The 45,995-nt window shown below is 68.0% G+C and carries 43 protein-coding genes, 1 tRNA gene and 1 pseudogene; 18 read left to right on the forward strand and 27 right to left on the reverse strand.

From position 1 onward, the window contains the following. From VFE83_RS04780 to VFE83_RS04805, 6 genes are all read right to left on the reverse strand, one after another. Positions 1-1,061: glycosyltransferase (locus VFE83_RS04780; protein ID WP_324903745.1), on the reverse strand; the 1,061-nt coding region annotated here is incomplete at its 3' end. Next, on the reverse strand, positions 1,058-2,215 hold the full coding sequence (locus tag VFE83_RS04785; RefSeq protein WP_324903746.1) for a glycosyltransferase: 1,158 nt from the start codon (positions 2,213-2,215) through the stop codon (positions 1,058-1,060). The genes VFE83_RS04785 and VFE83_RS04780, both read right to left, overlap by 4 nt. A gap of 28 nt (positions 2,216-2,243) precedes the next feature. Then, entirely contained in the window at positions 2,244-3,557 is a 1,314-nt protein-coding gene (locus tag VFE83_RS04790) for an outer membrane beta-barrel protein (RefSeq protein ID WP_324903747.1), read from the reverse strand. 63 nt (positions 3,558-3,620) lie between these two features. Continuing rightward, complete coding sequence (locus tag VFE83_RS04795) at positions 3,621-4,376, reverse strand: polysaccharide biosynthesis protein (protein ID WP_324903748.1); 756 nt, start codon at positions 4,374-4,376, stop codon at positions 3,621-3,623. Then, positions 4,373-5,962 carry an XrtA system polysaccharide chain length determinant gene (locus tag VFE83_RS04800; protein WP_324903749.1) on the reverse strand — a complete coding sequence of 530 codons (1,590 nt, stop codon included), beginning with the start codon at positions 5,960-5,962 and terminating at the stop codon, positions 4,373-4,375. The genes VFE83_RS04795 and VFE83_RS04800 overlap by 4 nt, the downstream gene beginning before the upstream one ends. 11 nt (positions 5,963-5,973) lie before the next feature. Beyond that, positions 5,974-6,591, reverse strand: a complete 618-nt coding sequence (locus tag VFE83_RS04805; protein ID WP_324903750.1) for an XrtA/PEP-CTERM system exopolysaccharide export protein — start codon at positions 6,589-6,591, stop codon at positions 5,974-5,976. Positions 6,592-6,843: 252 nt separating this feature from the next. Here VFE83_RS04805 and galE point away from each other — a divergent pair, with 252 nt between their 5' ends. Beyond that, positions 6,844-7,929, forward strand: a complete 1,086-nt coding sequence (gene galE, locus VFE83_RS04810; RefSeq protein ID WP_324903751.1) for a UDP-glucose 4-epimerase GalE — start codon at positions 6,844-6,846, stop codon at positions 7,927-7,929. Between the two features lie 82 nt (positions 7,930-8,011). Here galE and VFE83_RS04815 read toward each other — a convergent pair whose 3' ends face one another. The 7 genes from VFE83_RS04815 to VFE83_RS04845 all read right to left on the reverse strand — a co-directional run bounded on the left by VFE83_RS04815 (position 8,012) and on the right by VFE83_RS04845 (position 15,223). Then, positions 8,012-9,802 carry a sulfatase-like hydrolase/transferase gene (locus tag VFE83_RS04815; protein ID WP_324903752.1) on the reverse strand — a complete coding sequence of 597 codons (1,791 nt, stop codon included), beginning with the start codon at positions 9,800-9,802 and terminating at the stop codon, positions 8,012-8,014. A gap of 90 nt (positions 9,803-9,892) precedes the next feature. Next, positions 9,893-10,750 (reverse strand): alpha/beta fold hydrolase, encoded by an 858-nt coding sequence (locus VFE83_RS04820; protein WP_324903753.1) that lies wholly within the window; start codon positions 10,748-10,750, stop codon positions 9,893-9,895. Then, entirely contained in the window at positions 10,743-11,567 is an 825-nt protein-coding gene (thiD, locus tag VFE83_RS04825) for a bifunctional hydroxymethylpyrimidine kinase/phosphomethylpyrimidine kinase (RefSeq protein WP_414674690.1), read from the reverse strand. The genes VFE83_RS04820 and thiD overlap by 8 nt, the downstream gene beginning before the upstream one ends. Beyond that, positions 11,564-12,244 (reverse strand): YoaK family protein, encoded by a 681-nt coding sequence (locus VFE83_RS04830; RefSeq protein ID WP_324903754.1) that lies wholly within the window; start codon positions 12,242-12,244, stop codon positions 11,564-11,566. The genes thiD and VFE83_RS04830 overlap by 4 nt, the downstream gene beginning before the upstream one ends. 360 nt (positions 12,245-12,604) lie before the next feature. Further along, on the reverse strand, positions 12,605-14,002 hold the full coding sequence (locus VFE83_RS04835; protein WP_324903755.1) for a PhoH family protein: 1,398 nt from the start codon (positions 14,000-14,002) through the stop codon (positions 12,605-12,607). Between the two features lie 133 nt (positions 14,003-14,135). Then, entirely contained in the window at positions 14,136-14,618 is a 483-nt protein-coding gene (locus VFE83_RS04840) for a peroxiredoxin (protein ID WP_324903756.1), read from the reverse strand. A gap of 44 nt (positions 14,619-14,662) precedes the next feature. Further along, the gene (locus tag VFE83_RS04845) at positions 14,663-15,223 is read right to left on the reverse strand and encodes a glycine cleavage system protein R (RefSeq protein ID WP_324903757.1); all 561 of its coding nucleotides are present in this window, start codon (positions 15,221-15,223) and stop codon (positions 14,663-14,665) included. Between the two features lie 197 nt (positions 15,224-15,420). Between VFE83_RS04845 and dapA the strand changes: the two genes are divergently transcribed. Then, on the forward strand, positions 15,421-16,329 hold the full coding sequence (gene dapA / locus VFE83_RS04850) for a 4-hydroxy-tetrahydrodipicolinate synthase (RefSeq protein WP_324903758.1): 909 nt from the start codon (positions 15,421-15,423) through the stop codon (positions 16,327-16,329). A gap of 19 nt (positions 16,330-16,348) precedes the next feature. Beyond that, positions 16,349-16,849, forward strand: coding sequence for a hypothetical protein (locus VFE83_RS04855; RefSeq protein WP_324903759.1), 501 nt, complete (start codon positions 16,349-16,351; stop codon positions 16,847-16,849). Between the two features lie 97 nt (positions 16,850-16,946). Here the strand turns inward: VFE83_RS04855 and fdxA are convergent, their stop codons facing one another. After that, entirely contained in the window at positions 16,947-17,270 is a 324-nt protein-coding gene (gene fdxA / locus VFE83_RS04860) for a ferredoxin FdxA (protein WP_324903760.1), read from the reverse strand. 224 nt (positions 17,271-17,494) lie between these two features. Continuing rightward, a tRNA-Glu gene (locus VFE83_RS04865) sits at positions 17,495-17,570 on the reverse strand. A gap of 142 nt (positions 17,571-17,712) precedes the next feature. Here VFE83_RS04865 and pcnB point away from each other — a divergent pair. The 6 genes and pseudogenes from pcnB to pgi form a co-directional block, all read left to right on the forward strand. Then, positions 17,713-19,017, forward strand: a pseudogene (pcnB, locus tag VFE83_RS04870) (polynucleotide adenylyltransferase PcnB); the annotation flags it as partial. After that, positions 19,014-19,547 (forward strand): 2-amino-4-hydroxy-6-hydroxymethyldihydropteridine diphosphokinase, encoded by a 534-nt coding sequence (gene folK / locus VFE83_RS04875; protein WP_324903762.1) that lies wholly within the window; start codon positions 19,014-19,016, stop codon positions 19,545-19,547. The pseudogene pcnB and the gene folK, both read left to right, overlap by 4 nt. 27 nt (positions 19,548-19,574) lie before the next feature. Then, a complete protein-coding gene (gene panB, locus VFE83_RS04880; protein WP_324903763.1) occupies positions 19,575-20,393 on the forward strand; it encodes a 3-methyl-2-oxobutanoate hydroxymethyltransferase in 819 nt (272 codons plus the stop codon). A 162-nt stretch (positions 20,394-20,555) separates the two neighbouring features. Further along, positions 20,556-21,404 (forward strand): pantoate--beta-alanine ligase, encoded by an 849-nt coding sequence (gene panC, locus VFE83_RS04885; RefSeq protein ID WP_324903764.1) that lies wholly within the window; start codon positions 20,556-20,558, stop codon positions 21,402-21,404. Positions 21,405-21,551: 147 nt separating this feature from the next. After that, positions 21,552-21,932 (forward strand): aspartate 1-decarboxylase, encoded by a 381-nt coding sequence (panD, locus tag VFE83_RS04890; RefSeq protein ID WP_324903765.1) that lies wholly within the window; start codon positions 21,552-21,554, stop codon positions 21,930-21,932. A 7-nt stretch (positions 21,933-21,939) separates the two neighbouring features. Next, on the forward strand, positions 21,940-23,451 hold the full coding sequence (pgi, locus tag VFE83_RS04895; protein ID WP_324903766.1) for a glucose-6-phosphate isomerase: 1,512 nt from the start codon (positions 21,940-21,942) through the stop codon (positions 23,449-23,451). 36 nt (positions 23,452-23,487) lie between these two features. On the opposite strand, the gene queG is transcribed toward pgi, so the two are convergent. Further along, entirely contained in the window at positions 23,488-24,552 is a 1,065-nt protein-coding gene (gene queG / locus VFE83_RS04900) for a tRNA epoxyqueuosine(34) reductase QueG (protein WP_324903767.1), read from the reverse strand. 49 nt (positions 24,553-24,601) lie between these two features. On the opposite strand from queG, the gene VFE83_RS04905 reads away from it, so the two are divergent. The 6 genes from VFE83_RS04905 (at position 24,602) to VFE83_RS04930 (ending at position 32,270) form a co-directional block, all read left to right on the forward strand. Continuing rightward, complete coding sequence (locus tag VFE83_RS04905) at positions 24,602-26,101, forward strand: NAD(P)H-hydrate dehydratase (RefSeq protein WP_324903768.1); 1,500 nt, start codon at positions 24,602-24,604, stop codon at positions 26,099-26,101. Next, positions 26,101-26,577 carry a tRNA (adenosine(37)-N6)-threonylcarbamoyltransferase complex ATPase subunit type 1 TsaE gene (gene tsaE, locus VFE83_RS04910; protein ID WP_324903769.1) on the forward strand — a complete coding sequence of 159 codons (477 nt, stop codon included), beginning with the start codon at positions 26,101-26,103 and terminating at the stop codon, positions 26,575-26,577. The genes VFE83_RS04905 and tsaE overlap by 1 nt, the downstream gene beginning before the upstream one ends. 87 nt (positions 26,578-26,664) lie before the next feature. Further along, positions 26,665-28,377 carry an N-acetylmuramoyl-L-alanine amidase gene (locus tag VFE83_RS04915; protein ID WP_324903770.1) on the forward strand — a complete coding sequence of 571 codons (1,713 nt, stop codon included), beginning with the start codon at positions 26,665-26,667 and terminating at the stop codon, positions 28,375-28,377. An 88-nt stretch (positions 28,378-28,465) separates the two neighbouring features. After that, the gene (gene mutL, locus VFE83_RS04920; RefSeq protein WP_324903771.1) at positions 28,466-30,289 is read left to right on the forward strand and encodes a DNA mismatch repair endonuclease MutL; all 1,824 of its coding nucleotides are present in this window, start codon (positions 28,466-28,468) and stop codon (positions 30,287-30,289) included. Then, positions 30,290-31,237 (forward strand): DUF1684 domain-containing protein, encoded by a 948-nt coding sequence (locus VFE83_RS04925; RefSeq protein WP_324903772.1) that lies wholly within the window; start codon positions 30,290-30,292, stop codon positions 31,235-31,237. It begins immediately after the preceding gene. 22 nt (positions 31,238-31,259) lie between these two features. Next, on the forward strand, positions 31,260-32,270 hold the full coding sequence (locus VFE83_RS04930) for a TraB/GumN family protein (RefSeq protein WP_324903773.1): 1,011 nt from the start codon (positions 31,260-31,262) through the stop codon (positions 32,268-32,270). 283 nt (positions 32,271-32,553) lie between these two features. Here VFE83_RS04930 and rnfB read toward each other — a convergent pair whose 3' ends face one another. The 4 genes from rnfB to VFE83_RS04950 form a co-directional block, all read right to left on the reverse strand. Next, positions 32,554-32,961 (reverse strand): Rnf electron transport complex subunit RnfB, encoded by a 408-nt coding sequence (rnfB, locus tag VFE83_RS04935; RefSeq protein ID WP_324903774.1) that lies wholly within the window; start codon positions 32,959-32,961, stop codon positions 32,554-32,556. A 94-nt stretch (positions 32,962-33,055) separates the two neighbouring features. After that, positions 33,056-35,122: a methionine--tRNA ligase gene (metG, locus tag VFE83_RS04940; protein WP_324903775.1), complete on the reverse strand. Its 2,067-nt coding sequence runs from the start codon at positions 35,120-35,122 to the stop codon at positions 33,056-33,058. Positions 35,123-35,236: 114 nt separating this feature from the next. Beyond that, complete coding sequence (locus VFE83_RS04945) at positions 35,237-35,671, reverse strand: DUF2147 domain-containing protein (RefSeq protein ID WP_324903776.1); 435 nt, start codon at positions 35,669-35,671, stop codon at positions 35,237-35,239. A 165-nt stretch (positions 35,672-35,836) separates the two neighbouring features. Next, positions 35,837-38,680: a TonB-dependent receptor plug domain-containing protein gene (locus VFE83_RS04950; RefSeq protein WP_414674691.1), complete on the reverse strand. Its 2,844-nt coding sequence runs from the start codon at positions 38,678-38,680 to the stop codon at positions 35,837-35,839. Between the two features lie 185 nt (positions 38,681-38,865). Between VFE83_RS04950 and apbC the strand changes: the two genes are divergently transcribed. The 3 genes from apbC (at position 38,866) to VFE83_RS04965 (ending at position 41,195) form a co-directional block, all read left to right on the forward strand. Then, on the forward strand, positions 38,866-39,921 hold the full coding sequence (gene apbC / locus VFE83_RS04955) for an iron-sulfur cluster carrier protein ApbC (RefSeq protein WP_324903786.1): 1,056 nt from the start codon (positions 38,866-38,868) through the stop codon (positions 39,919-39,921). Between the two features lie 135 nt (positions 39,922-40,056). Beyond that, positions 40,057-40,626: a dCTP deaminase gene (gene dcd / locus VFE83_RS04960; protein WP_309261624.1), complete on the forward strand. Its 570-nt coding sequence runs from the start codon at positions 40,057-40,059 to the stop codon at positions 40,624-40,626. 68 nt (positions 40,627-40,694) lie between these two features. Next, the gene (locus VFE83_RS04965) at positions 40,695-41,195 is read left to right on the forward strand and encodes an RDD family protein (RefSeq protein WP_324903777.1); all 501 of its coding nucleotides are present in this window, start codon (positions 40,695-40,697) and stop codon (positions 41,193-41,195) included. A gap of 70 nt (positions 41,196-41,265) precedes the next feature. Here VFE83_RS04965 and VFE83_RS04970 read toward each other — a convergent pair whose 3' ends face one another. The 7 genes from VFE83_RS04970 to VFE83_RS05000 all read right to left on the reverse strand — a co-directional run. Further along, positions 41,266-41,562 (reverse strand): hypothetical protein, encoded by a 297-nt coding sequence (locus VFE83_RS04970; RefSeq protein WP_324903778.1) that lies wholly within the window; start codon positions 41,560-41,562, stop codon positions 41,266-41,268. A gap of 11 nt (positions 41,563-41,573) precedes the next feature. After that, positions 41,574-42,233 carry a pyroglutamyl-peptidase I gene (pcp, locus tag VFE83_RS04975; protein WP_324903779.1) on the reverse strand — a complete coding sequence of 220 codons (660 nt, stop codon included), beginning with the start codon at positions 42,231-42,233 and terminating at the stop codon, positions 41,574-41,576. Next, positions 42,230-43,195, reverse strand: coding sequence for a DUF979 domain-containing protein (locus tag VFE83_RS04980; RefSeq protein ID WP_324903780.1), 966 nt, complete (start codon positions 43,193-43,195; stop codon positions 42,230-42,232). The genes pcp and VFE83_RS04980 overlap by 4 nt, the downstream gene beginning before the upstream one ends. Next, positions 43,182-43,883 (reverse strand): DUF969 domain-containing protein, encoded by a 702-nt coding sequence (locus VFE83_RS04985; RefSeq protein ID WP_324903781.1) that lies wholly within the window; start codon positions 43,881-43,883, stop codon positions 43,182-43,184. Before VFE83_RS04985 ends, VFE83_RS04980 begins: the two co-directional genes overlap by 14 nt. Next, complete coding sequence (locus VFE83_RS04990) at positions 43,883-44,635, reverse strand: 5-oxoprolinase subunit PxpA (protein WP_324903782.1); 753 nt, start codon at positions 44,633-44,635, stop codon at positions 43,883-43,885. Before VFE83_RS04990 ends, VFE83_RS04985 begins: the two co-directional genes overlap by 1 nt. A 15-nt stretch (positions 44,636-44,650) precedes the next feature. Then, complete coding sequence (locus tag VFE83_RS04995) at positions 44,651-44,815, reverse strand: LiaI-LiaF-like domain-containing protein (RefSeq protein WP_181902663.1); 165 nt, start codon at positions 44,813-44,815, stop codon at positions 44,651-44,653. A gap of 27 nt (positions 44,816-44,842) precedes the next feature. Next, positions 44,843-45,995, reverse strand: a 1,153-nt coding sequence (locus VFE83_RS05000; RefSeq protein ID WP_324903783.1) for a 5-oxoprolinase/urea amidolyase family protein, incomplete at its 5' end; no start/stop codon positions are given.

The raw sequence follows: 45,995 nt of genomic DNA on the forward strand, positions 1-45,995 counted from the left end.
GCCTGGTCGCGCACGCGCGGCGCGGCGGCGGCCTGGTCGAGTGCGGCCTGCAGGGCTTCCGCGTCGCCGGGCGGGACGATGCGGCCGTGCGCGGTGTGGGCCAGCAGACGCGGGATGTCGCCGACGGCGCTGGCGATCACCGGCACTTCGCACGCCATCGCTTCCAGCACCGCCAGCGGCATGCCTTCGGTGAGCGAGGGCAGCACCAGATGGTCGGTGAGCGCGTACACCGCTGGCATGTCGTGGCGCATGCCCAGCAGGCGCACTCGCCAGCCCAGCCCGAGCTGGCGCACCAGCGCCTGCAGCTCATCGCGCTGCGGCCCGTCGCCGGCCAGCAGCAGCACCGCGTCGGGGTGACGCTGCGCCACCGGCGCAAAGGCGCGCAGCAGCATGTGCAGGTTCTTCTCGCTGGACAGGCGCGCGGCCGCGGTGAACACGCGCGTGGCCGGCGACAGGCCCAGCTGCACGCGCAATGCGGCCGCTCCCGCTTCGTCACGCGCGGGAAGGTCGATGCCGTTGTCCAGGTGACGGATGCGCGTGCGCGGCACACCGGCACGCGCCAGCCGGTCGACCTGTTCCGCGGCGACCACGACCAGCGCGTCGAAACGGCGCAGCAACGCGAGCTCCAGGCGCGTGTACAGGCGTAGGGAGGTTGAGGCCTCCACCCAGCCATGCAGCGTGGCGACCAGCGGTGCGTGTTCGCGCCGCGTGGCCAGCCACGCGTAGAACGCGCTCTTGTAGTCGTGCACGTGGACGATGGGCGCATGGCCCTCGGGCTCGCGAGTCGTACGCCCGCGCACCGCGGCGATCTGCCCGGCCAGCGCGCCGATGGTGGCCGGATCGACGCGTCCCTTGCACGGCAGCAGCACGGCGTCCTGGCCGGTGGCCGACGCGGTGTCGTGCAGCGGCTGCTCGTCCATGCGGTAGTTGTGGATGCTCAGCAGGCGCCCGCGCGCGCCCACGCGCGGCAGGCCGCGGTTGAGCGCGAGCACGACGCGGTCGGCACCGTACAGGCCGGCGCTGGAACGCACCTGCAGCGCGAACGGTCGCGGCGCGCTCATGGCGCCCTCGTACCGGCCAGCAGCCGGCGGTAGAGCTGGTCGAACGCATGCACCATGCCGTCGAGCGAGAACTCGCTCTCGATGCGCTGGCGTGCGGCCTGGCCCATCCGCCGGCGCGCCTGTGGAGAACGGGCGAGCCATTCCAGCGATGCGGCCAGCGTGGCGGGATCCATCGGCGGCACCAGCAGGCCGCTGTGTTCGTGCTGCACCAGGTGCAGGTTGCCGCCCACGGCCGTGGCCACCACCGGCAGGCCGCAGGCCATCGCTTCCAGGATCGCGTTCGACATGCCCTCGGACGAGGAGCACAGCACCAGCGCGTCCATGGCGGGCAGCAGGTCGGCCACGTCGTCGCGGAAGCTGAGCAGCGACACCGCGTCGTGCAGCGTCAGCGCCTCGATGCGTGCCTGCACCACGGGCAGGTCCGGGCCGTCGCCCACCAGCAGCAGGTGCGCCTGCGGAACCGCGTGGCGCACGCGAGCGAAGGCGTCGAGCAGGTCGACATGGCGCTTGACCGGCGTCATGCGTGCGACGCAGCCGAACACGATGGCATCGTCGCGCAGCCCCAGCATGCGACGGGCATCGGTGCGCTGCTGCGGCGTGGCGGGTGCGTAGCGGCGCGTGTCCACGCCGTTGGGAATCCAGTTCATCAGCAGCGGGTCCAGCCGCTCGCAGTCGGCCAGTCCGGCGAGGATCTGCCGCGCAGGCGCCACCACCGCGTGGTAGCGGGGATTGAGCCAGCGGAACAGCTGCTGCAACTTGGGGCTCTTCTTGAAGCCCATGTCGCGGCGGTTGGAGATGTAGACCGTTCCCGGCAGGCGCGGGAGCAGGGCATTGAGCACGTCGGCCTTCTCGTGCTGCGACTGCACCACGTCGAAATGCTCGCGCTTGAGCATCGCGCGAAGTTCGCGCCATGCCGCCAGGCCACTGCGGTCGTACACCGCGTGCACCGGCAGCGAGAGCATGCGCAGGTGCGGCTGGGTGAGCAGCTCGTGGCCGTGGTTGCCCGGCATCTTCTGCTCGTGCAGCTGCACCAGCGTGATGCGGTAGGCATCGCGCGGCAGGCGCGTCGCGAGGTTCTGCAGGAAGCGCTCGCTGCCGCCCGGTGCCAGCACCGGCGTGTCGGTGATCAGCAACAGCCGTATGCGCCGGTCCACGGCACGTGCGGTCGCGACCGCCCGCGGCTCAGCGGGTATAGCGAATGCTGAAGATGGCGGCATTCTCGTCATAGCTCGCTTCGGGGACGTTGCTGTTGCGTTCCTGGTGGCGCAGGTCGAAACCCATGCTCCAGTGGCGGGTGAGGACCTTCAGGAGGCCGACATAGACCGCGAAGTCGTCGTCGTCGCGGTCGAAGCTGTCGAAGCTGCGGTAGCTCGCCGACATCGATCCGGTCAGGAACAGCGAGGACTGGATCGCCCAGCTCATGCCGACGCCGATGCCGTAGTTGCCTTCGCTCTCGGCCGTCGGGTCGATGTACTCGTTGTCCTCGTAGTACGGCCGCACGCTGGCGCTGAAGCGCTCGCCGTTGTAGCGATAGCCGATGTCGACGCGGCGCTGCCGGTACAGGTCCGGACCGATGGTCACGTCGGTCGGGTCCACCGTCGGTGTGCCGCCCGGCGTGACCGGCACGCCCATGGGGTCGGTGACGTCGGTCATCAGTTCCTGCGCGGCGTCGGAGAACTGGTAGTACAGGCCCATGTCCAGCGTGCTGCGGGCGCTGGCGCGCCAGGTGAGCACCGTGCGGAACAACGGCGCGTCGTCCTTGGTGTTGTAGTCGGTCAGCTCGATCCACGAGTAGCCCGCGCGGATCTCCAGGTCTATGTCGGACAGGTTGCGGTTCCAGGTGACGTAGGTGTCCAGGCGCTGGTAGTCCGCACCCAGCGTGTCGAGGCTGACCTGGTCGTACTTCACCTCGCTGCCTTCCACGGTCGCGGCGATGCGCGTAGTCGGGCTGGGCTCCTGCCACAGCGTGAACGCCGCGTTGTAGCGGTCGCCGTTGAAGTCGTCCGTTTCTTCCGCCCAGTAATTGTTGTAGCGAAGGTCGATGCGAGTGCGCGTCGCCGCGCCGGGGCGCAGGTTGAACTGCGCACCCGCCACGAACACGTTGACCTGCTGCTGGTTGTCGGGCGCGTCGGCGGCCAGGACGTCGATCGGCTCGTAACTGGCGTAATCCTCGACGATGATCTTCAGCCGGTCCTGCCATGTGTTCCAGTTGAAGGTGCCGACCAGCGTCGCGCGGACGTCGTCGTCGAACAGGTCGCCGGTGTAGTAGAGGTACTCCAGGTTGCCGCGCGCGCTCAGTGTGGTGTCGCGCCCGGTCTGGGTGAGGTCGAAGTCGATGTCGGTGGAGAGCGTACTTTCTTCCTGCGGATTGGTTTCGGTCAGCGCGATGTTGTCGCTGTGCTCGATGGTTCCGCCGATGGAATAGTTGATCTGTGCCGCCTGCGTGCCCGAAGGCAACGCGGCCAGCAGTGCGATGCAGAGCGCGATCCGACGCATGGGCCGCCGGGACGGCCCTGCGACCTTGCCGAGTCTTCCGCTGGCCATTGACACTCCCCTGGCTTACACGCCTTCGTTGAAGACGACGCCGGCGAACTTGGCCGGATCGAAGTTCGCTGCCGCCTGCGCGATCGACGACGCCGTGTCGCGCCCGTAGCCTGCGACGAGGATCACCACGTCGGCGATGTCGGCCAGGATGCGTGCGTCCGGCGTGCCGCGCACCGGCGGTCCGTCGAGGAACACGTAGCAGTTGGGATGGCGGCTGCGGATGGAATCCAGCAGCAGGCGCATCCGGAACGACGAGAAGTACTCCGCGCCGACTTCGCGCGAGGTGCCGGCAGGAATCAGGCGCAGACCATTCACGCCGGTCTCGTAGATGATGTCCGACAGTTCGGCTTCCGGGTCTTCCAGATACTCGACCAGGCCGCCGGCGGCCGCGTCGATCTGCATGGTGCTGTGCTGCGAGGGATGGCGCAGGTCGCAGTCCACCAGCAGGGCGCTCTTGGTCTCGTCGAACGCCATCGCCGTGGCCAGGTTGCGTGCGACGAAGCTGCCGCCGCTGCCGGCGCTGACCGGCGCGACCATCGCCACGAAGCTGCCTTCCACCGCCGACAGCAGGCGCGTGCGCAGCTCGCGGAACGCATCGACCTCGGGGCGCGAGACACCGCCGCGATGGATGATCGCGCGGTCCTCCAGCTGCGTCGGCGTGAGCGCGGTGGTGCCGGCGGCGCGCGTGATGGCGCGCTTGTCCGACGAGCGCTCGCGCGCCCGCTCCCAGGCGGATTCGTCGAGTTCGGGCAGAGGATTGGCGGCGCTCATTGCAGGGTCACCAGCTTGAGGAGAAGGGTCAGGCCGTACACCAGCGGCACCACCAGGAAGATCATCGCGGCGATCACGAAGCGGCGCGTGCCCAGGCGGCGCGACGGCGCAGTCTGGAAGCGCGGCACCTTGCCCAGCACCGGCAGCGCGGCCGCGGTTTCGATCTGGTAGGGCGAACGCACGCGCGGGTCGAGCCGCACGAAACCGAACAGCAGCACCAGCGGCGCGAGCGCGGCGGCGCCCAGCCCGGCACTGGCCACGTGCACCAGGCGCAGCCCGACGCCACGCAGCGGGAAGCTGGCCGGTTCCTGCACGCGGAAGCTCAGGCCGCGCTGCTCGGCGTCCAGGCTCATCGAAACACGCGCGTTCTCCCGGCGCTTGAGCAGGTCCTGGTAGAGATCGCGGTTGACCTCGTAGTCGCGCGACAGCTCGGCCAGCGTGCTTTCGGACGCGGCGATGTGGCGGCTGCGCGCCAGTTCCTGGTCGAGCAGCGACTGGCTGGTCGAGATGCGCGAGCTCACCGCCGCCGCCTGGCGACGGTTCTCGGCCAGCTTGCTCTTCAGCTCGCCGTACAGCGGGTTGAACGAGGCCGTGCCGTCGAGCGTGGTACCCGTGCCCGATGCGGCCGCACCGGACGTGCCGGCGACGCGGCGCGCCTGCTGGCTGGATTCCTCGCGGCGCAGGTCGCCTTCAAGGTCGCGCAGCTGATGCTGGATGCGCACCACGTCGGGATGCTGCTCGGTGAAGTTCATCAGCAGCTTGTCCTTCTCCGTCTCCAGCTCGGCCATGCGCGCCAGCAACTGGCCCGTGCGCGTCTGCACCACGTTGATCTCGTTCTCGCCGTTGAGCTGCGCCTGCAGCGCGTTGCCCTGCGATTCCAGGTCCATCAGCTCCATGCGCGAGGTGTCGACCATGCGGCGCAGTTCGCCGATGCGCGAGTTCACGTCGCCGTCGATGCCGGGACGCGCGTCCGGATTGGACTTGCGGTAGGCCTCCAGCTTCGATTCGGCGTCGGTGAGCTTGCGGTGGTAGGCGCGCACCTGCGAGTCGATGAAGTCGTACGCGTCGCGGCTCTCGCGTTCCTTGGTCGCCAGGCTCTCCTGGATGATCAGCTCGGTGAAGCGCTTGGTGACCGCATGCGCGCGCGTGGCGTCGGTGTCGGTGTACGACACGCGGATCAGGTTGTCGCGCGGGTTGGAGATGATGGTGCGGCTGGTGATCTGCTCGATCAGCTGGTCCTGCTGCAGCGGCGTGGGATTGGACGTCAGCCACCCGCCGGTCTCGAGGATCTCGTTCATCACCTTGCGGCTGAAGGCAACCTCGCGCGTGATCGCTGCGCGGCTGACCACGCTGGTCGGCACGGCGCGACCTTCCATCAGCGGTTTGATGATGTTGCTTTCCTCCACCAGGATGGTGGAGGTGGAGTTGTACTTCTTCGGCAGCATCAGGCCGAAGGCCAGTGCCGCCAGAGCGATCGCGGTGAACACCGCGGCCAGCATCACCGGCCTGCGGCGCCATTCCTCGAACGCCACCGGCACCATCGCCGCGATCGCGGAGGGGCGCGTCTCCGGGATCGTCAGGTCCATCGACGAGCCGCTCACAGCGTGCGTTCCGGAACGGTGATGACGTCGCCCGGCGCGACCTTGAAGTTGGTCGTCAGGTCGCCGTCCTCAAGGATGTGGTCCAGGCGCACCGCGTAGCTGCGCGTGCTCTCGCCGGTCTTGCGGTACAGGTCCGAGCGACCAGGCGCGGCGAACTCGGTGACGCCGCCTGCGGCGAGCACGGCATCGAGCACCGTCATGCCCTGGCGGAACGGGATCGAGATCGGCTGGCGCACCGCGCCGGTGACGCGCACGCGCGAGAGATATTCGTGGCTGCGCAGGTCGGTGAGGATGACCGCCACCTGCGGGTCGCGCACGTAGGCAGACAGGCGTTCCTGGATTTCCTTCGACACCTGACCCGGCGTGCGACCGCCGGCGGCGACGTCACCGACCAGCGGCACGGAGATCTTGCCGTCGGGGCGCACCGGCACGGTGATGCCGAGCTCGGGATTGCGCCATACCGACACCTGCACGATGTCGTCGATACCGATCTGGTAATCGTCGACCAGGTTCTCGCTCAGGGCCGGCGGCGGTGCGGCGGTGCCGCCCGACGACGCGCAGGCGGAAACGAGGAAAGCAAAAGCAATGACGGTGGCGAAGCGGAACAGGCGCATGACGGAAACCCCCTTGCATTCGACATGAGCGAACGGCGTGGCGTCGTGGATCCGGCCACGTGCGAAGTCCGTTCGTCCCGCCTTCCGATGCATCGCCACGGACGCTGCCGGAATTGCCCGCGTCCTGCGTTGGACCGGTCAGGGACACGGCGATGCCGCGTCCGGGGAAGCCGTCATGCAGTACCGACGGCCTGTGCGGAGCGGTCGCCCGAGGGCGTGCGCAACGCGTCGTCCTGTCAGGGTCGGGACCTCATGCGAATCCTTGTCTGCGGTGGAGCGGGATACATCGGCAGCCACACCTGCGTGACTTTGGCCGAACGCGGCCACCAGGTCGTGATCGCCGACAGCGGCGTGAACAGCTCGCCGCGCGTGATGCCGCGCCTGCAGCGCCTGGTCGGCGCGCCACTGTCGCTGCATCGTGTCGATCTGCGCGACCGCACTGCGCTCGATGCGTTGTTCACCGCGTACCGTTTCGATGCGGTGCTGCATTTCGCGGCGCTGAAGGCCGTCGGCGATTCGTGCCGGCGGCCGCTGGAGTATTTCGACAACAACATCAGCGGCACCATCGTGCTGCTGCGGGCCATGCAGGACGCCGGCGTGCACCGCCTGGTGTTCAGTTCGTCCGCCACCGTGTACGGCGAGCCCGCGCAGGTGCCGGTGCGTGAGGATGCCGGGCTGCAGGTCACCAATCCTTATGGCCGAACCAAGCTCGTGGCCGAGCAGCTCATCGGCGATCTCTGCCAGGCCGACCCCGCGTTCCGCGCGGCCAACCTGCGCTATTTCAATCCGGTCGGCGCGCATGCCTCGGGCCTGATCGGCGAGGACCCGGCCGGCGAGCCGAATAACCTGATGCCCTACATCTGCCAGGTGGCCGTGGGCCAGCGCGAGCGGCTGCGCATCTTCGGCGACGACTATCCGACGATCGACGGCACCGGCGTGCGCGACTACATCCACGTCGTGGACCTGGCGCGCGCGCACGTGGACGCGCTGGAGTACATGGTCCGTGCCGATCGCAGCTTCACCGTGAACCTGGGCACTGGCCGCGGCGTGAGCGTACTGGAACTGGTGCACGCCTTCGAACGCGCCTGCGGCCGCCGCATTCCGTACGAGATCGTCGGCCGCCGTCCGGGCGACGCCGCCGCGGTCTACGCCGATCCGACGCTCGCGCAGCAGTTGCTCGGCTGGCAGGCCGAGCACGACGTCGATGCGATGTGCCGCGACGCATGGCGTTGGCAGGCCATGAACCCGCAGGGCTATCGCTCGACGACACGCCGCGCGACGCCGCCGAGGCTGCGCCGGAGCCGTGCCGTCGGTGCGCGGCTGGCGGATGCCTACTGAGCGACTGGCTTCGCGATGGTGAAGCTGCGGGGAGGCGCGTGGTTACGACGTCGCTCCTTGCCATCGCGCTTGCGTCACGCGCTCACCGCGATCCGCTGAATCCGCTCACGTCCTTGCGAACGCGTTGGCCCGCGAGCGCCTGCGGCAGGCCGTCGCGCAGTTCCTCCGTGGGGCCGATTGGGTTCCACACCGGTTGCCGGCCAAAACGCACGAAATACGTGGACAGGAATCCGGTGTCCCGCTCCGGCAATTGCGCGAGCAGGTCGTGTTCGAAGCGTTCCTGGCGGGCACCCGTCGAATAGCCCATTGCCGTGAGCAGGGTGGGGTAGACGTTGAAGTGGCTCGCGCGGTCGTGATTGCGTCGCGCCGCTTCGCGCAGCCGTGGTGCCATGCCCGCATGTCGCGTGATGGCCGCCAGCGGCACGCGCCCTTCGCCCGGTGACGCCGCGCCGATGGTGCAGTGGGTCTGCGAACCCGCGCTGCCGTCCTCGTGGAAGTTCTGGCCGTGGTCGGCCGTGTACAGCACCAGCGTGTCTTCCAGCGACGCGTCGGCCAGGGCCTCGTCGAAGAAGCCGCGCGTGTTCCAGGCCAGGCAGTTTCGATAACTGTTGACCTGCCGCCACCGCTCCTCGTCGTTCTTGGCCAGACGGAAACCGGCCCCGTCGGCCTTGACTTCGTTGGACGTCGAATCGCGCGCCATGGTCGGCGAGTACAGCGTGCGGTCGAGCGGATACTTGCCCTCGTAGGGGAAGTGGCAGCCCATCTTGTTGACGAAGATGAAGCTGGGGCGTTCGCGCACCAGCATGCGGCCGAGCAGGCGTCCGGCCTCCACGTCCTTGCGGTCGGCGCTGAAGGATGGATCGAGCTGCACGAACTCGTCGATCTCGCCGACCTCGCGTTCGTCCATGAAGTTGTGCAGGCGCCCGCCGTGGCGCTGTGCATCCAGGTAGATGGTGCGGTAGCCCGCGCTGGCGGCGTAGCGCCACATCGAAGGATTCACCTTCAGGTCGTCGAGGTAGCTGCCGCGCCGCACGCCGTAGCGCACGCTGGCGTTCGAGGTAGACGAGCAGTTGGCGGCGGAGGCGGCGATGCCGAAATTGAACAATGCCGGGCCTAGCGGCCGTAGCCCCGTTTCCACGCCGTCGTCGACGTTGAGGTCGACGTAGTCGCCGCGCACGCTCTCGTCCATTACCAGCACGATGTGGCGGAACGGCTGCTGCCCGGAATGGGCGACGGCGATGTCCTCGCGCTGCGGCGCCGCAGGCGCCAGCGTCCTCTCGGCGACGAGGACCGTGGCGAACGCGGCCGTGTTGAACTGCCCCGGGAACCCGTTGGACCCTTCACCGCCGCGCAGGTAGAGAATCGTCGAGATCAGCAGCACCGGCACCAGCGGCAGCAGGCCGGCATGCCGCAGCGGCCAGTCCAGCAGTCGGCGGGTTTGCGGTGGATTGAGCCACGGCGGCACGTTCATCGCCACCACGCCCAGTAGCGACCACGAGACGGCCTCGATCAGTTCCGCATCGTGGAAGCCGGCCAGGTTGCCGGCAAAGCCCGCCAGTCCCAACAGTTGTTCGAAGTCGAGCAAACCCAGGTGGCGCGACGCGATCAGCGCGTGGCCGAGGGTGAAGACGCTGCCGGCGAAGAAGACCGCGCTCCACACCACGCGCGCAAGCGGGCGTCCGTGGAACGCGAGTACCAGCATCGACAGCACGCACACCAGCCAGACCGCCGCGAACACGGCCAGTCCGGGTTGCAGCCCGATATGCGCGATGCGCTCGGCGAGCAACCGGTTGGTGCCCAGCAGCCAGGCCGCGATCAGCAACAACTTCAGGATCGCCCAGCCGGGTGTGGCGGTGCCCAACTTCCTGCGCATGCGGTCTGGCTCCCCGTTGTCGCCCGGTTCCGCCTCGCGGCGGATCGGGTCCTTGAGGGGGCAAACGCAGATCGGCGTCTGCGACGGACGCTAGTCCAGCAGGGCCGCGACTACAGCCTGCGGCTGCTTCATCCAGGCGTAGTGGTCGGCGCGCGTATCGAGGGTGGCAGCATCGAGCACGTCGATGCGCTGGGAGGAGTGGCGCAGCTTGGACAGCAGGAAGCGCAGCGAGGGCAGGGGGCCGAGCCAGTCGCGCTCCAGCACCACGGCATGCGCGTCGAGCGTCAGCGCGGCCATGGCGGCTTCCAGGTCGACGTCGACGCCCGCTGCGGCATAACGGCCGCTCAGCCCCGAGCGGCTCCAGTCACGGACGACCCCGCGCGCCTCCTGCCCGCCGAAGCCGATGCGACGGCCGGGCAGGGCGCCGTGGCGTTCGGCCAGCCAGGCCAGGAAGCGGTAGACGAACGGCAGCCACCACTTGGTGCGCAGCGGGAACGCGCGCCAGTACGGCGCACCACTGCCCACCAGCCACAGCCGTGCAGCCGAGTCGGGCGACAGGCCGAGGCGACAGCACGCGAGCTGGCCGCCGAGGCTATGTCCGCCCAGGATGCGAGGCACGCCCGGCGCGTGTCCGGCCACCAACGCCTCGCTGGCCGGAATGTCCAGCGTCAGCAGCTCGCGGTAGCCCCAGTCGCAGTCGCGGCTCGCACGCACGTCGCTCGAGCCACCGCCGCGCCATTCGTGCACGAACACCGCGATGCCGCGTGCCGCCAGTGCGTCGGCAAGCGGCAGGTAATGCCGGGCCGCGATGCCCATCGCCGGCAACCACAACACGCTCGCCTGTGGCTGCGCGGGCACGCGCGCAAGCAACTGGAAGCGGTGCCCGTCGGCCGCCTCCGCGTCCAGCTCCAGCGCACGCACGGCTCCGCTGTCGATCGACTCATCCATGCGGTGCCGCTCCGAAGTGATCCAGCACGAGCACATCGCCGCGCCCCGGGCGATATCCCCCAACGAGCGCGGCGTGCACGTAATCGGCCGCGCGTTCGCAACTGCGTCCAAGCTCGTGGCCAAGGCACAGGTTGGCCGCCACCGCCGACCCAAGCGTGCAGCCGGTGCCGTGCGCATCCACCTGCAGGCGTGCATGCGCGACGCGCCGCAACTCTCCATCCTGCGAGAACAGGTCCACGACGTCCGCCTGCGAGCCGGCTTCGACGGGCAGGTGACCGCCCTTGAGCAGCACCGCGCGGGCGCCCAGCGCGTGCAGCGCGCCGACCGCCGCGTGCATGGCGTCCATGTCGGCGATGCCGCGGCCGATCAGCAGTTCGGCTTCCGGCAGGTTGGGCGTGACCAGCGTCGCCAGCGGCAGCAGGCGCGTGCGCAATGCGTCGAGTGCATTGGCTTCTAGGAGCCGCGCACCGGACGTGGACACCATCACCGGGTCCAGGACCACGTGCGCGGGGCGGTAGTACTCGAGTGCATCGGCCACCGCGCGGATGACCTCCGCGTTGGCGAGCATGCCCAGCTTCACCGCGCCGATGTCGAAGTCGTCGAAGCAGGCATCGATCTGCGCACGCAGGAATCCGACGTCCGGCACGTGCACCGCAGTCACGCCACGCGTGTGCTGCGCGGTGAGCGCGGCGATGGCGCTCAACCCGTGCACCCGGTGCGCGGCAAAGGTCTTGAGGTCGGCCTGGATGCCCGCGCCGCCGCCAGAGTCGGAGCCGGCAATGGTCAATGCGCAGGGCGTTGCGGAAGCGATATTCATGACGACAGTGTGCCTGCCGGACCGCGCCGGTGGCGATAGATCGCATACGCCACGCCGGTCACGCCGGTCAGCGCCGCAGGCAGGTACAAGGTGCGGTATTGCAGCGCGGGAAACAGCAGCGCGCCGGCGATGCCGCCCAACAGGAACCCGCCGATGATCGACAGGCACAGCCACAGCCGGCGCGGCTCCGGGCGCGCACCGCGCAGGCGATGCCCCAGGAACACGCCCAGGTCGGTGAACATGCCGGTGAGGTGCGTCGTGCGCACCAGCGCACCGCTGTAGGTGGCGGTCATCGCGTTCTGCAGGCCGCAGGCCATCGCGGCAAACGCCGCGCCGGCGATCTCCCTGCGTTCGAACAGCGGCACCGACACCGCCAGCAGCACGGCCACGATCGCCAGCGCCACGCCGTAGCGACGCCCCAGCCGCAGCGTGCTGTCCTGGATGATCACGCCACTGAGCACCGCGCCGATGACGAAGGACAGCACGATCAGGATCAGGTGCGCTGCTGCCCGGGCGTCACCATGCGCGAGCGCCGCGCCGAGCAGGCTCGTAGTGCCGGTGAGGTGCGTCACCGCCTGGTGCTCGAAGCCCAGGTAGCCGACGACGTTCACCATGCCCGCGACCATCGCAAGGCTGGCGGCACCGATCCAGACCCAGGCCGGCAATCGAGTGATCAAGACAAAGCCCCTCGCGACGTCACCGGCAGTGGCCGGATCAGCAGTCATCTTCGCCGGCCTGGGCAACGTGGTGCAAAGGAGCGATCCGGGGCGGCAAGCGAATCCTCCCCAACCCTCCTTTTCCAAAGGAGGGGGCGGGAGCGTCTGGGCGAGCAAAGGTTCCTCCTTCAAAAAGCGGAGAGGAGGATTGCCTGCCATAGCAACAGCAAGTCGACGAGCAAATTCCCCCCTTTTGAAAAGGGGGGCAGGGGGATCGCCTCCCAGAGCAACAGCAAGTTGACGAGCAAGTTCCCCCCTTTGAAAAAGAGGGGTAGGGGGGATTCCGCTCCTGGCCCTCAGCGATTCTCTACTGCAACCGCCTCAAAGCACTTCCGACGCGTAATCCGCCAACCGCGAACGCTCGCCACGACGCAGCGTCACGTGCGCGCTGTGTTCCCAGTTCTTGAACCGGTCGACCGCATACGTCAGTCCGGACGTCGTCTCGGTCAGGTACGGCGTGTCGATCTGCTCCACGTTGCCCAGGCACACGATCTTGGTGCCCGGGCCTGCGCGGGTGATCAGCGTCTTCATCTGCTTGGGCGTGAGGTTCTGCGCCTCGTCGAGGATCAGCCAGCGATTGAGGAACGTGCGGCCGCGCATGAAGTTGAGCGAGCGGATCTTGATGCGGCTGGCCAGCAGGTCGTTGGTCGCGGCGCGGCCCCAGCTGCCGCCGTCCTGGTTGTGCGTCAGCACTTCCAGGTTGTCGGTCAGCGCGCCCATCCACGGCGTCATCTTTTCCTCTTCGGTGCCGGGCAAAAAGCCGATGTCTTCGCCGACGCTCACCGTCGCGCGCGTCATGATGATCTCGCGATAGCGTTGCTGGTCCATGGTCTGCGCCAGGCCAGCGGCCAGCGCGAGCAGGGTCTTGCCGGTGCCGGCGGTGCCGAGCAGCGTGACGAAGTCGATCTCCGGGTCCATCAGCGCATTGAGCGCGAAGTTCTGCTCGCGGTTGCGCGCGGCGATACCCCACACCGCATGCTGGTGATGACGGTAGTCATCGACGATCTGCAGCACCACCTTCGAGTCGCTGGTGCGTGCGACCTTCAGTTCGGACTCCTCGTCACCCGGCAGGTACAGGAACTGGTTGGGATGGAAGTCGTCGTCCTCGCGACGCGAGATCTCGTAGAAGGTGCGGCCCTTCTCGGTCCACGACTTGAGGTCCTTGCCATAGCGCTGCCAGAAGTCCTCCGGCAGCGCGGTCGCGCCGGTGTACAGCAGGCTGAAGTCGTCGAGTGCGCGGTCGTTCTCGTAATCCTCCGACACGATCCCCGCGATCGACGCCTTGATGCGCAGGTTGATGTCCTTGGAAATGAACACCACCGGCACGCCGGGCTCGGCTTCCCGCAGCGAGAGGATCGAACCCAGGATGTGGTTGTCGGGGATCACCGCGCCGAAGCGCTTGCCCGCGTCGAAGTCGCGCGTCTGGAAGCGCAGCTTGCCGATGCTCTGCGCGCCGCGCAGCTGCAGGCCCTGCGGACGCGTGAGCGGAATGCCGGTGGAGATCTGGTCGGTGCCGGTGGCCTCGATCAGTTCGTTGAGGAAGCGGCTGACCTGGCGCGCGTTGCGGCTGGCTTCTGAGGTGCCTTTCTTCGCGTTGTCGAGTTCCTCGATGACCTGCATGGGCAGGAAGACGTCGTGTTCCTCGAATTTGAACAGCGCGGTCGGGTCGTGCATCAGGACGTTGGTGTCGAGCACGTAGATCCGCTTGCTTCTGGTCATCGAATGCTCCGATGCGGGTTGAGCGTGAGGTACGGGTTACAGCTGGGTGGTGCAAGGGTCGCGCCACGCGCCCACGGCGACGCTGCCGTGGCCCGCGGGGCGGGACGGCAGGACGAGGGGCGGGCGGAAGGGGTCACTGCGTTGCGGCAGCCTTGAGTTCGTCGAGCACGGCCTGGGCATGGCCCGGAACCTTGACCGGTCGCCAAGACCGGGCGATGACACCTTTCGGGTCGATCAGGAAGGTGCTGCGCTCCACGCCGACGTATTCGCGTCCGTACAGCTTCTTCGGTTTGATCACGCCGAAGGCGTTGCACAGCGATTCGTCGGCATCGCTGACCAGCTCGAACCTGAAGCCCTGTTTGGCGCAGAAGTTCTGGTGCGACTTGATGGAATCGCGCGAGACGCCCAGCACGGTGGCGCCGAGCTTCTTGAACTTCGGCAGCAGCGCGTTGAAGTCGATGCCTTCGGTGGTGCAGCCCGGCGTGCTGTCCTTCGGATAGAAGTACAGCACCAGCCACTGGCCCTTGAAGTCCTTCAGCGAAGCGGTTTCGCCGCTGGACAGCGCCAGGGGCAGGTCGGACACGTCTTTCGGGATTCGATCGCCGGTGTCGAGCATTTTCGTCTTAGTTCCGGGCAGGCACGCCTGCCGTGCTGCAACGATCAGAACTTCATCGGGTCCATGATCGCGTCGAGGTTGAGGTGGTCGCAGAATTCCAGGAAGTCGTCGCGCAACGCCGCGATGTGCATGCTCGACGGCACCCCGATGGTGATCTGCGCCGAGAACATCTCCGCGCCGGTCTGCATGGCGCGGTAGCGCGAACTGTGCAGGCTTTCGATGGTGATGCCCTGGCGGTCGAAGAAGTCGGCCAGCTGGAACAGGATGCCGGCCTTGTCGGCCGCCACCACTTCCACCACGTACGGCAGCAGGTTCGACTGCACCTGCTTGGGACCGGTGCGATACCACACCAGTTTCAGGCCTTCCTCGCGCTCCAGCCGGGTGAGCATGGCCTCCAGCTTGGCCACCGCGTCCCACGAACCCACGGCCAGCGTGGTCACCGACACGTCTCGGCCGACCGTGGCTAGGCGCGCGTCCACCAGGTTGCAGCCCGAATCGGCGATCCGGCGCGTCACCGATAGCAGCGGCGACTCCGGATGCGTCGTGTAGGCGTTGATCAGGAGGTGGTTTTCGTTCGGCGACGGCCGGGAAGCGGGATCGGTCAAGGCGGCGCCTGTCCTGGTGAGCTTCAGCTCGGATACTGAATGGTCGCCCGTGAGGGGGCTGTGCTGGCGGGCAGCATACTTGCCCGCGCTTTCGGGCCGCAAGTAACATCCTTGCGCGATCTCCAGGCGATCTTCGCCGACCTTACGCCCTGCGCACCGCGCGGGAATCCTGCAACGCGGACCTCGGAACCACCATCTTGCGACTTTCCGGCAGCATCACCGCGCTGGCGACGCCGTTCAACGCGGCCGGCGAACTCGATCTCGACGCCTGGCGCCGCCTGCTCGACCAGCAGCTGGAAGGCGGCACCCAGGGCGTCGTGGTGGCCGGTTCCACCGGTGAAGCGGCCGCGCTGTTCGACGCCGAATACGACGCCCTGCTGCGCATCGCGGTGGAGCACATCGCCGGGCGCATTCCGGTGCTGGCCGGCACCGGCCTGTCCAATACCGCCAAGACCATCGAGCAGACGCGCCGTGCCGGTGCGCTGGGCGCCGACGCCGCGTTGATCGTCACGCCGCCGTACGTGCGCCCGACCCAGGCGGGCCTCGTCGCGCACTACACGGCCATCGCCGAGGACGGCGCGCTGCCGATCGTGCTGTACAACGTGCCGGGCCGCACCGGCGGCGACCTGCTGCCGGAGACCGTGGCGCAACTCGCACCGCACCCGCGCATCGTCGGCATCAAGGAAGCACGCAGCGAGCCCGAACGCATGACGGCGCTGCTGGCGTTCAAGGGCGAAGGTTTCGCCGTGCTCAGCGGCGACGATCCGACCGCGTGCCGGGCGATGCTCGCCGGTGCGGATGGTGTCATCTCGGTGGCGTCCAACGTGCTGCCGCGTGCTTTCCGTCGCCTCGCCGACCTGGCGCGTGGCGGCAAGCGCGATACGGCCGAGGCGCTCGATGCGCGCATGCGCCCGGCCTACGATTTCCTGGGCGTCGAGCCCAATCCCATCCCGGTCAAGGCATTGCTGGCCGGGCAGGGCATCGGTCATGGTCTGCGGCTGCCGCTGCTGTCGCTGTCGGCGGAACATGCCGGCGCCGTGGCGGAGATTGCCCGCTTGGTCGCCCAACTCGAACTGGACTGCCACGACGAAACCGTCGCGGCCTGAACCCCTGCAGGAGACTTACATGCGTTCCAACGTTCCGATGTCCCGTGCCGTCGTGGCCACCCTGGTGCTGGCCGGCATCGTGTTTGGCTCAGGCTGCAGCTGGTTCCGCAAGACCGACGATCTGTACGCGCAGAGCCCGGAGATGCGTCCGCTGGAGGTTCCGCCGGACCTCGACCTGCCTCGCACCGACGCCGCGGTGAACGTGCCGTCGGCCGCCGCTCGCGATGCCGTCGCGTCGGGACAGGCATCGGGCGGCTTCACCGTGCCTTCCGCCCGCGAGGAAGCGTTCGCCAAGGTGGGCGAGGCACTCGCCACCGTCGAAGGCCTCACCGTCACCACTCGCGCCGAAGCGCTCGGCGTGTACGACGTGAGTTACGAGGGCAGCAACTTCCTGGTGCGCGTGGCCGGCACCGAGGCGGGTTCGTACATTTCCGCGGTCGACCCGCGTGGCCTGCCTGCTACGGGCGATGCGCCGAAGAAGCTGATCGACGCGCTGCGCCAGTCGCTTGGCGCGCGCTGAGCGTACGGCTTCAACGCAAAACGGGCGCCTTGGGGCGCCCGTTTTCGTTTGGCCGTCCGGGATGGAGGCCGATGTATTCCTTGCGGAATGCCGGGGTTCAGCGCTCCAGCATGTCCAGCTTGCCGGGCTTGCCTTCCCATTCCTTCGCATCGGGCAACGCGTCCTTGCGGGTGGTGATGACCGGCCAGGCCTTGGAGAGCTCGGCATTGAGCGCGACGAAGGCTTCCTGGCCCGCCGGAACATCGTCCTCCGGGTAGATCGCGTTGATCGGGCACTCCGGCTCGCACAGCGTGCAGTCGATGCACTCGTCCGGGTCGATCACCAGGAAGTTCGGGCCCTCGTGGAAGCAGTCGACCGGGCACACCTCGACGCAGTCGGTGTACTTGCACTTGATGCAGTTCTCGGTGACGACGAAGGGCATGGCAGGGTCTTCCGTAAGAGCGCGCGGAGAAGGGCGGGCGCGTGATCGCAATAGTTTAGCGACTCGGGCAGGCGGGCCCCAAGCTGCGCCTGTTTCGGCAAACGGGCCGGCCGGGCTGATCCAACCTCCCGGCACTCGAGGGCCGAGGCAGCGCGTATGGACTGCGCCGGGCCCAGAAACGACTTGCCCCGCCGCGCTGTTGCGCTGGCGGGGCAAGTGGAATTTGGCGCTCCCTACGGGATTCGAACCCGTGTTTTAGCCTTGAGAGGGCCACGTCCTAGGCCTCTAGACGAAGGGAGCTGATGGTGCGTAAACCCCGCGTCGGCTCTCAACGCAACGCGGCTTGCTAGTATATGCGCCGCTGTTGCCTGCGGCAACGGTCCCCATCGAATTCATGGAATGCGGCGACGCCCGCTCGATGCAACCCGATATCCATACCCAACTGCAGATCATCCCGCGCGACCAGCACAACGTTTCGCGCCGCGACATCAGCCCCAACGCCCTGCGCGTGCTCTACCGCCTGCGCGAAGGCGGCTTCGCCGCGTACCTGGTCGGCGGCGCGGTCCGCGACCTGCTGATCGGCGGGCACCCCAAGGACTTCGACGTCGCCACGAACGCGACTCCGGACGAGGTCAAGGGACTGTTCCGCAACTGCCGCCTCATCGGCCGGCGCTTCCGCCTGGCGCACGTGGTGTACGGCCGCGAGATCATCGAGGTGGCGACGTTCCGCGCCAACAGCGACGACGGCAGCGGCGACCGCGAACTGCACGAGGGCGGGCGCCTGCTGCGCGACAACGTGTACGGCAGCATCGAGGAAGACGCGGTCCGTCGCGACTTCACCGTCAACGCGCTGTACTACGCCATCGAAGACTTCTCGGTGCGCGACTACGTCGGCGGATACGAGGACGTGCGCAACCGCCTGATGCGCCTGATCGGCGATCCGGAATCGCGTTACCGCGAGGATCCGGTCCGCATGCTGCGCGCGGTTCGGCTGGCGGCCAAGCTCGATTTCCAGATCGAGACCGCAACCGCAACGCCGATTCCGCAATTGGCACCGTTGCTGCGCGACGCCGCACCTGCCCGTCTGTTCGAGGAATGCCTGAAGCTGTTCCTGGCCGGCCATGCGGTGCAGAGCTTCATCGGCCTGGAACGGCACGGCCTGCTGCCGGTGCTGTTGCCGGAGACCGCCGCCGCACTCAAGGCCAACCGCAGCGGCGCCCTGCGCCGGATGCTGCTGGAAGGCCTGAAGGGCACCGACACGCGTGTGGCCAACGACGAACCGGTCTCGCCGGCGTTCCTTTTCGCCCTGCTGCTGTGGCCTGCGTATTGCCGCGCATTGATGTCGCTCCAGGCGCAGGGCGTGCATGCGGCCGAGGCGCAGCGTCGCGCGGCGGATCGCGTCACCGTGCACCAGCTGGAAACCATTGCGCTGCCGCGTCGCTTTTCGCTGCCGATGCAGGAAATCTGGCTGCTGCAGACGCGTTTCTCGCAGCGCCAGCGCAAGCGCGTGTTCCGCCTACTGTCGCATCCGCGCTTCCGTGCGGCGTTCGATTTCCTCACGCTGCGGCTGGCGGCCTCCGACGAACACGCCGATGACGTCGCGTTCTGGCGCGAGGCGCAGACCAAGCCGGGCGATGCGCTTGCCGCGCAATTGGATTCGCAGCGTGAGGCGGAAACCTCGGAAGAAGGCGATGCGCCGCGCCGCCGCCGGCGTCGTCGCCGCAAGGCCGGTGCTGGCGGCGAATGAGTTCGGCCGGCGACAGCGTCACCGCCTTCGTCGGGCTGGGCAGCAATCTGGGCGACAGCATCGCGACGCTGCGCAGCGCGCTTGAGGCACTGGGGACGCTGCCCGGCACGCAGCTCGAGCGTGCCTCGCGCCTCTATCGCACCGCGGCCTGGGGCGTGACCGACCAGCCGGATTTCATCAATGCCGTCGCGATGCTGCGCACCTCGCGCACGCCGCGCCAGTTGCTGTCCGACCTGCTCGACATCGAACGCCACGCTGGGCGCAACCGTCGCGCCGACGGCAGCGATCGCTGGGGCCCGCGTACGCTCGACCTCGACCTGCTGCTGTACGGCGCTGAGGTGATCGACGAGCCGGGCCTGCATGTGCCGCATCCACGCCTGCACGAGCGGGCCTTCGTGCTGGTGCCATTGGCGGAAATCGCACCCGATCTGTCGATCCCGCGCGTCGGGCTCGTGCGTCAGGCATTGGCCAGGATGGCACCGGCGGAGGTCCAAGGGGTAACGTATGCGGACCCCCACGACCCGGACTGAGCGCCCCGCCACGGCGCCGCCCCGCCCATGTACACCGGAACCCCCCACGACAAACCCTGGACCGTGCCGGCGCTGGCCGAAGCCAAGCGCGATGGCCGCAGGCTGGTGATGCTGACCTGTTACGACGCCGGCTTTGCCCGGACCATGGACGACGTGGGCATCGACCTGGTGCTGATCGGCGACTCGCTCGGCATGGTTGTGCAGGGCCACGACAGCACGCTGCCGGTCACGATTGCGGACATCGCGTACCACACCGCCTGCGTGGCGCGCGGTCTGGACAAGGCACTGTTGATCGCCGACCTGCCGTTCCAGGCCGACGCCACGCCGGAGCGCGCGCTGGACGCCGCCACACAGCTGCTGCAGGCGGGCGCGGCGATGGTCAAGCTGGAAGGTGCGGGCCACAAGCTCGACGTCGTCCGCTTTCTGGTCGAACGCGAGATTCCCGTCTGTGCGCACCTCGGGCTCACGCCACAGTCGGTGCTGCGCCTGGGCGGCTACAAGGTTCAGGGCCGTGATGAAGCTGCTGCGACGCGCCTGCGCGAGGACGCGCGCGCGGTGCAGGAGGCCGGCGCGGCGATGCTGGTGCTGGAATGCGTGCCGACCCCGGTTGCGGCCGCCATCACCGCCGATCTGCACATCCCGACCATCGGCATCGGCGCCGGGCCGCAGTGCGACGGCCAGGTGCTGGTTCTGCACGACCTGCTGGGCGTGAACTCCGGTCACCGCCGCCCGCGCTTCGTAAAGGATTTCCTGGCCGAGGGCGGCTCCGTCGCGGGCGCCTTCGCTGCGTACGCGAAAGCCGTGCGCGACGGCAGCTTTCCGGATGCCGAGCATTCCTACGCCTGACGCCCGGGCGAATCTTTTCTGATTCACGCAGATGACGCGGACGAAGAACTGCGATCCTGGTCGGCAGTCACTGTGATCGGCGCTAATACCTTTTAGAGCTTTGTCCGCGTTATCTGCGTTGATCTGCGTCGAACAAGTCTGCGTCCAACAACGACCGCCAACATGATCGAAATCCTCAACGAACTCGAAGCGCTGCGTGAGCGCGTGCGCGACTGGAAGCGGGGCGGGCTGCGCGTGGCTTTCGTGCCGACGATGGGCAATCTGCACGACGGTCATTTCTCGCTGGTGCGGCTGGCGCGCACGCGGGCGGACCGGGTCGTGGCCAGCGTGTTCGTCAATCCGACCCAGTTCGGGCCGAACGAGGATTTCGCCCACTACCCGCGCACGCCGGAGGCAGATGCCCGCGGGCTGGAAGCCGCCGGTTGCGACGCGATGTGGCTGCCTTCCGTGGAGACGATGTACCCCTACGGCGTGGACGCGACGGTGCGAGTGCAGGTGCCGCGCGTGACGGAGGTGCTGGAGGGCGCGCATCGTCCCGGCCATTTCGATGGTGTCGCCACCGTGGTGTCGCGACTGTTCAACCAGGTGCAGCCGGATGTGGCGATGTTCGGCCGCAAGGACTACCAGCAGCTCGCGGTGATCCGCTACATGGTCCGCGACCTGGCGTTCCCGATCGAGATCGTGGGCGCTGACATCGTCCGCGAGACGAACGGGCTGGCGATGAGCTCGCGCAACCAGTATCTCTCTGTGGAGGAGCGGAGCCAGGCCGCCGCCATCCACCGCTGCCTGCAGGTCATGGCTGACGCCATCCGGGCAGGGCATCCACGGGAAGCCGTCGAGCGCGAGGCCCGCGAGCGACTCGTCGCGGACGGCTTCGCGCCGGATTACGCCGTGGTCCGCCGGCACGACCTGACCGAGCCGGCTGACGGCGATGCGGGCCCGCGGGTGGCCCTGATCGCCGCCCGGCTGGGCCGGACGCGCCTGATCGACAACCTCGAATTCGACGCCTGAAGGGCCGTCCCGGCGAGTATCCGGCGGTGATCTGAACCGTTCCACGGCCGGCGCCAATCCGGCTGCCCCGTGGATGTTGCGCTGCGCCATGCGCTGCTAGACTTGGCGTCTCACACGCCCGCACGTCCGCGGTCGGAGCCGGAATCCATGCACCTGAACGTCCTCAAGGCCAAGATCCATCGCGCCACCGTCACCCACGCCGAGCTGCATTACGAAGGCTCCTGCGCCATTGATGGCCGCCTGCTCGACATCTCGGGCATCCGTGAGTACGAGCAGATCCACATCTACAACGTCAACAACGGCCAGCGCTTCGTAACCTACGCCATCCGCGGCGAGGAAGGCAGCGGTGTGATCTCGGTCAACGGTGCCGCGGCGCACTGCGCCCAGCCCGGCGACCTGGTGATCATCTGCGCCTACGGCGTGTGCGACGAGGCCGAGGCCGCGAAGTACAAGCCGACGCTGGTCTACGTGGACCGCCACAACGCGCTGACCCACACCAACCGTTCGATGCCCGCACAGGCCGCCTGATCGACGAATGAGCAACCACGCCAGTCTGAGCCAACTTCGCGCCCAGGCAGGGCGTGTGACCCGTCACCCGCTGCAGAAGCTGATCGCCGAGGATCCGGCGCGCGCCCGCGATTTCGCGCTGCGCGTCGGCCCGGTCTACGCGAACTTCGCCCGCCAGCATTACGACCGCGAAGCGCTCGACGCGCTGTTCGCCCTCGCCGAGGCGGTCGATGTATCGGGACGCCTGCAGGCGCTGTTCGACGGCGCAAAGATCAATCTCACCGAAGGCCGCTCGGTCCTGCACACCGCGCTGCGCAGCGACCTGTCGGATGCGCCGGTCGCGAAGCAGGCACACACGCAGGCAGTGGAAGCCCGCAAGCGCATGCGCCAGCTCGTCGAGGTGCTGGCCGGCAGCGACATCACCGACGTCGTCAGCGTCGGGATCGGTGGTTCGGATCTCGGGCCGCGGCTTGCAGTCGATGCGCTGAGCGGACCCGGGCCGGGTCGCCTGCGCGTGCATTTCCTTTCCAACGTCGATGGCCATGCGGCGCAGCGCGTGCTTGCCGGGCTCGACCCCGCGCGCACGGCCGCCGTGCTGATCTCCAAGACCTTCGGCACGCAGGAGACGCTGCTCAACGGCGCGATCCTGCGCGACTGGCTGGGCGGCACGGAGCGGCTGTACGCGGTTTCGGCCAACGTCGAGCGCGCCGCCAAGACGTTCGCGATCCCGGCCGAACGCATCCTGCCGATGTGGGACTGGGTGGGCGGACGTTATTCGCTGTGGTCGGCGGTCGGGTTCCCGATCGCGCTGGCAATCGGCATGGACGCGTTCGAACAGATGCTCGCCGGCGCCGCCGAGATGGACGCGCACGTCCTGAACACACCGCTGAAGCAGAACCTCGCCGCGTGGCATGCGCTCACCTCGGTGTGGAACCGCAATGGCCTGGGCTACGCAACGCAGGCCGTGCTGCCCTACGACGAGCGCTTGAAACTGCTGTCCAACTACCTGCAGCAACTGGTGATGGAGAGCCTGGGCAAGTCGGTGCGCACCGACGGCTCGCCGGTCGAGGCGGACACCGTGCCGGTGTGGTGGGGCGGTGCGGGCACCGATACGCAGCACAGCTTCTTCCAGGCACTGCACCAGGGCACGTCCATCGTGCCTGCCGATTTCATTGGCGTGGTCCGGGCCGATGCGCCGTATGCCGACAACCATCGCGCCCTGCATGCGAACCTGCTGGCGCAGACCGAGGCATTCGCCAACGGGCAATCGAGCGACGATCCGCACCGCGCCTACGCGGGCGGCCGCCCAAGCACCATGATCCTGCTCGATGCGCTCACGCCGCACTCGTTCGGCGCGCTGCTGGCGTTGTACGAGCACAGCGTCTACCTGCAGTCGCTGGTGTGGGGCATCAATGCGTTCGACCAGTTCGGCGTGGAGCTGGGCAAGCAGGTCGCCAGCCGCCTGTTACCCGCGCTCGCCGGCCAGGCCGATGCGGACGATCCGGTCACGCGCGAGCTGTTGCAGCGCTTGCGCGGCTAGCCCGCGCCGGCACGGCAGTCCGTTATTCCGCGAGGTTTACGCGGCGCGATGACGCCGCAATGCCCATTCGATGTGCTCACGCACCAATGGTGTCGCCGTCTCGCGGCGCGCGCGTAGCGCGTCGATGACTTCGGGCGTCGGCGGCGCGTTACCCAATGCTACGGCGATGTTGCGCAGCCAACGCTCGTAACCGCTTCTGCGGATCGCGGATCCTTCGGTGCGCTGCAGGAATTCCTGCTCGCTCCAGCCGAACAGCTGCACCAGCGTGGCCTTGTCCAGGTCATTGCGCGTGCGGAAGTCGGGTTCGTCCGTGCGTTGGGCGAACTTGTTCCACGGACAGATGAGCTGGCAGTCGTCGCAACCGAAGATCCGGTTGCCGATGGGCGCGCGCAGTTCCTCGGGGATCGGGCCTTCGTGCTCGATGGTGAGATACGAAATGCAGCGCCGCGCATCCAGGCGATACGGCGCGACGATCGCCTGCGTGGGGCAGATGTCGATGCAGCGCCGGCAGGTGCCGCAATGCGGCGTGGCCGGCTCGTCGCTGGGCAGCGGCAGGTCGACGTAGATCTCGCCCAGGAAGAAGAGCGAACCGCCGTCCTTGTCGATCAGGCAGGTGTGCTTGCCGATCCAGCCCAGTCCCGCATTGCGGGCCAGCGCGCGCTCCAGTACCGGCGCGGAGTCCACGAACACGCGATGGCCGAAGGGGCCGACCTCCTCGGCGATACGGTCGGCGAGCCGCTGCAGGCGCTGGCGCATGAGCTTGTGGTAGTCGCGGCCCAATGCGTAACGCGCGACGTAGGCGCGCTCCGCGTCATCCAGCGTGGCCCAGGCTTCGTCCGGATCGCGCCCGTAATCCAGGCCGACGGAAATCACCCGCAGCGTGCCCGGATGCAGCTCCTGCGGCCGCGCGCGCAGATCGCCATGACGCGCCATCCATTCCATGGAGCCGTACAGCCCCTGCGCCAGCCAGTCGCGCAAATGCGCTTCATCCTGGCCGAGCTCGATACCGGTGATGCCGATGCGCTGGAAGCCGAACTCGCGCGCCAGCTCGCGCACGCGCTGCGCCAGCGCGGCGTAGTCGGGCGGGGTGACGGGGGGCAACGGCGGTGATGCGGAAGGTTCCACGGCCCTGCAAGTATAGAATCGCGCGATGCCCCACGCCGCCGCCCCGTTTGCAGAAGCGCTGTTCGACGCGGCGGCGCTGCGCCGTGTCGAAGTCGCCGCCGCGCGCCGCCTGGGCGACCCGTTCGAGCTGATGCGCCGGGCCGGCCAGGCCGCGTGGCGGGAAGTGCTGGCGCATTGGCCGCAGGCTGGGCGCATCGTGGTGCTGTGCGGTCCCGGCAACAACGGCGGCGACGGCTATGTGCTGGCGCGCCATGCACACGAAGCAGGACGCCACGTGACGGTGGTGCGGCTGGATGAACACGCACCGCGCGGCGAGCTGGCGGTGCGCGCCGCCGCGGAGCTGGAATCGGCCGGCGCGCAGGTTCGCGTGTTCGACGGAGTGCTGCCGCCGTGCGACGTGGTCGTCGATGCGTTGTTCGGCATCGGCCTGTCGCGCGAGCCCGATGCATCGACGCGTGCACTGATCGAGGTGGTCAATGCGTCGCGAGTGCCGGTGCTCGCGCTCGATGTGCCCAGCGGTGTCGACGCGGACCGCGGCAGCGCGCCCGGTACCGCCGTACTGGCCACACGCACCCTGGAATTCGTCGCGCCGAAGGCGGGCCTGCGGACCGGCCCGGCACTGGATCACGCAGGAACGCTTTCGCTCGCCTCGCTGGATGTCACTGCGCGCGACTTCGAGCAGGCAGCGCCGTATGCGCAGCGCCTGTCGGCGGTCGATCTTGCGCGCTGGCTGGCGCCGCGGCCGCGCGACAGTCACAAGGGACGCAACGGCCGTGTGCTGTGCGTCGGCGGCGAGCACGGCAGCGGCGGCGCGATCATGCTTTGCGCGCAGGCCGCGCTTCGCGGCGGCGCCGGTCTCGTCGAAGTGGTAACGCGCGAACGCCACATCGCGCCGCTGCTCGCACGTTTGCCCGAGGCGATGGTGCACGAGGTCGGCGACGACCGCGCGATGCACGACGCACTGGATCGCGCCGATGCGGTGGCGCTGGGGCCGGGCCTCGGCATGCACGAGTGGGGTCAGCATCTGTACGAGCGCGTGATCGCCAGCGGCAAGCCGTTGCTGCTCGATGCGGACGCGTTGAACCTGCTCGCGACGCGGCCGTTCGCGTTGCCTGCGGACACGGTGATCACGCCGCATCCCGGCGAGGCCGCGCGCCTGCTCGGCATCTCCACGGCGCAGGTGCAGGCGGATCGTTTCGGTGCTGCACGTGCGCTGGTCGAACGCTATGCGTGCGTCGTTGTCTTGAAGGGCGCCGGCAGCCTCGTTGCGGTTGCGCACGAAACGCCTCGAGTCATTGTCGCAGGCAATCCGGGCATGGCGGTAGGCGGCATGGGCGACGTGCTCAGTGGTGTGATCGCAGCGTTGCGGGCACAAGGCATGAGTGCGTTCGACGCGGCTGGTTGCGGCGCGTTGCTGCACGGTGCAGCTGGCGATGCCGCAGCGCATGACGGCGGCGAGCGCGGCCTGCTGCCGAGCGACCTGATGCCGTGGCTGCGTCATTTCGTCAATCCGGAGCGGACATGATGAGTGATCGGTGGTTGCCCGATGCCGATGCGACCGATGCACTGGGCGCGGCGCTGGCGCATACGCGTCCCGCGCATGCGGTGGTGCATCTGCACGGCGACCTGGGTGCGGGCAAGTCGACATTGGCGCGCGCGCTGTTGCGCGCGCTGGGAGTGCAGGGGGCGATCCGTTCGCCCACCTACACGCTGGTCGAGCGATATCCGCTCGCCGAGGGCGGAGAGGCGTGGCACCTCGACCTTTATCGCATCTCCGACCCCGGCGAACTGGAGTTTCTCGGCCTGGACGGCGCGGAAGTGCGCCTGTGGCTGGTCGAGTGGCCGGAACGCGGGACCGGGCATCTGCCGGCAGCGGACCTGACGGTGCACATGTCCATGCAGGGGCGCGGGCGGCAGGCCCGGCTGGAAGCGGGCAGTGGGATCGGGGCGGAGTGGATAGACCGCCTCACGGTCGCCCACGGAGTTGCAGCCGACTCCTGAACGGAACCGCAGGAAAGTCCGGCAGGTGCCGGATTCGTAAGGAAAAAGTGCTTGCAAATTCATCAGGCCGGTGCTTGACTACCGGCCATGCGTGTCAAGGCCGCCACCGTCCAGAAATGTCTGCTCGGCCTCGCGCTGCTGGCGGCCCTTGCATGGAACCTGTCCCACGCCAGTGAAATCAAGGGCTTGCAGCTGAGCTCCGGTGCCACCGGCACCCGCGCCGAGATCGCCCTCGATCGCACCTCCGAATACAAGGTCATCAGCCTCAAGGGGCCGGACCGGTTGGTCATCGACATGCCGGCGTCCAGCCTGGCGCGCGGCGTTCGCTTGCCGGCCGCCACCGGCGTGGTGAAGTCCGTGCGTACCGGCGAGCCGACGCCCGGCACCGCGCGTGTGGTGTTCGATCTGGCTCAGCCAGTTGCGGTACTGAAGCCCCGAATCGAACAGGGCGCTGACGGTCCGCGCCTGGTGCTGGAGTGGCCGGGTGATGGGCCGACCGCTGGTTCGACGTCGGTCGCTGTGCAGGTTGCCGCTCCGGTGCCTGTGGCTCCCGAGCCGGTTGCTGCCTCCGCGTCCGCTCCTGCCCCCAGCGCAACCGAGCCGAAGGTGGACCCGTCTGCCGCCTCCGCTGCGGCGACGACCAAGCTGATCAGCGAAATCGTGGCCTCGCGCAATGCCGCGACCGCCCCGGCCTCGGCCAACCCGGCGCCCACCGCGACCGCCGCAACGAATGTTGCGCCTCCGGCGACGTCTGCGTCGTCGACGTCGGGGCCTGCGACGTCCACGCCTTCGACGCCCGTCCCTGCTGCGACTCCGAACGGCCCGGCGTCAGGCGTCGCCACGACCACACCGTCGAAGATGCCGGTCGCCACGACCATCGCCACCGGCGTTCCCACCCGCATCGCGACCGGCGTGCCCACGCCGATGCCGGGCTCCACCGCAGCGAACACGGTCGCCACCGCGCCGCCGTCGCCGGCTGCCGCGCCCGACGCCGCGCAGGCGCCGGTGAAGACCATGAAGGACATCATGCGCGGCCGCGGCATGCGTCCGCTGGTCATCGCCATCGACGCCGGCCATGGCGGGCAGGACCCTGGCGCGCTCGGGCCGACCGGCAAGCGCGAGAAGGATGTGACCCTGGCGATTGCGCGCGAGCTTGCGCGGCAGGTCAACGCCACGCCGGGCCTCAAGGCCTACCTGACCCGCGATACCGATGTCTTCATCCCGCTGCCGCGGCGCGCACAACTGGCGCGCCAGGCGAAGGCCGACATGTTCATCTCGATCCACGCCGACGCCGCCGAGAACCGCGCCGCGCGCGGGTCGTCGGTGTACGTGCTGTCGCTGAAGGGCGCGTCGTCGCAACGTGCGCGCTGGCTGGCCGACAAGGAAAACGCGTCGGACCTGATCGGTGGCGTGCGTCTGGAACAGACCAGCAACACGCTGGCCTCGGTGCTGCTGGATCTCACCCAGAGCGGCCACATGCGCGCGTCCGAGGACGCGGCCGGCCACGTGCTGGACGGCCTCAAGCGCGTGGGTGCCAATCACAAGCCGCACATCGAGCGCGCCAACTTCGCGGTGCTGCGCACGTCCGACATGCCGGCGATGCTGGTGGAAACGGCGTTCATCTCAAACCCGGAAGAAGAACGTCGCCTGATCGATCCCGCGCACCAGCGCAACCTGGCGCGTGCGGTGCTCGATGGGGTCAACACGTATTTCACCCGCCAGCCGCCCCCGGGCACGCTGTATGCGGCGCGCGCCGACGCGCAGTACGCGGAAGCGGGCGCAGGCGGCGGCAGCCTCTGATCCACCTGTCTGCCGCCACCGGCCGCAGGCCGCGTCGGCTATCATCACCGCCGATCCTTCCGACGATGCGCAACGCGTCGCCCTGGCCGTGACGATCCGCCAACTCCCCGACACCCTCATCAACCAGATTGCCGCCGGCGAGGTCATCGAGCGACCGGCGTCCGTGGTCAAGGAACTGGTCGAGAACGCGCTCGACGCCGGCGCCCGCCGCATCGACATCGACCTGGAGGAAGGCGGAGTCCGCCTGATCCGCATCCGCGACGACGGGCAGGGCATCGCCGCCGAGGAACTGCCGCTGGCGATCTCCCGTCACGCCACCAGCAAGATCGCCTCGCTGGACGACCTGGAGGGGGTCGCCACACTGGGGTTCCGCGGCGAGGCGCTGCCTTCCATCGCGTCGGTCAGCCGCTTCGCGCTCACCTCACGCCGCATCGGCAACGAGCATGCGGCGACGCTAGAAGTGGACGGCGGCCGCGTCGGCCAGGTCGTGCCGCGTCCGCATCCGCAGGGCACCACGGTCGAGGTGCGCGACCTGTTCTTCAACGTGCCCGCGCGCCGCAAGTTCCTGAAAGCCGAGCGCACCGAGCTGGGGCACATCGAGGAATGGCTGCGCCAGCTCGCGCTCGCGCGTCCTGACGTCGAGCTGCGCGTCTCGCACAACGGCAAGCCGTCGCGCCGGTGGAAAGGCGAGGGCGATCTCCTCTCCGAAGTGCGCCTGCACGAGGCCCTCGGCGAGGAGTTCGCGCGCAATGCGCTGCGGGTCGAGCACGCCGGCGCAGGCCTGCGGCTGCACGGCTGGATCGGCCAGCCGGCCTATAACCGGGCCAGTGCCGACCAGCAGTACCTCTACGTCAACGGTCGTGCGGTGCGCGACCGCAGCATCGCGCACGCCATCAAGCAGGCGTATGCCGACGTGCTGTTCCATGGGCGGCAACCGGCCTACGTGCTGTTCCTGGAGCTGGATCCGCGCCGCGTCGACGTCAACGTGCATCCGGCCAAGCACGAAGTGCGCTTCCGCGACGCGCGCCTGATCCACGACTTCGTGTACCGCACGCTGCAGGATGCGCTGGCGGAAACGCGTGCGGGCCAAGTGCCGGGCGTCGCGGTTGCCCACGCTGCCGAATCGTCCGCCATGGGCGGCGGTTCGGCTGCACAGCCCACGTACTCCTATTTCGACCGTGCCTCGCAGGCACCGCTGCCGATGCAGGTTGCCGAGGCCCGTGCGGGCTACGCGGCGCTGTACGGCGCAACGTCGGTCGGCCCGGCGATGGCGACACCGCAGCCGATGTACTCGCCGGCACCGTTGCCCTCCAGCGGAGATGCCACGCTGCCGCCACTCGGCTACGCCATCGCGCAGCTGCATGGCATTTACATCCTGGCCGAGAGCGCCGAAGGCCTGATCGTGGTGGACATGCACGCCGCACACGAGCGGATCGGCTACGAGAAGCTCAAGGCCGCGCATGATGGCGAGGGTCTGCGCGCACAACCGCTGCTCGTGCCCGCTTCGCTGGCGGTCTCCGAGCGGGAGGCCGAGGTCGCCGAGCGCGAAGCCGCGACGCTGGCGGCACTGGGGTTCGAGGTCACGCGCAGCGGCCCGCAGTCGCTGACCCTGCGCAGCGTGCCCGCATTGCTGGCCCATGGCGACGTCGAGGCGCTGCTGCGCGACGTGCTGGCCGATTTGCGCGAGCACGGCGAATCGCGGCGCGTCGCCGCGGCCCGCGACGAACTCCTCGCCACCATGGCCTGCCATGGCGCCGTGCGTGCGAACCGCCGTCTCACCTTGCCCGAGATGAACGCCCTGTTGCGCGAAATGGAAGCGACGGAACGTTCCGGGCAATGCAATCATGGGCGTCCGACATGGGCACGCTTCACGCTGCCCGAAATGGACCGCTGGTTCCTGCGAGGACGTTGAATGACTGCATATGCGAAGGGGGCGTTGCTGCTGGCCATGCTGTGCGCGGCCACTGCATGCGGCAAGCAGGGCGAGGAGGCTGCATCCACCGAACAGAAGCAGGCCGCGCAGGCCGCCTTCGACCGCGAACTGGAACTCTGGCGGCAGCAGCGCGTCGCCGACCTGACCCGTCCCGACGGCTGGACCAGCCTGGTCGGCCTGCACTGGATCGAGCCCGGTGCGCATTACATCGGCTCCTCTGCCGGTAACGGCATCCAGCTCGCGGTGGGGCCGGCGCATTTCGGCATGATCGAGCTTGGCAACGGCGGTCGGCTGCGTTTCGTGCCGGAGTCCGGTACGCCGGTGCTGCTGGACGGCGAACCGCTGAAGGGCGAGGTCATCCTGCGCGCAGACGACGCGCAAACCGGCCCCAGCGTGCTCACGTTCGACGAGGGCAAGGGCATCGCCACGGTTATCAAGCGCGGCAACCGCTACGCGCTGCGCGTGAAGCATGCCGATGCGGCCACCCGCACCGGCTTCCGCGGCCTGGAGTACTGGCCGGCGAGTGCGGACTGGCGCGTGCAGGGTCGCTTCGTCGCCAACCCGCCGGGCAAGACCCTGGAGATCGCCAACATCATCGGCACGACCGATCCGGTGCCGAACCCGGGCGCGATCGAGTTCGAGCGCGACGGCAAGACCTACCGCATCGAAGCCCTGGACGAAGGTGCCGAGACCCTGTTCCTGGTGTTCGCCGACCGCACCAGCGGGCACGGCAGTTATCCGGCGGGGCGTTTCCTCGACGTGCCCAAGCCGGGCGTCGGCGGTACGGTGCTGCTGGATTTCAATCAGGCGTACAACCCGCCGTGCGCGTTCACGCCGTTCGCGACGTGCCCGTTGCCGCCAGCCGAGAATCGCCTCGACCTGGCCATCCAGGCGGGCGAGAAGACCTACAAGCATGCCGCTCCCTGATCCTGCCGAGGACGTCCGACCGATGCGCCGACTGAAGATGTTCTGCCTGTCGCTGCTGGCTGCCGCCGGCCTGATGTCCGTTGCGGTCGCGGTCGAGCAGGCGAAGGTGCCTGCAACGCCTGCAACGCCTGCGGCGGCTGCCGCGCCCGTTGCTGCAGCCAAGGCGCCGCCGGTGCCGCTCCTGTGGAAGGTGTCGGATCGGGACAACGCGGTCTACCTGCTGGGCTCGTTCCATCTGCTCAAGCCGGAGGACTATCCGCTCTCGCAGGATGTGGACCAGGCGTTCCAGGCGTCGGACAAGGTGGTGTTCGAGATTCCGCCGGAACAGATGCTCGATCCGGCTACCGGACAGAAATTCCTCGCCGCGGCTTCGTTTGCCGATGGCCGCACGCTCAGCCAGGTGCTGCCGGCCGCGACGCGCGAGAAGTTCAACCGCATCCTGGCCCAGCGCGGCGCGTCCGTTGCACAGTTCGACGCCTACGAACCGTGGTTCGTGAACCTGTCGCTGATGATCGGCATTTCGCAGCAGATGGGCTTCAGCGCGGACAGTGGCCTAGACCAGCGACTCATGCAGCAGGCGATGGCGAGCAAGAAGCCGACGGGCGGCCTGGAGTCCATCGACACGCAACTGCAGGTGCTCGACGGCAGCCCGATGACGGAGCAGGTCGCGTCGCTGAAGGAGTTCATCGACAAACCCACCGAGATGCCGGGCATGCTCAACGACCTGCACGGCGCCTGGCGCGCAGGCGATGTCGCGCGTCTGGACACGTTGGCGCGCGAGGAGATGAAGGACAAGACGCCCGAGACCTATCGCATGGTCAATGTCGAACGCAACGACGCGTGGGTGCCGCAGATCCAGGAGATGCTGGACGGCGTGAAGAAGGGCGACACGCTGGTGGTCGTCGGCGCGTTGCACCTGCTGGGCAGCGATGGCGTGATCGAAAAGCTGCGCGCGAAAGGCTACACGGTGGAGCGCGTGTGCTCGGCGTGTGCAGCCACGGGAGCCGCAGCAGGAACAGCGGAGACGAAGTGACGTTCGGGCAGTGACGTGCGGGCGGGCGTCGCTGTTCGACCGCTCTCCCGAGATTCCGTTCATCGTTCCCGCGCGCATCGCGTCACGTTGCGTTACAGCGCTCTAGCCGTCATTCCCGCGAAGGCGGGAATCCATCCTTCAGCGGCGAGTCCGGCATTCGAAAGCCGAGTGCATGCGTACGAGTGCAATCCGCTTGCATCGGACATGACAAACCGGTCCGCTGGATTCCCGCCTTCGCGGGAATGACAGCTGGGAGAGCTTCGAAGTAATGCCGGCGCTGTGCCTACGTCGGCATCAGCACGATGCAATCCACCGGACAGGCGGGGACGCACAGCTCGCAGCCCGTGCACAGCGGGTCGATGACGGTGTGCATGTGTTTCGATCCGCCGATGATGGCGTCCACCGGGCAGGCCTGGATGCATTTGGTGCAGCCGATGCAGTCGGCTTCGACGATCAGCGCGACCTGCGGCGGCTTGTGTTCGCCACGCGTGCGATCGAAAGGCCTGGGCGACACGTCGAGCACGCGTGCCAGCGCGCGCGCACCGGTGTCGCCACCCGGCGGACAGCGGTCGACGTCTGCCTCGCCGCGCGCCATCGCCTCCGCGTAGGGACGGCAACCCGCGAACCCGCACTGGCCGCATTGGGTCTGCGGCAGGATGCGGTCGAGGCGTTCGGTGAGGTCGGAGGCCATCGCCTTGGTCGGTGGTAGGAGCCAGCTTGCTGGCGACCGGAATCGCCGGATCGAGCTCGCCAGAAGGCCGGCTCCTACGAGCAGGGTGCGCGGTTCAGCGTACCGGCATGCCGGGCTGCACGCCGGCGTCGGCATCCAGCAGGAACAGCGAGCCGCCATCGAAGCCGGCGGACAGGATCATCCCCTCGCTCACGCCGAAGCGCATCTTGCGCGGCGCGAGATTGGCGATGAACACGACGCTGCGGCCAACCAGCTTCTCGGGCTCTCCATACGAACCGCGAATGCCGGAAAAGATCTGCCGCTTGCCCAGCTCGCCCGCGTCCAGTTCGAAGCGCAGCAGCTTGTCGGAACCTTCGACGAATTCGCACGCGACCACGCGGCCCACGCGCAGGTCGAGCCTGGCGAAGTCGTCGATGCCGATGTATTGCGAGTCGGCAGCTGCGGCGGCAGGAGCCTTGGCGCTCTGCTCCGACTTGGCGGTAGCGGGCTCGGTCTTCGGGGCTTCGGACTTCAGCGAGTCCTTCGAGGCTTCGATCATGTTCTCGATCTGCTTGGGGTCGATGCGGGTGAAGAGCGGGGTGTAGCTGGCGATGCGGTGCGAAAGCAGCGGCGCGGCAACGTCGCTCCAGGTCGCGACCGGAGCGGCCAGGAAGGCTTCCGCCTGCGCGCTCACGCGCGGCAGCACCGGCTTGAGCGCGGCGTTGAGCACGCGGAACAGGTTCAGCCCCTGCGTGCACACGGCCTGCAGCTGCGCTTCGGCGCCATCCTGCTTGGCCAGCACCCACGGCTTGTGCTCGTCGATGTACTTGTTGGCCTCATCGGCCAGCGCCATGGTCAGGCGCAACGCGGTGGCGGCCTCGTTGCGCTCGTAGGCCTGCGCGATAGGCGCGAGCTGCTCGACAAAGCGCGCGTACATCGCGCTGTCGGGCAGCGCGTCGGCGAGGTGGCCATCGAAGCGCTTCTCGATGAAGCCGGCACAGCGGCTGGCGAGATTGACGAACTTGCCCACGAGGTCCGCGTTCACGCGCGCGACGAAGTCGGCCAGGTTGAGGTCCAGGTCGTCCACGCCGCCGGTGGTCTTGGTGGCGTAGTAGTAGCGCAGCGCCTCCGGATCGAGCCCGGCTTCGAGATAGGTGCGGGCCATCACGAAGGTGCCGCGCGACTTGGACATCTTGGCGCCGTCGACGGTGAGATAGCCGTTGACATGCAGCCGCGTCGGCGCGCGGAAGCCGGCGCCGCGCAGCACCGCCGGCCAGAACAGGCCGTGGAAGTTGACGATGTCCTTGCCGATGAAGTGGTGCAGCTCGGCCTGGCTGTCGCGGGTGAGGTATGACCAGAAGTCCAGCCCTTCGCGTTCGCAAAGCGCCTGGAAGCTGGACAGATAACCGATGGGCGCATCCAGCCACACGTACAGGTATTTGCCCGGATGGCCCGGGATCTGGAAGCCGAAATACGGTGCGTCGCGCGAGATGTCCCATGCACGCAGGCCGCCGTCGGCATCCAGCCATTCCTGCAGCTTGGCCTTCACGCTCGGCAACGCGACGTCGCCGGCCAGCCACTCGCGCAGGAAATCCTGGAACTGGCCCACCTCGAAGAAGAAGTGCTCCGACTCGCGCAGCTCCGGCGTGGCGCCACTGATGACCGAACGCGGTTCCTTCAGCTCGGTCGGCGAGTACGTCGCGCCGCAGTTCTCGCAGTTGTCGCCGTACTGGTCGGGCGTGCCGCAGTTCGGGCAGATGCCCTTGACGTAGCGGTCGGGCAGGAACATGCCCTTCACCGGGTCGTACAGCTGCGCCACCGAGCGGCGGCCGATGTGGCCGTTGTTGTCGAGCTTGGTGTAGATCGCTTCGGTGAGGATGCGGTTGCGCTCGGAATTGGTCGAGTCGTAGTGGTCGAACGCCACACCGAACTCGGCGAAGTCGCGCTCGTGGCTGGCCTGGATGCCGGCGATGAAGGCCTCCGGCGTGGTGCCGGCCTTCTCCGCGGCCAGCATGATGGGCGTGCCGTGGGTGTCGTCGGCGCACACATACCAGGCCCGATGGCCGGCCATTCGCTGCGCACGGCACCAGATGTCGGCCTGGGTGTAGCCGACCAGGTGGCCGAGGTGCAGGTGCCCGTTGGCGTAGGGCAGGGCGCAGGTGACGACGAACTCGCGGGACATGGCAAACCGGACGGCGAAAAGAGCCGGGATTATCGCATGCGCGCCGTGTTCACCTGCCGCAAACGAAAACGCCCCGGCATCGGCCGGGGCGCTGGATGGTGCTGAAGGAAGCGCTCAGCGGCGCTGCCAGGTCTGCGTGCGGCCGAGGAGCGAGAAACCCATGAAGCCGCGGACTTCGAGCTTCTTGCCGTCGTCCACCGGCGTGACCTTCACCGAATAGACCTTGCCGCTGGCCGGGTCGAGGATCTGGCCGCCTTCCCACGTGTCGCCCTTCTGCTTGATCCCCCACAGGATGACCATGCCCTTGACCGGCTTGTCCTTGCGGTCGCCCGAGCACTTGTCACAGACCGGGTTGGGACCGCGATCCGACTGCAGTACCTCGGTGACGCGCCCGGCGAGGCTGCCGTCCTTGGCCTGGTAGATCTCGACCACGGACTTGGGCTTCTGGGTCTTGTCGTCGATGGTGGTCCAGGTGCCGACCGGCGTGTTCTGGGCGAACGCGCTCAGTGGCAGGAGCAGCAACAGCAGGGCAAGCAACTTGGTACGCATGGTCCCCTCCCAGGGATTGAGTTGCCGCGTCGGAACAGCGCGGTTGCGGCCAGTTATACCGCATCCGGCGGCGTACGGAAGGCGGCCCCAACGGGCGCGTGGCGCAGGTCGCAAAAAAAAAGGACCCCGCCTTGCGGCGGGGTCCTGTCCGGCAGCCTGGAGAGCTTACTTGCCGAAGTTGTAGCGCATTTCCAGATAGATCGAACGGCCGTACACGTTGTACAGGTAGTTGTTGTACGGCGTGTCTTCCGTGCCCGGGAAGTTCGAAGCCTGGTCTTCCGGCGTCTTGTCCAGCACGTTGTTGACCAGCAGCGACAGGCGGATGTCGTCGGTGGCGTCGTAGTTGAACGTCAGGTTGTAGGTGGAGTACGGCGCCCACCAGCCTGCACGCGCTCCGTTGATCGCCCCATCCCACGAGTCCGTGGCATACGCGACGTAGTTCGGCGTCTTGCCGATGCGGTTGGCGTACACGGTCGTGGTCCACTTGCCGATGTTCCAGCCCACCGACGCGTCGGCGCGGGTCTTCGCATAGGCGTCGTACACCCACATGTAGTACGGCTCGCGCAGCAGGTCGATCTCATCTTCGCCAGGCAGCGGCGTGACCGTGTGCTCGAGGTTGTTGGTGTAGTTGCCTGCGAACGCCAGCGAACCCCACTTGCCCATGTCGAGGACGTAGTTGAGGCTGGCGGTGACCGCTTCCAGCTTCTGCTGCGACACGTTGACCTTCGGCGTGTAGATGCGCTCGATCTCGCTGTTCGCGCCGCGCGTGACCCATGCCAGAGCATTGTCGCAGCTGGCCGAAGCGGTATTCGCCTGGCCGGTGCGGCAGTAGTATTCGGCCAGCAGCAGCTGGTCGCTGCTCAGCTGGTCGACCTCGTCGCGGATGTCCCAGTGGAAGTAGTCCACGGACAGCGACAGGTTGCTCATCGGAGCCCAGACGAAGCCCACGTTCCAGACGTCCGCCTCGATCGGCTGGAGGTCCGGGTTGCCCGACTGCTGGCCGAAATACTGCGTGTTGTCATAGGCGCAGTCATCGGTGTTGCCGGGGGTAAAGCCTTCCAGCGAGCAGCGGTAGTAGTCGGTGTTCGAGCTGTAGTAACCGCTGAGGCCCTGGAACACGTCGGAAAGCGTCGGCGCCCGGAACGCGGTGCCGTATTTGCCGCGCAGCAGGAAGCTTTCGACCGGGCGATATTCCAGACCGATGCTGTAGGTCGGCTTGTCGATCGTCTGTCCAGCGACCTTGAACGCGTCGTAACGACCCGCGACGGTGACGGTCAGGGGCTCCCACAGCGGCATGCGCAGTTCGCCCGTCACCGCGTAACGGTCGCGATCACCCGAGCCGTTGACCGAGGTCAGACCCCAGATCTCCGATTCCAGTGTCTCCGGGTCCTGCAACAGGCGAGCATCGGGCGTGTAGTCCCAGCTTTGCGTGCCGCCTTCAACCACGATTGCCAGGCCGGCGTCGCCACCGGGCAGCGAGAACAGGGACGCATTGGTCAACTGCGCACGCAGGGTGTTGTCTTCCGTCTTGCTGTCCGTATTGACGAAGCCGGTGAAGCTGGCGAAATCGGCCGGCGACATCGGCTGGTAGAACGCCTCGTAGTTCGGCTGGAAGACCGGGTAGATGCCGTAGTACGGATCCATGCCCTGCTGGGGGCCGAGCACGTTGGCGCGGAAATAGGCATCGATCGGGTCGGCGAAGCGGACCCAGTTGCGCTCGGTCAGCTTGTACTCGGTGCGGGTGAAGCCGACGTCCCAGTCCCAGTTGCTGCCGAAGGTACCGTTCGCGCCTAGGGTGACCTGGTACGAGCGGTTCTTGTCGGTGTTCATGATGTCCCTGTAGCCAAGGCCACCGATGTCTTCCGGCGAGAACGCGCGTTGCAGGTTGAGGAAGGCGTCCTGGTCGGGATCGTAGTAGTAGCCGTACTTGGCGCTGGTGCCCCACCACGTGTAGCCCGAACCGGTCGCGTACTCGACGTCCTCGTTGTTGGTGAGCAGGTCACCGTACAACTGGACGTTATCGTTCACGTCATAAGTCGCGTGCGCATAAACCTGCGTCGCTTCCTTGCCGTTGCGAATGGTGCGGTAGCCCGGCGTCATGAACGAGCCGCAATACTGGCCGATGCCGGGGCGCGAGCGCAGACCTTCCGTGCCGCCGAATTGACCGGTGACGTTTTCGCAGTTGTTCGGATCGAGGAAGAGATAGGTGTTGCCGGCGGAACCATTGATGACGACGTAATCGCGGCTTGCAGTCTGGGCGCTGTAACCGTCCGGGTTGTACTGCTTGGTCAGGTCACGCTGGTAACCCCAGATCGGATCGCGCGTTTCGTACTGGATGCCGCCGACGAGGTTCAAGCGGCCGTTGGCGCTGGTGAAGCCGTCGGAGACGCTCACGCGGAAGCTGTCGCCACCGCCATCGCTATACCAACCGCCACGCAGGTTGACCGAGAGGCCGTCGACGTTCTTCTTGAGGATGACGTTGACGACGCCGGCGATCGCGTCCGAACCGTACAGGGAGGACTGGCCGCCCGGCAGGATTTCGATGCGCTCGACCAGGTCGACCGGAATGCCGCTGATGTTGTTGAACGTGTCCGAGCCGTTGTACAGGGCCGGATAGTTGGCCATGGGGCGGCCGTTGATCAGGTATTTGGTGTAGCCCGGGTCCAGGCCGAACATGCCGGACGCCTCAGCGCCCTGGGTGAACGACGCAGAGGTCTGGCCGCCTTGCAGGCCGCCGGTCTGGAACGAGGACTGCTGCAGCACGTCCGACACGCTGGTAAAGCCGCGCATCTGGATGTCTTCGGCCGAGATGACCGTGACGGGGGTGAAGGTTTCGACTTCGGTCTGCGGGATCAGCGATCCGGTGACCGTAACCTTGTCGATGTCGGTTGCCGACTGCGAGGCGTCCGAGTCCTGCGCGAACGCGGTGCCGGCGACGGGCATCAGCGAAGCGACGAGCAAAGCGGTGCTCAAACGGCTGCGGCGCAGCCGATTATTGGATACTGGCATCTGGTTATCCCCTCAATGAACTTCAAAACGACAACTTTCCGTGCCCCTGGTCAACTTTCGAATGTCAAGGCCAGGTAGTCGGAACGTAACATGCGTTTAACAACGATTTGGTTGTCAGGAAGTTCTCGCCAAATTCAGCAAAGAAGGTCGTTCCCGTGAGTCGTGAAGAGTCGCTGCAAGCCCGAATCTCCGCCCTGCCGCTGGCGGATGTAAATCTCAGTCTGGCCGATGCCGGTGCGCGCATCCGGGTCGTCGCAGCGGACGCGCGAGCAGCGGTGGAAATCGTGGCGGGCTTTCCGTGCGACTTGCTCAAGCCTTGGCTGGAGGCGGAGATCGCGCGGCTGGCGGGCGAGGAAAACCTGACGCTCGCCCGTCTGGAACTGCAGTCGCGCATCACCTCGCATGCGGTGCAGCCTAATCTTTCGCCGCTGCCCAACGTGCGCAACCTCATCGCCATCGGTTCGGGCAAGGGCGGTGTGGGCAAGTCGACCACGGCGGTGAACCTGGCCCTGGCGCTGGCGGCGGACGGAGCGCGCGTGGGCGTGCTGGACGCCGACATCTACGGGCCCAGCATTCCGACCATGCTGGGCCTGAGCGGCCGGCCGGACAGCCCCGACGGCAAGACCATCGAACCGATGCGTGCGCATGGCGTTGAAGCGATGTCGATCGGGCTGCTGGTGGACCAGGACACGCCGATGATCTGGCGTGGGCCGATGGCGACGTCCGCGTTGACCCAGTTGCTGGGCGAAACGCGCTGGGGCAGCACTCAGGGCGACGGGCTGGACTACCTCATCGTCGACCTGCCGCCCGGCACCGGCGACATTCAGCTGACGCTGGCGCAGAAGATCCCGGTGGCCGGTGCGGTCATCGTCACCACGCCGCAGGAAGTGGCCACGCTGGATGCGCGCAAGGCGCTGAAGATGTTCGAGAAGGTGCAGGTGCCGGTGCTCGGTCTGGTCGAGAACATGGCCGTGCACGTGTGCTCCAACTGCGGCCACGCCGAGCATGTGTTCGGCCAGGGCGGCGGCGAGCGCATGGCTGCGCAGTACGGCGTGCCTCTGCTGGGCAGCCTGCCGCTGGAAATCGGGATCCGCGAGCAGGGTGACGCCGGAGTACCGATGGTCGTGGCGGCGCCGGACAGCGCCGCGGCGCGGGCCTACCGGGCGACGGCCCGGCGGATGGCCATCGAACTGGCACGCAGGCCGCGCGTGGCGACGCCACTGTCGGCTTCGCTGGTCTGACGTCGAGGGGAGCAGTGGGGCGCCGCCTGGGCGGCAGCTCCTGTTTCCGGGCCTGCTGCGGCCGCCCGGCCTCCCCGTTTCCCGCCGTTCCCTGACACAATCCGCGTTCCCGCAACGCAAGGCACGCCCCACCGCATGAGCATCAAGTCCGACCGCTGGATCCGTCGCATGGCCGAGCAGCAAGGCATGATCGAGCCGTTCGAGCCGGGGCAGGTCAAGACCGCCGCCGACGGCCACCGCATCGTCAGCTACGGCACGTCCAGTTACGGCTACGACGTGCGCTGCTCGCGCGAGTTCAAGGTGTTCACCAACATCAACTCGACCATCGTCGACCCAAAGCATTTCGACAGCGGCAGCTTCGTCGACATCGAGAGCGATGTCTGCATCATCCCGCCCAACTCCTTCGCGCTCGCCCGGACGGTGGAGTACTTCCGCATCCCGCGCGACGTGCTGGTGGTATGCCTGGGCAAGAGCACCTACGCGCGCTGCGGCATCATCGTCAACGTGACGCCGCTGGAGCCGGAATGGGAAGGCCACGTGACGCTGGAATTCAGCAACACCACGCCGCTGCCGGCGCGCATCTACGCCAACGAGGGCGTGGCGCAGATGCTGTTCTTCCAGTCCGACGAAGTCTGCGAGACCTCGTACAAGGACCGCGGCGGCAAGTACCAGGGCCAGACCGGCGTGACCTTGCCGCGTACCTGATCCAGACGTGATGCCCGGCGCGGGGGCGCCGGGCACTCGATGTTTCTCAACTCGACAGGGGAATCGAAATGGAAGAACAGAATCCGTACCAGCGGCCGCAGACGCACGTGGCCGATGCGGCATGGGGCGAGCTGCAGCCGGCCAGCCGCCTCAAGCGCCTGGGCGCTGCAATACTCGACACCATCATCGCGCTGGTGATCGTGCTGCCGATGATGATGTTCGGCGGGTATTTCGACACGATCGCGCAGGGTGGCCCCGGTCTCGCGATGCAGCTCGCCTGGGGCGTGCTGGGGTTCGCGGTGTTCGTCGCGGTGCACTTCATCCCGCTGAAGAACAACGGCCAGACCTGGGGCAAGAAGGCGGTCGGCGTGCGCATCGTCGACATGCAGGGCCAGAACCCGGGCCTGGGCGTGCTGCTGGGCCGTCGCTACCTGTTCTCCGGCGGCATCGGCCTGGTGCCTTTCGTCGGCGGATTGCTCAGTATCGCCAACGTGCTCTTCATCTTCCGCGGCGATCGCCGCTGTCTGCACGACCTGGTCGCCAACACGCAGGTGGTGGAAGCCAACTGACGCGCAACGCGTTCAACAGGCACAAAAAAGGCCCGCGCATGCGGGCCTTTTTGTTGGCGCAATGGTTTGATCAGCGACGCACGTAGGTGACGAAGAAGCCCTGCAGGTCGCCGTTCTCGGTGTAACCCACCACGCTGACCACGTCGTAGCCGCTGGCGTTGAAGGCGCGATGCGACTGGTTGAGTTCGTCGGCCGAGCCGCTCTTGCGTGCGCCCAGGTCGACGTCGACATAGATGCTGATGGTCTGCTGGCCGGCGCTGGCGGCCGCCGCGGCCTTCTTGTCGTAGTAGGACTGCGACGCGGCCATGGCGAGCGTGGGCAGGAGCAGGGCCGCGCTCAGGACGGTAGCGGCAACGAGGTGGCGCATGTCGGGTTCCTCTAGTGGGTGGTGCCCGCGGCGATGCGGACGTCGTGCTGGACGGTGAGGGCGATGGCCGTCGACAGGCGCAGCGCCTGGCTGACCACCGCAGGTGGAAGGCTCGGCGCGCCGGGGTGCAATGCGGCCTGCGCGGGCGAGTAGGGAATGTGGATGAAGCCGCCGCGTACGCCGGGCTGTTCGCGCAGCGCATGCATCAGGCCATAGAACACGTGGTTGCAGACGAAGGTGCCGGCGGTCTGCGAGATCTCCGCAGGGATCCCGGAACTGCGCAGCGCCGCCAGCATCGCCTTCACCGGCAACCCGGTGAAGTACGCGGCCGGGCCGTCCAGCACGATGACCTCGTCCACCGGCTGCGCGCCGGCGTTGTCGGGGATGCGCGCGTCGTCGACGTTGATGGCCACGCGTTCCAGCGAGATCTGCGTGCGTCCACCCGCCTGGCCGACGCAGATCACCAGCGATGGCATGAGTTCTTCGATTGCGTGCCGCAGGGCATGCAGCGACGCGCCGAACTCCACCGGCAGGCAGCGTGCGACCACGCGATGGCCGGCGATGATTTCGCCTTCCAGCGCCTGCACGGCCTCCCAACTGGGATTGCTGCTCTCGCCGTCGAACGGCGCGAAGCCGGTCAGCAGGACGTGCGGGAAAGGCGTCGCGGTCATGGGAAGGCCAGCCAGTACATCAGGGCGAGGTTCACCAGCAGCAGCGGAATCGCCGTCGGCAACTGCGTGCGGATCACCGCATTGGGATCGTCGAGTTCGAGCAGTGCGGCAGGCACGAGGTTGAAGTTGGCGGCCATGGGCGTCATCAGCGTTCCGCAATAGCCCGTGAGCATGCCGATGGACCCGAGGATCGCCGGAGCCGCCCCGTGCTGCTGGATCAGCAGCGGCAGGCCGATGCCCGCGGTCATCACCGGGAACGCCGCGAACGCGTTGCCCATGATCATCGTGAACACCACCATGCCCAGGCCATAGGCGATGACGCAGGCCAGGCGGCTGTCGGCGGGAATCAGCGCGGAGACGATCGACGCCACCGCATCGCCGACACCGCTGGCCGCGAACACTCCGCCCAGCGTGGCCAGCACCAGCGGCAGCAATGCGGCCCAGCCCATGGTGTCGAGCAGGCGCCGGCCTTCGCCCAGCGCGACGGACGGTCGTTCGCGCGTGATCCACACCGCCAGACCCGTCGCGAGCACGCAGGCCAGCGCGAGCCCGATCAGGGTGATGCTGCCCTCGCCGAACAGGCGCGTACCGCCGAACGCGATGCGCTCGCCGAAGAGCACCACCAGCACCGTCGCGACCGGAATCAGCAGCGCCGGCCAGAACAGACGGTGGCCCAGGCGCTCCGCAGAGGCCAGCCGCAGCGCCTCTGGCGTTTCTGCGATGTGCTCGCGACGCATGCGCGTGGCCAGCAGCGCCAGCGCGATCACCGCGCCGCCGGCGATCTGCGAGGGCAGGGCGTTGCCCGCCTCGGAGGCATCGAGGATCGGTTTACCCGCGGCGAACAGCACCGCCAGCACGCTCCAGAACGCGGCATGCGCGTAGCGGCGCTCGCACAGGTTGCGCCATCCCGCGTACAGCACGAACGCCGCCAGCAGCAGGTAGAAATGCTCAATCGACAGCATCGGAGTACTCCGCCGCGGCTGCCGTACGACGATCCAGTGCGCGCTGGAAGAACACGATGCGGATCGCGTGGATGACGAACGCGGCGATCGCGGTGGGAAGGGCCCACAACGCGATCTGGAGCGGCTCCAGTGCGATGCCGTGCTGCGCGTAGAAGCCCTGGATCAGCAGCACCGCGCCGAAGGCCAGGAACACGTCCTCGCCGAAGAAACGGCCGACGTTGTCGGTGGCCGCCGACAACGCGCGTACCTTCTGCGCGTCATCGCGGGACACCGGTCCATGGGGTTTTGAGGCGGCCGACTCGGCCATCGGCGCCAGCAGCGGTCGCACGGTCTGCGCGTGGCCGGCGATGTCGATGAGGCCGAGCATGCTCAGTCCCTGGCGCACGGCGAGATAACCCGTCAACAACCGCGCCAGGGTGAGGCCACGCCAGCGGGCTATCCAGCGCAGCGCGTGCTCGCGCAGGCCGGCGCGTTCGAGCAGGCCGATGGTCGGCAGCGTCATCGCGAACATCAGCAGCGCACGGTTGGACACGAAGCTCTCGCCCAGCAGAGCCAGCAGCTCGCCGATCGACTTGCCTGCGGCGAGTCCGCTCACTAGGCCGGCGCTCACCACCACGATCACCGGATTGGCGCGCAACACGAAGCCGACGACCACCCACGCGACGCCGAGCAATGGCCAGTAGTTCATCACTGCGCACCGATCGCGGCGATGGCGATGCCGTCGGCCTGCAGTGCGTCACGCACGGCGCGCGCGAACTCCGCCGCATCGCTGCGATCGCCGTGCAGGCACAGCGTGTCGGCTTGCAATTGCACGATCGAGCCGTCGGACGCGACGACCTCGCCCTGCAGCACCAGGCGGCGCACCTGGGCGATGGCCTGGTCGAGCGATTCGATCACCGCGCCTGGAGTGCCACGTGGAAGCAGGCGGCCGCGTGCGTCGTAGCCGCGCTCGGCGAAGACCTCGTGCGCGACGCGCAGGCCGTGATGCTGACCTGCTTCGGTCAGCGCCGAGCCGGACAGGCCGAAGAGCACCAACGAGGGATCGAACTGCGCGACTGTCGATGCAATCGCATCGGCCACGGCGCGGTCTTCGGCGGCGAGGTTGTATAGCGCCCCGTGTGGTTTGACGTGCGTGAGCCGCACGCCTTCCTCGCGCGCGATGTCGTCCAGGCGCTGCATCTGGGTGCGCACCATGCGTGCGACCTCATCCTGCGCAACGGCCAGCGCACGCCGGCCGAAATGCTCCGGATCCTCGAAGGAGGGATGCGCGCCGGCCGCGACCCCGAATTGCCGGCACAGCCGCAACGTCGCGCGCATCGTGTCCTCGTCGCCCGCGTGACCGCCGCAGGCGACGTTGGCGGAGCTGACGTGCGGCAGGATCGCCGCATCGTCGCCGCAGCCCTCGCCGAGGTCGCAGTTGAAGTCGATGCGCGCGTGCACGACGGTGGGCGCGGATTAGCCGCGCTTGAACAGCATGCCCAGGCCGACCACGATCAGGATCGCGGGCCACCAGGTCATGAGCAGGCGGCCCAGGCTCATGTCGGTGAAGCCCAGGTTGTTGAGCAGGAACAGGGTGCCGATCACGACCAGCACCAGCGCGCCGACGATGTTGGATTTCATTGGGAGTCCGCTTGGAAGGGTGGAAGTTCAGATCGCGGGCAGGCGCGCGTCGATCATCAGGCGGATTCTGGCGAGCCGCGCACGCGCCGCGCAAGCCAGCTGGTGCGCGATGGCCTCGTCGCAGGGCGCGAAATGCAGGGTCTGTCCCGGAACGCACTGGGCCAGCCGCGGCAGATCGGTTGCGATGACCCGCCCGAGCCGCGGATAACCGCCGACGGTCTGCGCATCGGCCAGCAGCACGATGGGCGAGCCGTCCGCCGGCAACTGGATCGTGCCTGGCGCTACTGGTTCAGAGGCGCCATCGGCCGGTGGAGCCGCGAGCGCGTCGCCTTCCAGGCGCAGGCCCTGACGGTTGCTGCGCGCGGCGACGCGCCAAGCGCGCGTGGCGAGCGCGGTTGCGGCCGGGTGCGCGCCCGGCACGTAGCGGATCGCGATCCCGTCCTCGTGCGCAGGGTCGATCCACCAGGCCGGTGCCCGCGGTTGGGTCACATCGATCGGCGTCATGCGGCCCAGCGGCACGCGGTCGCCGGCGACGAGCGCGCGGCCCTCCAGGCCGCCGAAGCCGCCGCGCAGGTCCGTGCTGCGGCTGCCGAGCACCTGGGCCACTTCGATGCCACCGGAAATGGCCAGCCATGCACGCGCGCCACCGCGCAGCGAACCCAGCTCGAGCGTGCCCACAGGCAGCTCGACCGGACGTCCCATCGGCACTTCATATCCATCGAAACGCGCCGCCACGCGCGCACCCAGCAAGGCCACGCGCACGGGCGTTTCGAAGCGGAGCGTCGGGCCGCGCAGGGTGAGTTCGAGCACCGCCGCGTCTTCCGCATTGCCGACGAGGCGATTGGCCAGCCGTGCAGCGTTGCGGTCCAGCGCGCCGGCCTTGGCCACTCCGAGGTGGCGCCAGCCCGGCCGGCCGAGGTCCTGCACCGTGGTGAGCAGGCCGGGGCGGATCACGTGGACCGCGGGGCCGTTGGCGGATGGCGGCTCGGCAGTCGTCGCGGGTGCGTGCGGATGCTCCAGTTCTTCCGCGCTGACCGGAACGAAGCGCACGTGGTCGCCGGGTTGCAGCAGCGAAGGCGGCTCGCGCGCGGGGTCGAACAGCACGCAGGGCGTGCGCCCCAGCAGGCGCCAGCCACCCGGGCTTTCGCGCGGATAGATGCCGGTCTGCGCGCCGCCGATG

It is taken from the genome of Lysobacter sp. (assembly GCF_035655815.1).
GTDB lineage: Bacteria > Pseudomonadota > Gammaproteobacteria > Xanthomonadales > Xanthomonadaceae > Lysobacter_J.

Excerpts from the sequence above, each read along its gene's own strand:
- pgi (WP_324903766.1), top strand. The coding sequence starts at position 21,940 with ATGAGCAACCACGCCAGTCTGAGCCAACTTCGCGCCCAGGCAGGGCGT.
- VFE83_RS04965 (WP_324903777.1), top strand. The coding sequence starts at position 40,695 with ATGGAAGAACAGAATCCGTACCAGCGGCCGCAGACGCACGTGGCCGAT.
- VFE83_RS04855 (WP_324903759.1), top strand. The coding sequence starts at position 16,349 with ATGCGTTCCAACGTTCCGATGTCCCGTGCCGTCGTGGCCACCCTGGTG.
- VFE83_RS04800 (WP_324903749.1), bottom strand. The coding sequence starts at position 5,962 with ATGGACCTGACGATCCCGGAGACGCGCCCCTCCGCGATCGCGGCGATG.
- VFE83_RS04905 (WP_324903768.1), top strand. The coding sequence starts at position 24,602 with ATGCCCCACGCCGCCGCCCCGTTTGCAGAAGCGCTGTTCGACGCGGCG.
- VFE83_RS04795 (WP_324903748.1), bottom strand. The coding sequence starts at position 4,376 with ATGAGCGCCGCCAATCCTCTGCCCGAACTCGACGAATCCGCCTGGGAG.
- VFE83_RS04970 (WP_324903778.1), bottom strand. The coding sequence starts at position 41,562 with ATGCGCCACCTCGTTGCCGCTACCGTCCTGAGCGCGGCCCTGCTCCTG.
- VFE83_RS04945 (WP_324903776.1), bottom strand. The coding sequence starts at position 35,671 with ATGCGTACCAAGTTGCTTGCCCTGCTGTTGCTGCTCCTGCCACTGAGC.
- VFE83_RS04915 (WP_324903770.1), top strand. The coding sequence starts at position 26,665 with ATGCGTGTCAAGGCCGCCACCGTCCAGAAATGTCTGCTCGGCCTCGCG.
- VFE83_RS04815 (WP_324903752.1), bottom strand. The coding sequence starts at position 9,802 with ATGCGCAGGAAGTTGGGCACCGCCACACCCGGCTGGGCGATCCTGAAG.
- VFE83_RS04980 (WP_324903780.1), bottom strand. The coding sequence starts at position 43,195 with ATGCTGTCGATTGAGCATTTCTACCTGCTGCTGGCGGCGTTCGTGCTG.
- tsaE (WP_324903769.1), top strand. The coding sequence starts at position 26,101 with ATGAGTGATCGGTGGTTGCCCGATGCCGATGCGACCGATGCACTGGGC.
- metG (WP_324903775.1), bottom strand. The coding sequence starts at position 35,122 with ATGTCCCGCGAGTTCGTCGTCACCTGCGCCCTGCCCTACGCCAACGGG.
- VFE83_RS04950 (WP_414674691.1), bottom strand. The coding sequence starts at position 38,680 with ATGCCAGTATCCAATAATCGGCTGCGCCGCAGCCGTTTGAGCACCGCT.
- VFE83_RS04820 (WP_324903753.1), bottom strand. The coding sequence starts at position 10,750 with ATGGATGAGTCGATCGACAGCGGAGCCGTGCGTGCGCTGGAGCTGGAC.
- thiD (WP_414674690.1), bottom strand. The coding sequence starts at position 11,567 with ATGAATATCGCTTCCGCAACGCCCTGCGCATTGACCATTGCCGGCTCC.
- VFE83_RS04805 (WP_324903750.1), bottom strand. The coding sequence starts at position 6,591 with ATGCGCCTGTTCCGCTTCGCCACCGTCATTGCTTTTGCTTTCCTCGTT.
- VFE83_RS04925 (WP_324903772.1), top strand. The coding sequence starts at position 30,290 with ATGACTGCATATGCGAAGGGGGCGTTGCTGCTGGCCATGCTGTGCGCG.
- VFE83_RS04790 (WP_324903747.1), bottom strand. The coding sequence starts at position 3,557 with ATGCGTCGGATCGCGCTCTGCATCGCACTGCTGGCCGCGTTGCCTTCG.
- VFE83_RS04835 (WP_324903755.1), bottom strand. The coding sequence starts at position 14,002 with ATGACCAGAAGCAAGCGGATCTACGTGCTCGACACCAACGTCCTGATG.
- VFE83_RS04995 (WP_181902663.1), bottom strand. The coding sequence starts at position 44,815 with ATGAAATCCAACATCGTCGGCGCGCTGGTGCTGGTCGTGATCGGCACC.
- panD (WP_324903765.1), top strand. The coding sequence starts at position 21,552 with ATGCACCTGAACGTCCTCAAGGCCAAGATCCATCGCGCCACCGTCACC.
- rnfB (WP_324903774.1), bottom strand. The coding sequence starts at position 32,961 with ATGGCCTCCGACCTCACCGAACGCCTCGACCGCATCCTGCCGCAGACC.
- galE (WP_324903751.1), top strand. The coding sequence starts at position 6,844 with ATGCGAATCCTTGTCTGCGGTGGAGCGGGATACATCGGCAGCCACACC.
- VFE83_RS04985 (WP_324903781.1), bottom strand. The coding sequence starts at position 43,883 with ATGAACTACTGGCCATTGCTCGGCGTCGCGTGGGTGGTCGTCGGCTTC.
- folK (WP_324903762.1), top strand. The coding sequence starts at position 19,014 with ATGAGTTCGGCCGGCGACAGCGTCACCGCCTTCGTCGGGCTGGGCAGC.
- pcp (WP_324903779.1), bottom strand. The coding sequence starts at position 42,233 with ATGACCGCGACGCCTTTCCCGCACGTCCTGCTGACCGGCTTCGCGCCG.
- dcd (WP_309261624.1), top strand. The coding sequence starts at position 40,057 with ATGAGCATCAAGTCCGACCGCTGGATCCGTCGCATGGCCGAGCAGCAA.
- fdxA (WP_324903760.1), bottom strand. The coding sequence starts at position 17,270 with ATGCCCTTCGTCGTCACCGAGAACTGCATCAAGTGCAAGTACACCGAC.
- VFE83_RS04840 (WP_324903756.1), bottom strand. The coding sequence starts at position 14,618 with ATGCTCGACACCGGCGATCGAATCCCGAAAGACGTGTCCGACCTGCCC.
- panC (WP_324903764.1), top strand. The coding sequence starts at position 20,556 with ATGATCGAAATCCTCAACGAACTCGAAGCGCTGCGTGAGCGCGTGCGC.
- panB (WP_324903763.1), top strand. The coding sequence starts at position 19,575 with ATGTACACCGGAACCCCCCACGACAAACCCTGGACCGTGCCGGCGCTG.
- VFE83_RS04930 (WP_324903773.1), top strand. The coding sequence starts at position 31,260 with ATGCGCCGACTGAAGATGTTCTGCCTGTCGCTGCTGGCTGCCGCCGGC.